52 protein-coding genes (1 of these 52 running past the window's edge) are annotated in these 57671 nt (G+C 59.2%); 21 read left to right on the top strand and 31 right to left on the bottom strand.

Annotation, left to right across the window (positions count from 1 at the left end; translation table 11 throughout):
- Nucleotides 1-4006 carry the 5' portion of a hypothetical protein gene (locus POR16_RS00270; RefSeq protein ID WP_005887744.1) on the bottom strand. The gene continues 1730 nt to the left of window position 1, outside the view, so 4006 of the gene's 5736 nt are visible here — the first part of the coding sequence; it begins with the start codon at nt 4004-4006; the stop codon falls past the left edge of the window.
- Nucleotides 4007-4603: 597 nt separating this feature from the next.
- Between POR16_RS00270 and POR16_RS00265 the strand changes: the two genes are divergently transcribed.
- A complete protein-coding gene (locus POR16_RS00265; protein WP_024668929.1) occupies nt 4604-6097 on the top strand; it encodes a YifB family Mg chelatase-like AAA ATPase in 1494 nt (497 codons plus the stop codon).
- A gap of 115 nt (nt 6098-6212) precedes the next feature.
- Nucleotides 6213-7076 (top strand): type III secretion system major pilin HrpA, encoded by an 864-nt coding sequence (locus POR16_RS26755; RefSeq protein WP_005887739.1) that lies wholly within the window; start codon nt 6213-6215, stop codon nt 7074-7076.
- A 127-nt stretch (nt 7077-7203) separates the two neighbouring features.
- Here the strand turns inward: POR16_RS26755 and POR16_RS00255 are convergent, their stop codons facing one another.
- From POR16_RS00255 to exbB, 7 genes are all read right to left on the bottom strand, one after another.
- Entirely contained in the window at nt 7204-8511 is a 1308-nt protein-coding gene (locus POR16_RS00255; protein ID WP_005887737.1) for a CitMHS family transporter, read from the bottom strand.
- A gap of 457 nt (nt 8512-8968) precedes the next feature.
- The gene (locus POR16_RS00250; protein WP_005887735.1) at nt 8969-10366 is read right to left on the bottom strand and encodes an aminoacyl-tRNA deacylase and HDOD domain-containing protein; all 1398 of its coding nucleotides are present in this window, start codon (nt 10364-10366) and stop codon (nt 8969-8971) included.
- Nucleotides 10367-10452: 86 nt separating this feature from the next.
- On the bottom strand, nt 10453-12528 hold the full coding sequence (gene recG, locus POR16_RS00245) for an ATP-dependent DNA helicase RecG (RefSeq protein WP_005887733.1): 2076 nt from the start codon (nt 12526-12528) through the stop codon (nt 10453-10455).
- An 11-nt stretch (nt 12529-12539) separates the two neighbouring features.
- Nucleotides 12540-13463, bottom strand: coding sequence for a hydrogen peroxide-inducible genes activator (locus tag POR16_RS00240; protein ID WP_005887731.1), 924 nt, complete (start codon nt 13461-13463; stop codon nt 12540-12542).
- Nucleotides 13464-13555: 92 nt separating this feature from the next.
- Nucleotides 13556-14302: an energy transducer TonB gene (locus POR16_RS00235; RefSeq protein ID WP_024668926.1), complete on the bottom strand. Its 747-nt coding sequence runs from the start codon at nt 14300-14302 to the stop codon at nt 13556-13558.
- Nucleotides 14299-14724, bottom strand: a complete 426-nt coding sequence (gene exbD, locus POR16_RS00230; protein ID WP_005887725.1) for a TonB system transport protein ExbD — start codon at nt 14722-14724, stop codon at nt 14299-14301. Before exbD ends, POR16_RS00235 begins: the two co-directional genes overlap by 4 nt.
- Before the next feature lie 3 nt (nt 14725-14727).
- Nucleotides 14728-15669 (bottom strand): tonB-system energizer ExbB, encoded by a 942-nt coding sequence (exbB, locus tag POR16_RS00225; protein ID WP_005887723.1) that lies wholly within the window; start codon nt 15667-15669, stop codon nt 14728-14730.
- A gap of 211 nt (nt 15670-15880) precedes the next feature.
- Here exbB and POR16_RS00220 point away from each other — a divergent pair, with 211 nt between their 5' ends.
- Nucleotides 15881-16729, top strand: coding sequence for an SDR family oxidoreductase (locus POR16_RS00220; RefSeq protein ID WP_053931691.1), 849 nt, complete (start codon nt 15881-15883; stop codon nt 16727-16729).
- A gap of 48 nt (nt 16730-16777) precedes the next feature.
- Here POR16_RS00220 and POR16_RS00215 read toward each other — a convergent pair whose 3' ends face one another.
- The 6 genes from POR16_RS00215 to POR16_RS00190 all read right to left on the bottom strand — a co-directional run bounded on the left by POR16_RS00215 (nt 16778) and on the right by POR16_RS00190 (nt 22075).
- Entirely contained in the window at nt 16778-17515 is a 738-nt protein-coding gene (locus POR16_RS00215; RefSeq protein WP_005887719.1) for a hypothetical protein, read from the bottom strand.
- A gap of 55 nt (nt 17516-17570) precedes the next feature.
- Complete coding sequence (locus POR16_RS00210) at nt 17571-17951, bottom strand: RidA family protein (protein ID WP_024668924.1); 381 nt, start codon at nt 17949-17951, stop codon at nt 17571-17573.
- Nucleotides 17952-17976: 25 nt separating this feature from the next.
- Nucleotides 17977-20082, bottom strand: a complete 2106-nt coding sequence (gene spoT, locus POR16_RS00205) for a bifunctional GTP diphosphokinase/guanosine-3',5'-bis pyrophosphate 3'-pyrophosphohydrolase (RefSeq protein WP_005887717.1) — start codon at nt 20080-20082, stop codon at nt 17977-17979.
- A gap of 60 nt (nt 20083-20142) precedes the next feature.
- The gene (gene rpoZ, locus POR16_RS00200; protein ID WP_002551500.1) at nt 20143-20406 is read right to left on the bottom strand and encodes a DNA-directed RNA polymerase subunit omega; all 264 of its coding nucleotides are present in this window, start codon (nt 20404-20406) and stop codon (nt 20143-20145) included.
- A 147-nt stretch (nt 20407-20553) separates the two neighbouring features.
- Nucleotides 20554-21198, bottom strand: coding sequence for a guanylate kinase (gene gmk / locus POR16_RS00195; protein ID WP_005887715.1), 645 nt, complete (start codon nt 21196-21198; stop codon nt 20554-20556).
- A gap of 13 nt (nt 21199-21211) precedes the next feature.
- On the bottom strand, nt 21212-22075 hold the full coding sequence (locus POR16_RS00190) for a YicC/YloC family endoribonuclease (protein ID WP_024668922.1): 864 nt from the start codon (nt 22073-22075) through the stop codon (nt 21212-21214).
- Nucleotides 22076-22379: 304 nt separating this feature from the next.
- On the opposite strand from POR16_RS00190, the gene rph reads away from it, so the two are divergent.
- Nucleotides 22380-23102, top strand: a complete 723-nt coding sequence (rph, locus tag POR16_RS00185; protein ID WP_005887709.1) for a ribonuclease PH — start codon at nt 22380-22382, stop codon at nt 23100-23102.
- A gap of 20 nt (nt 23103-23122) precedes the next feature.
- Nucleotides 23123-23491 (top strand): DUF4870 domain-containing protein, encoded by a 369-nt coding sequence (locus tag POR16_RS00180; RefSeq protein ID WP_005887707.1) that lies wholly within the window; start codon nt 23123-23125, stop codon nt 23489-23491.
- Nucleotides 23492-23573: 82 nt separating this feature from the next.
- On the opposite strand, the gene POR16_RS00175 is transcribed toward POR16_RS00180, so the two are convergent.
- The gene (locus POR16_RS00175) at nt 23574-24353 is read right to left on the bottom strand and encodes an exodeoxyribonuclease III (RefSeq protein WP_005887705.1); all 780 of its coding nucleotides are present in this window, start codon (nt 24351-24353) and stop codon (nt 23574-23576) included.
- Nucleotides 24354-24435: 82 nt separating this feature from the next.
- Here POR16_RS00175 and pyrE point away from each other — a divergent pair, with 82 nt between their 5' ends.
- Both pyrE and POR16_RS00165 read left to right on the top strand, forming a co-directional pair.
- Nucleotides 24436-25077: an orotate phosphoribosyltransferase gene (pyrE, locus tag POR16_RS00170; protein ID WP_005887703.1), complete on the top strand. Its 642-nt coding sequence runs from the start codon at nt 24436-24438 to the stop codon at nt 25075-25077.
- 10 nt (nt 25078-25087) lie between these two features.
- A complete protein-coding gene (locus POR16_RS00165; RefSeq protein WP_005887702.1) occupies nt 25088-25720 on the top strand; it encodes a hypothetical protein in 633 nt (210 codons plus the stop codon).
- A gap of 118 nt (nt 25721-25838) precedes the next feature.
- On the opposite strand, the gene argB is transcribed toward POR16_RS00165, so the two are convergent.
- Genes argB through coaBC form a run of 4 tightly spaced genes read right to left on the bottom strand, consistent with a single transcriptional unit; the run spans nt 25839 to nt 31080 of the window.
- Nucleotides 25839-26744 (bottom strand): acetylglutamate kinase, encoded by a 906-nt coding sequence (argB, locus tag POR16_RS00160; RefSeq protein WP_005887700.1) that lies wholly within the window; start codon nt 26742-26744, stop codon nt 25839-25841.
- Nucleotides 26745-26772: 28 nt separating this feature from the next.
- Complete coding sequence (locus tag POR16_RS26840; RefSeq protein ID WP_024668919.1) at nt 26773-29358, bottom strand: phosphomannomutase/phosphoglucomutase; 2586 nt, start codon at nt 29356-29358, stop codon at nt 26773-26775.
- Between the two features lie 51 nt (nt 29359-29409).
- The gene (gene dut / locus POR16_RS00150; RefSeq protein WP_005887696.1) at nt 29410-29865 is read right to left on the bottom strand and encodes a dUTP diphosphatase; all 456 of its coding nucleotides are present in this window, start codon (nt 29863-29865) and stop codon (nt 29410-29412) included.
- A 6-nt stretch (nt 29866-29871) separates the two neighbouring features.
- Entirely contained in the window at nt 29872-31080 is a 1209-nt protein-coding gene (gene coaBC, locus POR16_RS00145; RefSeq protein ID WP_005887694.1) for a bifunctional phosphopantothenoylcysteine decarboxylase/phosphopantothenate--cysteine ligase CoaBC, read from the bottom strand.
- 134 nt (nt 31081-31214) lie between these two features.
- On the opposite strand from coaBC, the gene radC reads away from it, so the two are divergent.
- A complete protein-coding gene (radC, locus tag POR16_RS00140) occupies nt 31215-31889 on the top strand; it encodes a RadC family protein (protein WP_005887692.1) in 675 nt (224 codons plus the stop codon).
- A 154-nt stretch (nt 31890-32043) separates the two neighbouring features.
- On the opposite strand, the gene POR16_RS00135 is transcribed toward radC, so the two are convergent.
- On the bottom strand, nt 32044-33630 hold the full coding sequence (locus POR16_RS00135; protein ID WP_005887690.1) for an ABC transporter substrate-binding protein: 1587 nt from the start codon (nt 33628-33630) through the stop codon (nt 32044-32046).
- Between the two features lie 364 nt (nt 33631-33994).
- Between POR16_RS00135 and rpmB the strand changes: the two genes are divergently transcribed.
- Both rpmB and rpmG read left to right on the top strand, forming a co-directional pair.
- Nucleotides 33995-34228: a 50S ribosomal protein L28 gene (gene rpmB / locus POR16_RS00130; protein WP_002551514.1), complete on the top strand. Its 234-nt coding sequence runs from the start codon at nt 33995-33997 to the stop codon at nt 34226-34228.
- Nucleotides 34229-34239: 11 nt separating this feature from the next.
- Complete coding sequence (gene rpmG / locus POR16_RS00125; protein WP_002551515.1) at nt 34240-34395, top strand: 50S ribosomal protein L33; 156 nt, start codon at nt 34240-34242, stop codon at nt 34393-34395.
- A 190-nt stretch (nt 34396-34585) separates the two neighbouring features.
- Here rpmG and POR16_RS00120 read toward each other — a convergent pair whose 3' ends face one another.
- Together POR16_RS00120 and POR16_RS00115 are read right to left on the bottom strand one after the other, a co-directional pair.
- A complete protein-coding gene (locus POR16_RS00120; RefSeq protein ID WP_005887688.1) occupies nt 34586-34789 on the bottom strand; it encodes an I78 family peptidase inhibitor in 204 nt (67 codons plus the stop codon).
- Nucleotides 34790-34868: 79 nt separating this feature from the next.
- Nucleotides 34869-35237, bottom strand: coding sequence for a cupin domain-containing protein (locus POR16_RS00115; protein ID WP_005887686.1), 369 nt, complete (start codon nt 35235-35237; stop codon nt 34869-34871).
- A 238-nt stretch (nt 35238-35475) separates the two neighbouring features.
- On the opposite strand from POR16_RS00115, the gene POR16_RS00110 reads away from it, so the two are divergent.
- The gene (locus POR16_RS00110; RefSeq protein ID WP_005887684.1) at nt 35476-36969 is read left to right on the top strand and encodes an aldehyde dehydrogenase; all 1494 of its coding nucleotides are present in this window, start codon (nt 35476-35478) and stop codon (nt 36967-36969) included.
- A 157-nt stretch (nt 36970-37126) separates the two neighbouring features.
- Nucleotides 37127-38272, top strand: coding sequence for an MFS transporter (locus POR16_RS00100; RefSeq protein WP_005887682.1), 1146 nt, complete (start codon nt 37127-37129; stop codon nt 38270-38272).
- On the opposite strand, the gene POR16_RS00095 is transcribed toward POR16_RS00100, so the two are convergent.
- Together POR16_RS00095 and POR16_RS00090 are read right to left on the bottom strand one after the other, a co-directional pair.
- Nucleotides 38269-39849 (bottom strand): phospholipase D family protein, encoded by a 1581-nt coding sequence (locus POR16_RS00095; protein ID WP_005887680.1) that lies wholly within the window; start codon nt 39847-39849, stop codon nt 38269-38271. The genes POR16_RS00100 and POR16_RS00095 overlap by 4 nt on opposite strands.
- A 71-nt stretch (nt 39850-39920) precedes the next feature.
- The gene (locus POR16_RS00090; RefSeq protein ID WP_005887678.1) at nt 39921-41342 is read right to left on the bottom strand and encodes an aminotransferase-like domain-containing protein; all 1422 of its coding nucleotides are present in this window, start codon (nt 41340-41342) and stop codon (nt 39921-39923) included.
- A gap of 173 nt (nt 41343-41515) precedes the next feature.
- Between POR16_RS00090 and POR16_RS00085 the strand changes: the two genes are divergently transcribed.
- Nucleotides 41516-41767 (top strand): DUF1127 domain-containing protein, encoded by a 252-nt coding sequence (locus POR16_RS00085; protein WP_005887677.1) that lies wholly within the window; start codon nt 41516-41518, stop codon nt 41765-41767.
- A gap of 4 nt (nt 41768-41771) precedes the next feature.
- Here POR16_RS00085 and POR16_RS00080 read toward each other — a convergent pair whose 3' ends face one another.
- The gene (locus POR16_RS00080; RefSeq protein ID WP_005887675.1) at nt 41772-43085 is read right to left on the bottom strand and encodes an NAD(P)/FAD-dependent oxidoreductase; all 1314 of its coding nucleotides are present in this window, start codon (nt 43083-43085) and stop codon (nt 41772-41774) included.
- A 105-nt stretch (nt 43086-43190) separates the two neighbouring features.
- Here POR16_RS00080 and POR16_RS00075 point away from each other — a divergent pair, with 105 nt between their 5' ends.
- Nucleotides 43191-43544 carry a YkgJ family cysteine cluster protein gene (locus POR16_RS00075; protein WP_005887673.1) on the top strand — a complete coding sequence of 118 codons (354 nt, stop codon included), beginning with the start codon at nt 43191-43193 and terminating at the stop codon, nt 43542-43544.
- Nucleotides 43545-43553: 9 nt separating this feature from the next.
- Here the strand turns inward: POR16_RS00075 and POR16_RS00070 are convergent, their stop codons facing one another.
- Nucleotides 43554-44042 carry an Lrp/AsnC ligand binding domain-containing protein gene (locus POR16_RS00070; RefSeq protein WP_005887671.1) on the bottom strand — a complete coding sequence of 163 codons (489 nt, stop codon included), beginning with the start codon at nt 44040-44042 and terminating at the stop codon, nt 43554-43556.
- Between the two features lie 157 nt (nt 44043-44199).
- On the opposite strand from POR16_RS00070, the gene dadA reads away from it, so the two are divergent.
- The 6 genes from dadA to POR16_RS00040 all read left to right on the top strand — a co-directional run bounded on the left by dadA (nt 44200) and on the right by POR16_RS00040 (nt 50123).
- A complete protein-coding gene (gene dadA / locus POR16_RS00065; RefSeq protein ID WP_005887669.1) occupies nt 44200-45501 on the top strand; it encodes a D-amino acid dehydrogenase in 1302 nt (433 codons plus the stop codon).
- Entirely contained in the window at nt 45473-45826 is a 354-nt protein-coding gene (locus tag POR16_RS00060; RefSeq protein WP_005887667.1) for a RidA family protein, read from the top strand. The genes dadA and POR16_RS00060 overlap by 29 nt, the downstream gene beginning before the upstream one ends.
- A gap of 80 nt (nt 45827-45906) precedes the next feature.
- Nucleotides 45907-46980 carry an alanine racemase gene (alr, locus tag POR16_RS00055; protein WP_005887665.1) on the top strand — a complete coding sequence of 358 codons (1074 nt, stop codon included), beginning with the start codon at nt 45907-45909 and terminating at the stop codon, nt 46978-46980.
- Between the two features lie 124 nt (nt 46981-47104).
- A complete protein-coding gene (locus POR16_RS00050; RefSeq protein WP_005887663.1) occupies nt 47105-47653 on the top strand; it encodes a cupin domain-containing protein in 549 nt (182 codons plus the stop codon).
- A gap of 24 nt (nt 47654-47677) precedes the next feature.
- On the top strand, nt 47678-48001 hold the full coding sequence (locus tag POR16_RS00045; RefSeq protein ID WP_005887662.1) for a c-type cytochrome: 324 nt from the start codon (nt 47678-47680) through the stop codon (nt 47999-48001).
- Nucleotides 48002-48191: 190 nt separating this feature from the next.
- Nucleotides 48192-50123 carry an acetyl-CoA hydrolase/transferase C-terminal domain-containing protein gene (locus POR16_RS00040; RefSeq protein ID WP_005887660.1) on the top strand — a complete coding sequence of 644 codons (1932 nt, stop codon included), beginning with the start codon at nt 48192-48194 and terminating at the stop codon, nt 50121-50123.
- 98 nt (nt 50124-50221) lie between these two features.
- Here the strand turns inward: POR16_RS00040 and POR16_RS00035 are convergent, their stop codons facing one another.
- Genes POR16_RS00035 through POR16_RS00025 form a run of 3 tightly spaced genes read right to left on the bottom strand, consistent with a single transcriptional unit; the run spans nt 50222 to nt 53192 of the window.
- Complete coding sequence (locus POR16_RS00035; protein WP_024671442.1) at nt 50222-51034, bottom strand: sulfite exporter TauE/SafE family protein; 813 nt, start codon at nt 51032-51034, stop codon at nt 50222-50224.
- The gene (locus tag POR16_RS00030) at nt 51027-52280 is read right to left on the bottom strand and encodes an NAD(P)/FAD-dependent oxidoreductase (RefSeq protein WP_005894591.1); all 1254 of its coding nucleotides are present in this window, start codon (nt 52278-52280) and stop codon (nt 51027-51029) included. Before POR16_RS00030 ends, POR16_RS00035 begins: the two co-directional genes overlap by 8 nt.
- A 27-nt stretch (nt 52281-52307) precedes the next feature.
- On the bottom strand, nt 52308-53192 hold the full coding sequence (locus POR16_RS00025) for an MBL fold metallo-hydrolase (protein WP_005894592.1): 885 nt from the start codon (nt 53190-53192) through the stop codon (nt 52308-52310).
- A gap of 259 nt (nt 53193-53451) precedes the next feature.
- Between POR16_RS00025 and POR16_RS00020 the strand changes: the two genes are divergently transcribed.
- Entirely contained in the window at nt 53452-54765 is a 1314-nt protein-coding gene (locus POR16_RS00020; RefSeq protein WP_024671444.1) for a sigma-54 interaction domain-containing protein, read from the top strand.
- A 275-nt stretch (nt 54766-55040) separates the two neighbouring features.
- Here the strand turns inward: POR16_RS00020 and POR16_RS00010 are convergent, their stop codons facing one another.
- Together POR16_RS00010 and rep are read right to left on the bottom strand one after the other, a co-directional pair.
- Nucleotides 55041-55610, bottom strand: a complete 570-nt coding sequence (locus POR16_RS00010; RefSeq protein WP_024671123.1) for a xanthine phosphoribosyltransferase — start codon at nt 55608-55610, stop codon at nt 55041-55043.
- Between the two features lie 51 nt (nt 55611-55661).
- Nucleotides 55662-57671 (bottom strand): DNA helicase Rep, encoded by a 2010-nt coding sequence (gene rep / locus POR16_RS00005; RefSeq protein WP_005894598.1) that lies wholly within the window; start codon nt 57669-57671, stop codon nt 55662-55664.

Raw genomic sequence — 57671 nt, 5'->3', positions numbered from 1 at the left:
GACGCTGACGCATAATGTTCCATTCCTTGGCCGTAACAGGCTTGGCGACCTCAGTATCAAAGGTGCGCTTATAGCTGGCCGTCGACAAAAAAGGGCCCCGACGCTTATCGTCCACTGCGGCATCGGTCGGCAACTGCACATCGCTTGACGCAACGCGGATGCCGGCGAGCTGCAAGTTACCGTTCCCAGTGGACGCATTTATCAGCTTTTTAGGGTTATTGCCGAGTGCAGAAGACAGCGAGCCCCCAAGGTTCAGATTGCTATTGAACTCAAGATTGAAATCCGTGCGCCCCTGAAATTCCAGACCGATGATATCTGCCCAGGCGTGATCCAGATGCAACTCCATTTGGCCCCAGTGCGCGCCAGCCTGAGCTGTCCCGCCTGCCGACAACGCCATCGACGCGGTACTGCGCCGGTTGTCTGCACTGGATACTGCAGCAGCTGCCGTCGGCTTTTGTGGCCCGTATTTCTGGCTCAAGCTAAATGGCGACACGCTGACGTTCGCCCCCACAGACGCATTCAAATTGGTTTCAAACAGGTCCAGGCCAATCGAACCACCATTCACACCGGTGCGCAGGATTTGGGTGCTATCGGGGTGATCGACGTCGAACAACAGCCGCACGAAATCGGAAATCGTCGAAGGCGCGATGATTACGGCGGCGCCCTGACCATGTTGATACGCACCGGACAGGCTCAGGTTGCCGGAGCCTCCCCAAGTCGAGTTCATCGAACGACCCGGCCGCGCATCAAGAACACGTCCGCCGCTGCCAGCGCCCGGCTTGAAGTCGATTCCTACCCCGGACGTTGCTGCTACAGAGGCCTTGGAATGGCGCACAAAAAACGCGACCAGCCCGGCATCGCTGTCCTTGCCATCGCCGATACGCTCTACACCAAGCACCTGAAGCGCCTCGCCAGTCACCCCGACGCTGAACGCATTAAGATGCTTCCAGTCAGACGCGCCCAACGAACCGCGAAGTTCCAGACCACGCGATTGCGTCGAGAAAAAAGTACTTCTGTTGAAAAGATCCAGGAGTAGGTCGGACATACGCGCCGCCATTTCGTCGGGCTTGGCATCGGGCGGCAAGCCAAGATTCTTGAGCAACTGGGTGCGGCGCGCCGATCCCGGCAACGTTATCTGTTCACGAAACGTCGTCACCACGTCATCGAAGGCTGCTAATTGCCCCCACGAAGACAGGCCGAGTTTGCACAGCGCCGGAAGCCTGGCATCTTGCTGACGCTTATCAGCCATTTCGAGTGCCTGCGCGTCAGTGCTTCTCAACAGCTCGTCATAATCCACCAGCCCGGCAACCAACCCTGCTGTTCGCAAACCGTAGGGAGCATTGCGACTGGCGCTATCAGCGTATCCATCATCAGCCGGTAAACGTACGCCGGCACGCATCATTTTTTCGCTGACCTCGTACAAGACACCCAGCAATTCAGCCTCACGTTCGCTCATACGATCAGCGTAAAGCGCAGCGCCTGCAGCCAGGGCTTTAATGCTCATGTTGAGGTTCGGCAACATGTCTTCCGACCTGGACAACCCGACGGAAGACAGCGTTTTATCCACTTGCGAGTGCTGTCGTCGCCATAGCTCGGCCATCCGGAACGTCGGCGTAGAGGTGGTAGAACTCAGATCATGCGCACTGTCACTGCCGCCCATATCGCCCATGATTACGCCTTCATGGAAGCCGATCTTGCGCAAGTCACGCAACAAGGCTTCCAGTTTCTCTTCTCGCAGGTTCAACAAGCGTTGTGTTTGCTGATGTGACAGCCCGAACCGTTCTCCGTCAGACGGTCCTACGGCCAAATCGACACGCACCTGCGCGAGCGTCGGCAGATTTTCGAACAGCGTTTTGCCTGATGCATAAGCTAGTTTCGCCTCATTGTGGAAACCGGCCAGGCGTCTCTCCTGAGGGGTCGGTGGCAGAACGACGCCAAGCGTGTGTGCCATTGCCCGCGCCGTGCTATTCACCGCTGCGCCCAATACATCCCTCGTCAATGCGCCAACCTGAGCGCGAGTTGTATCAACCACTGCCTGCAGGCTTGACGCCGTGGTCAGCGGGTTATTTGCTGTTGTCCCCAACAGCGTTGTCACCAATGACGCGTCATGATGCGGTGTGCTGATACGACTGGCTTGCTGTTGATTGGCGAGGGCGTTGCTACCCGCAAGAAAGTTCTCCGAAGGCACTTCATCCCCCTCCGGCTCAGGCTTTACGCGTGCCGGCAAAGGCTGGTTGTCGTGTGACGTCATTGAAGGCAGTAATGTGTGCCAGTTTTCTCCCAGTTGTAATTGTATTTGCCCTGTTCGAGTGGCACGAAGACTTGAAGGATGAACAGTGCCCGGCAGCTCTATCTGCACCGGCTCCCAGTCATCGTTTGCGCTCAACCGTTTCAACTGAGGCCGTTGGTTATGGGGATGATGCAGTACGAGCAACTGATCGTTGAGCCCAATAGCGATGGCAAGGGGGCGCTGCAACGATGGAAGCTGGCGGGCTTCGCCACCTGCGGCGGCCACTAATCGCCCCGATTCTGTCAGCGCGACACTCCGACGATTGCTGTGAACCGACAGCGCGCGTACTGGCTCGTCAAACTGCGCGATAAGACCGGTACGTACCCCGACCGTATCCGGTACGACCGCCAAGGGCCCACCCGCAGGATAACGCGGAAGTTCGGCATCACTCGGCAACCATGAGGTTCGCCCCTCCAGCTTCAGTTCGAAGACTTGCCGGGCATCACCACACAAAGCAAAAACCGGTTTCCTGTCAATAAATCCCGACGCAGATGAGTGAACAGATGTGACACCGGTGAGCGGTTCGCCACCGGGCTGCTTTAACCGCTCCCATGGCTGGTCGGGAGCAGGCTGATAATGAAGCACGCCGTCTATATGCCCCACCTGAGCATGACCATCAAGCTGAACACGCGACTGCACATCTGCGTCCGATGGAACATGCAGTCCCTCGGTGTGGAGCAGCAGCAAGGGGCGATCCAGCAGATACGCTGGACGAAACAGCGCCTCGCCTGGCGCTTGCTGCAAGCTCATGCGCCTACCGTTTTGATCCTGCAGCATCAGGTGAACAGTGTCGTCCCTGGACAATCCCATAGCGGTCACGGCCCAGCCTTTAGCCCGCGAAAAATCGTCAGGCAAGTTCAGCCGGTGGGCTTCTACAGGCCCGTTACCTTGCAGCTCGGCTTGATAAACGCGTCCTTTATCATCAAGGACCAGCGCAGCGTTGCCGCTCGGCAATGGCAGGAAATCAATGGGGCTCGCCGGGCTCTGCTCGCTACCCTGGCTGTTGGCTGCTGACCGCCACAGCTCGACAGCACGGGAACTGCCATTCGAATGAAGCACTCCCTTATGCAGCCACTGCACCTCGCCACCGGCGTCAATCCGTACTGCCGCACCTGCAGGAGGTCGCTGGGTTGCCACGGACTCGGCAGACGTCTCGGTTGCGCGCCAGAGTTGACTGCCGTTATGTACATAGACACGACCGTCCGCCTGCAAACCAATCATCCGCAGTGGCTCACGGCGATCCATGCCAGGCAGCGTCAGGGGCGTCCAGCGTCCTTCCAGACTTGCGGCATGAACCACACCGCCTCGCTCTAGATAGGCTCGATCCGGGGAAGACTGCCAGACCCCTGTCAATAATCCTATTGGCGGTTCGGCAAGTCGGGCAGCTACGCCATCAGCGTTTATTTCCCCGCTGATACCTCGCTCGACTTGCGGATGGACCGTCAAAACTGCCATCAACATGCCAGGTACGGAGGTGAAAAAGGCCTCATTGCTCGGTGCTTGCTGGTCGTGGGGTACAGCGGCATAGCGCAGTAGCTTGCCGTCGTTACCAAGACTGGTTTCGCTGCGAACCGGCGGTCGCTTTGCCAGCCAGGCATTAATGACACTTTCTCCCTGCGCATCGTTTCTGACGCGAACACGCCTTCCAGACTGCGACGGCACGGCTTGCAGTCCGAGCACCTGGCTATTCAAACCTGCATGAGGTCGATTTCGCATGCCGCCTCTGCGAGACGACTCACTTTCGGCAGCCAAGGGTTCTGGCGATGGGGAGGGAGGAGGACTGACCGCGGGCGAGGCCCTGTCCATGTCTTGAAGCTCTGAAACGGCAGTAAATCCGGAAGAGGTAATCTTTACCATAATTATTATTAAGTCCCTGTACAGTAAATTTATATTCCGTTTATCACCCACGAAGAAGCAACGGCATCAAGCCGAGGAAGACGCGTTTCAAATCGTTGTTACAGGTTGAACGTCCAGAGCATTATAAAAATTGCTAATTAATGCCTTCTCCGTGGCAGCCATAAACGACAGTAGTTTAAGTGGCTATGCAACCCGTTCAGTTCCTATAGTTGTCATAAAAAAGTCACAAGCATTTTACGCAGCGGCTTAACGGTTAAGTCGTTCCAAAACGGTTTTTTTGACCACCGCGGTTCAACCGGAGTCTACGTGTTGTAAATGAGCATTCCGATTGGACTCGCATCCGGGCACGGACCTTTCAATCCCTCCTCCACTCACACTCTGTATCCATTCCTCGCCTACCCTCACCCGCCAAATAAAGCACGATACCCGCCCATCGCTCATATCAAGGAATGATCTATGTCGCTGGCCATCGTCCATAGTCGTGCCCAGGTCGGGGTGGAAGCCCCGGCGGTTACTGTTGAAGCGCATTTGGCAAACGGCCTGCCAGCCCTGACGCTGGTGGGGCTGCCGGAAGGTGCGGTCAAGGAGAGTAAAGACCGGGTGCGCAGCGCCATTCTGAATTCCGGGCTGGATTTCCCGGCGCGGCGTATCACGCTTAATCTGGCCCCGGCTGACCTGCCCAAGGATGGCGGTCGCTTTGACCTCGCGATTGCCTTGGGCCTGCTGGCCGCCAGCGGGCAAGTGCCTCTGGTTGCGTTGCAGGATGTTGAATGCCTGGGCGAGCTGGCGCTATCGGGGGCGATTCGGCCGATTCAGGGGGTGTTGCCTGCTGCGCTGGCTGCACGCGCGGCAGAGCGGACGCTGATCATCCCGGCGGTGAACGCCGAGGAAGCCTGTCTGGCTTCCGGGTTGCGGGTGATTGCCGTCAATCACTTGCTGGAGCTGGTCGCGCATTTCAACGGCCGCGCGGTAATTGCGCCGTATCAGTCCAGCGGCTTGCTGCATCAGCCCAAGCCGTATCCCGATTTAAGCGAAGTACAGGGTCAGACAGCTGCCAAGCGTGCGTTGGTGATTGCCGCTGCCGGGGCGCATAACCTGTTGTTCAGCGGGCCGCCTGGCACGGGTAAAACACTGCTTGCCAGCCGCCTGCCGGGCTTGCTGCCGCCGCTGGATGAGCACGAAGCGCTGGAGGTGGCGGCGATTCAGTCGGTCGCCAGCCAAGTGCCGTTGACCAGTTGGCCGCAGCGACCGTTTCGGCAGCCGCATCACTCGGCATCCGGGCCGGCGCTGGTGGGCGGTGGCAGTCGTCCGCAACCTGGCGAAATCACCCTCGCCCATCATGGTGTTCTGTTTCTTGATGAACTGCCGGAGTTTGATCGTCGAGTGCTGGAGGTTTTACGCGAACCGCTGGAGTCCGGGCATATCGTGATCTCCAGGGCACGGGACCGCGTGCGCTTTCCGGCGCGGTTTCAGCTGGTGGCTGCGATGAACCCGTGCCCCTGTGGCTATCTCGGCGAGCCGACCGGACGCTGCCGTTGTTCTACCGAGCAGGTGCAGCGTTATCGCAACAAGCTGTCTGGTCCGCTGCTGGACCGGATCGACCTGCACCTGACCGTCGCACGTGAGGCTACGGCGCTCAATCCCGACCAGACCACCAGCGAAAACACTGCCAGCGCCGCAGCGGTAGTTGCTCAGGCACGCGAACGCCAACAGCGTCGTCAGGGCTGCGCCAATGCCTTTCTTGATCTGCCGGGGCTGCGCAAATATTGCGCGTTGTCGAGCACTGACGAACGCTGGCTGGAAACAGCCTGTGAGCGCCTGACCTTGTCACTGCGCTCGGCCCACAGGCTGCTGAAGGTAGCGCGCACCCTGGCTGATCTGGAGCAGGTGGATGCGATCAATCGCAGCCATCTGGCTGAAGCGTTGCAATATCGGCCTTCGAATAATTGAATGCCCTGAACGCGAAACTCGCCGCCGAGCGCCATAGCCATGGCAACGGATGCCCCACAGCAAGGAACTCATTACAGCGAAGCGCCACTCAGCGGCAGTAAAAGGAGTTTGCTCAATGAATATAACGTCACTCACATCAACCGCCGGCAAAAGTCCGACTGCTCAAGGCACAGAAAAAATTTCCATTCCCGACTCCTCGCGCATGATCAATGCGGGTTCGACGAGGTGGTTGAACAGGAACCGTAGCGTCATCGGTAACCACATCAGCACCAGTATCGAAAAAGGGAAACTGTTCGAGTTGGCCTCGCTGGGTGACAACATGTTCGGTGTTCCTGCCATTGCAGTGCGCAACTCGACATATCGACCTGTTTTGAGGTTCGAGCCCGACCACAATCAGGACTTAAACCTGGTCGAAGTGTCTATGCAGGACAGCGCAGGCAAGCTCAATCCTTGGCAGCCGTCACCCGACGAAATGGCTCCACCCTCGCCTGCATCTCTGCCAGACGCGCAAGCCAGTTCTGCTTCGTCATCATTACCGCGCATGCCACCCGCAGGCGCGACGTTGAGTTCGTTGGGCACTGCGTTAAATCAGGCACAGCGCCACAGTGCGCGTGTGGATAAGTCTGTTGCGAGAAGTTCTGGCCAAGACGAGAGGAACGGGGCAAGGATCAATGCAAAGCAATCAAAGCCCATAGCGACTAAAGATTGTGACGATCCTCAGACAACTCATTCTGATCTCGACAGGCAACAAGATGCAGACCCGCGCCCTGCTGAAGGTATGAACAGCATGGGAGAGCATCAGAATGAAATGCATCACGCTGAAGCGCTTCTCAAAGCCAAATCAGATTTGCAAACCCGGGAGGCGATGCACAAACAGCATATGGACGTGCTTGATGCCATCCAGTCTGGTCGTGAGGACTCCTTCGACAAGAAGATCAGCGCTACCGACGAGAACGCCAAGGGCATCAATTATGTGTGACCTGCCCCTCGGCGATAGAAAACGCGCCTTGAAGCGCCCTGCTGCGTTCCGTGCATAAATACCCCAAACGCAAAAACTCGCCGTCAACGGTCAAGTCGACGGCGAGTCTTTGGTAGCGCAGCGAGGCTTACATGCTGCTGTAGAGCGGGAAGATGCCCATCAGCAGTGCGGCAACCAGAATGCACATGCACACCAGAATCGCCCATTTCAGGGTGAAGCGCTGATGGTCACCGAACTCGATACCGGCCAGAGCAACCAGCAGGTAGGTCGACGGCACCAGCGGGCTGAGCAGGTGAACCGGTTGACCGACAATTGAAGCGCGGGCCATTTCCACCGGGCTGATGCCGTAATGAGCGGCGGCTTCAGACAGCACTGGCAGCACCCCGTAGTAGAACGCGTCGTTGGACATGAAGAAGGTGAACGGCATGCTCACCAGCGCAGTGATGACCGCGAGGTAAGGGCCCAGTGCGTCCGGGATCACTGCCAGCAGGCTTTTCGACATCGCGTCGACCATGCCGGTGCCAGACAGGATGCCGGTGAAAATGCCGGCGGCAAAGATCAGGCCTACTACTGCCAATACGCTACCTGCGTGGGCCGATACGCGATCCTTTTGGTCTTGCAGGTTCGGGTAGTTGATGATCATCGCGATACTGAAGGCGATCATGAACAGTACCGGGAGCGGCAGCAGGCCCATGATCAGGGCAACCATCAGCGCCAGGGTCAGCGCGCCGTTGAACCAGATCAGTTTTGGACGACGTGCATCCGGAAACTGCGAGACGCTGATTTCACTGTGGTCGACTTCATCACCTTTGAGGTGCAGTTCGCCAAGACGGGCGCGCTCGCGTTTGCCGTAGAAGTAGGCAATCGCCAGGATCGCAACCACACCGGCCAGCATGGCAGGGATCATCGGTACGAAGATATCGGATGCATCGACGTGCAGCGCACTGGCCGCACGAGCGGTCGGGCCGCCCCACGGCGTCATGTTCATCACGCCGCCTGCCAGAATGATCAGGCCGGCCATGATGCGCGGGCTCATACCGACGCGGCTGTACAGCGGCAGCATGGCAGCAACGCAGATCATGTAAGTGGTCGCGCCATCACCGTCGAGGGACACCACCAGCGCCAGCACCGCGGTGCCGATCGAGATGCGCATCGGGTCGCCTTTGACCATTTTCAGGATCTTGCGCACGGCCGGGTCGAACAGGCCGGAGTCGATCATCAGCGCAAAGTACAGAATGGCGAACATCAGCATCACGCCAGTCGGCGCGAGCTTGGTAATACCGGCGAGCATCATCGGGCCGATCTGCGACGCAAAACCGCCGAACAGGGCAAAGATGATCGGAACCAGAATCAGAGCGATGAGCGCAGTCAGGCGCTTGCTCATGATCAGGTACATGAACGCAATAACCATGGCAAAGCCAAGGAAAGTCAGCATGGGAATACTCCAGACGTCAAACGGCTACAGAACGTGAATTGAACCAGTCAGCTCAGCAGATCGGTACGTGGAGTGGGGGCGCAAGAAGGGTGTACACAGAGAAGTCAGCAAGCATCGGAATCACCATTATTGTTGTTAATTGGGCCTGAAACACCTTGGAGTCCGTTCCTGGCTAACCGGTCTTTTTGCCGGAAGTGAAGCGATGCTAATTGCCCAAGCTTTCACAAAGCTTTCAATCGACGGTTGTGGAAATTTATTGTTGAACAGAGACAGGTTGCCGTGGCATCTGGCGTGATGCAGGAGTGGACTTGTCCACGAACTGCCGGGAACCGGCAGCAAAATCGGTGCATACCGAACATCAGACACAACCGAGGCCACCGGGCAGAAGCCCCGTTTCATGGGCCTCCCAGGCAGTCAGCGTTGTGTACAACGCAGGCACTACCTGCCAACCCACAGGCTACTTACTGAACTGTGACGCCAGTTCGCGCAGCAATACTTCTGCTTCCAGCACTTTTCTTACAGACTCGTTGGCCTTTTCACGGCTTAGGCCGAGTCGGTCGAACAGTTCGTCAGGGATCTCTTGTTCCGGGCCGGCTCCTACGCCATTCGCCCGCAACAGGCGGACCGCCAGATACACCAGATTGGCATAAGCGTAATGCTCGCCGGCATAGTGGGGGTCGTGTTGAAAGCGCAACGCGGTAGAGAGTTCGTCCGGCATGTCCCAGTAACGCATCAGCCAGGCACCGATCTGCTCACGGCTGATACCCAGCAAGTGATGCTCGATGTAGCTGTGGTGCAGGTGCGGATTGACTTCGAGCTGGCGACAGATCAGCGTGAAGTGCGGCGGGAATACGTGCGCCAGCAATAAATAACCGAAGTTGTGCAGCAAGCCTGCGAGGTAGCTCAGGCCGGCTTCCGGGCGCTTGGCGCGCGGGATCGCGCGGGTCAGGCCTTCAATAACCGCTGCGGTGTAGATCGACTGCTGCCAGTAAGGCGTGGTCTGTTGTGGCTGATCCTTGGGCAGGCTGAGGGTCTTGCCCAAAGCCAGACCAAGTGCAAGATTGATCACCAGATCAAAACCCAGCACGCGGACGATCGCATCTTCGACCGAACGAATCTTGCCGGTCGATGCGTAGTATGGCGATGCCGCCCAACTGACAACCTGTGCAGCCAGCGCCGGATCGGTTTCGACCACGCCAGTGATGTCGTCGATGGTTGCATCGGGATCGACCCGCAGCTTGATGATCTTCTGTGCGGTTCCGGCCAGCGGCGGAATCTCCAGGGTCGCTTCCAGACGCTGCTGAATGCGGCGCGCTGTAAACGCACGCATGGCCTGGGTGATTTCTGCGGGATCATCGTCAGGACGATCAAGGTTCGGATGAATCGACATCACGGACTGGCCGAAGTGAGCCGCGCTGGCTTTGCTCAGCATGCCCTTGAAATCGTCACTGCTGATTTCCAGCAACAGACCCGGTTCGCCCGACCCTACAAGCAGTGTCGGCTCTTGCAGCAGACGATCATCGTAAAGGCATGGTGAGCTGGTCAACGCAGGGAGACCCGGCAACACCTGCAGGTTGTGCTTGGTAAGCATGCGCGCCAGCCGCTCGTGAGAAACGGCGGTCAGTTGTCGGCCGGTCAGCTCGGTGATCCGGCTCAGGTCAAGCAATTGGCTTTGCGGGAACAGGATAAGCAACGCGCCGACAGCGTCCTCGACCAGCACGGCCTGAACCTTGCGTGCCGGAGGCAGACTTTTGTCGTCCACGACTTCGTTGTAGCTGATGGCCAATTTTTCAAGCAACTGCCGGATGACCGACGGTGCATGGTTCGAATCATTGACGTGGGCAACTTCTGTCATGAGCTTTGTCCAAATTCCTACATTTTTTGAAGTATAACCACGTTATTCCGTTTCGGTTGCACGTGGTGTCCAAAGCGTAGCCTGCATCACACCTGGCCATACTGCTGGCCATGACGCAACCATCTGTCCAGCAACGGGCTCACATGTTGCGGCCAGCGCTCAAGCAGGGCCTGGGCTGCGTCGCGGACAGCCGGGAGCAGATCGGCATCGCGCATCAGGTCGGCGACCTTGAATTGCAGCAGGCCCGTTTGTCGTGTTCCGAGCATTTCACCGGGGCCACGCAGTTCAAGGTCTTTTTCAGCGATAACGAAGCCATCGTTGGTTTCGCGCATGATCCCCAGCCGCTGACGACCGATTTGCGAAAGCGGTGGGTGATAGAGCAGCACACAGTGACTGACGGCACTGCCGCGCCCGACGCGCCCGCGCAACTGGTGTAATTGAGCGAGACCGAGGCGCTCGGGGTTTTCGATGATCATCAGGCTGGAATTCGGCACATCGACACCGACTTCTATAACCGTGGTGGCCACCAGCAACTGCAGAGCGCCCTGTTTGAACTCGGCCATGATCGCGGCTTTTTCTACGGGCTTCATGCGCCCGTGGATCAGCCCGACGCGTACCTCGCCCAGCGCGCTGCTGAGCTCTTCGTATGTGGTTTCAGCGGCTTTGCAGGTCAGCTCTTCTGATTCTTCGATCAAGGTACAGACCCAGTACGCCTGCCGACCCTCGGCACACGCGGCGCGCACACGCTCGACGACTTCCAGGCGGCGACTGTCGGCAACCAGCACAGTATTGACGGGGGTGCGGCCAGGCGGCAGCTCATCAAGAATCGAGGTGTCCAGATCAGCGTAGGCACTCATGGCAAGCGTGCGCGGGATCGGTGTGGCGGTCATGATCAACTGATGCGGACACATCAGCCCCCCGACACCTTTTTTGCGCAGCGCAAGGCGTTGCTGAACGCCGAAGCGGTGCTGCTCATCGATGATCACCAGTGCCAGGTTCTTGAACTGCACTTCGTCCTGAAACAGCGCATGAGTGCCCACCACCATCGGTGTACCACTGGCGATCTGTTCCAGGGAGGTGACACGCGCCTTGCCTTTCAGCTTGCCTGCCAGCCACGCTACACCCACGCCCAGCGGCTCGAGCCAGCGCTGGAAGTTAATGTAATGCTGCTCGGCGAGAATTTCCGTGGGTGCCATAAGCGCCACTTGATAACCCGCTTCCAGCGCCTGCAGGGCAGCCAGCGCAGCGACAACTGTCTTGCCCGAGCCCACGTCGCCCTGAATCAGGCGCAGCATCGGCTCTGGCTGACTGAGGTCGTAAGCCACTTCCTTGCCGACGCGTTGCTGGGCACCGGTGGGTGTAAAACCCAAATTGGCGAGAAATTGTTTCGGCAGTTTTTTCGCGAGCGGCAACGCTGGCGCACGCTGCGAGCGCAGACTTTCACGCAGGCGCTGTTGGGAAAGCTGGTGGGTCAGCAGCTCTTCAAAGGCAAGGCGATGCTGCGCCCAATGATGCCCGAGGGCTAATTCATCGACATCAGCATCGGCAGGCGGATGATGCAGATAGCGGATCGCGTCATCAAGCGGCGCCAGTTGATAATCCCGGGCCAGTTCTTCCGGCAGCCAGTCCGGCAGGCTTTTGGGGCCAAGCATTGCAAGGCTTTGCTGACACAGCTGACGCAGACGCTGCTGAGTAAGACCTTCGGTAGTGGGATAGATCGGCGTGAGTGTCTGTTCAACGGGCGCAGGTTCATCGCCGGTGATCGCACGGTATTCCGGGTGATAGATTTCCAGCCCGGAAGCACCAGGCCGTGCTTCACCGAAACAACGCAAGTGCGTGCCGCGCTTCATGCTTTCTTTCTGGGCATTGCTGAAGTGATAGAAACGCAGGCTGACAACGCCTGTTCCGTCACCGAGCCTTACCAGCAGGCTGCGACGCTTGCCCATCACCACGTCGGCGCCGCTGACGACGCCTTCGATAACGGCATCCTGACCAGGACGCAACGCACCGATCGGCACGATGCGGGTCCGGTCCTGATAACGCAACGGCAAATGAAACAGCACGTCCTGCAGGTTTTCCAGACCGACCTTGGCCAGCTTTTCTGCCATCGCGTCACCGACGCCCTTGAGCGCCGTGACCGAAACCCGGGAAAGCTCGCTCATTTCTTTTCTGCCTAGCTCGCGACTTGTTTCGGGCGCGCCACTGAGCACAAGCGTGCAGAGTCAGCAAGAATCTCGATGGCTTTCGGCCGCGGGAAGCTCGCACGCCAAGCGATGGCGACGGTACGGAAAGGCACAGGCGGTGTAAGCGGACGCACTTCGATCACGCCAGGGGCGTAATGATGGCTATCGACCGCCGACAGCGGCAGGATTGAAATACCCAGTCCGGAAGCGACCATGTGGCGAATGGTTTCCAGCGAGCTGGACTCGACTGTGGTGTGCCTGGAACCTTCATTGCCTTTGCCCAGTGCAGGGCAGGCTTCAAGTACCTGATCACGGAAACAGTGACCTTCACCCAGCAACAACAGGCTCTTGTCGTTGAGCGCAGAGGCATCGATGGACTCTTTCTGGGTCCAGGGATGATCAGCCGGCATCAGTACCGAAAACGGTTCGTCGTAAAGGGGCAGGGTCAGCACATCGGCTTCGTTGAACGGCAAGGCAATGATGACGGCATCCAGTTCACCATTACGCAGCTTGTCACGCAGCACGTGCGTGAAATTCTCTTCGATGTACAACGGCATCTGCGGGGCGACCCGATGCAGTTGTGGAATCAGATGAGGGAACAGGTAAGGGCCGACGGTGTAGATCGCGCCGACTTTCAACGGTGCGGTCAGCTGATTCTTGCCTGCCTGGGCCAGTTCGCGAATGCCTTGCGCCTGCTCGAGCACCTTTTGCGCCTGAGCAACGATGCCTTCACCGACAGGTGTCAGACGCACAGCGCTCTTGCTGCGCTCGAAAATCAGCACACCGAGTTCGTCTTCGAGTTTTTTCACACCCACTGACAGCGTTGGCTGGCTGACATGGCAGCGTTCGGCTGCGTGACCAAAGTGCTGCTCTTGAGCAAGCGTGACGATGTAGCGCAATTCTGTAAGAGTCATAACGTGCGTCCATGAAGTTGCGGCCCCAGCATAGCGGGTGCAATCGATAGACGCACGTTATCAGAAGCACTCATGCGTAACAAAAGTACGATTCAACGCTTATCGAGCGAATAAACGAACGGTGCGAGGATTTCAATGGTGCCGTTGTTAAGGATTTCCTTGGGGGGCTTGGGCAACGGCTGCGCGCGACGGATCATCTCCATGGTCGCCCGGTCCAGCGAAGAGCTGCCTGAACTCGCGGCAATCGAGTAGGACAGCACGTTGCCATCAGCGTCCACAACAAAACGCAAACGGGCAACGCCCTGCATGCCGCGACGACGCGCATCCTCAGGGTACTTCTTGTATTTGCTCAAATGACCGAGCAAATCACCCTGCCAGTTCGGCAACGCGTTGCTGGGTGGCGAAGGCGGAGCAGGCGGCGTCGGAGCTGCTGATTTTTCCGGTTTGGCGGTCGTTGGCGGCGTGTCGACCGGTTTTTCGGCAGCGGGCTCTTCCTTGGGCGGCTCAGGCTTTTTCTGCGGCTTGGGCGGCTGCGGTTTTGGCTTGGGCTTCTCTACTTTCTTGGGCACCACGATTTCCGGTTTTGGCGCTTGCGCGACTTCCGGCATGGGCGCCTGCTCTTCGGGCACGGGTGGCTGCGGTGGCTCAACGACCTTGGGCGGTGGCGGCGGAGCGGGCTCGGGCACTGGCGCAAGTTCGACCATCATGGCAGCCGGTGGCAATTCGACAGGCTGCGGAGCAGGCCAGCGAACGGCAACAATGATTGCGATAGCGTGCACGGCCAGCACCACCAACAGACTACCGCTATAGCGCGTCAGTTTTTGGCGCGTATTGATCATTTCTTACCAGCCGTCTCAAGACCTACCAGTCCGACCTTCAGGTAACCCGCACTCCGAAGCGTGTTCATGACTTCCATCAGGTCGCCGTAATCGACGCCTTTATCGGCCTGAAAGAAGATCGTAGTGTCCTTCTTGCCCTTGGTCCGCGCATCCAGAACCTGACCGATCTGCTCGCGAGCGACCTTCTCTTCACCGAGGTACAGGCCCTTGTCTGCCTTGACGCTGAGGAAGACAGGCTTTTCAGGCCTGGGCTGCGGCTTGGCCGTAGAGGCTGGCAGGTCGACCTTGATATCCACAGTGGCCAGCGGAGCAGCCACCATGAAGATGATCAACAGCACCAGCATGACGTCGATGAACGGCGTCACGTTGATTTCGTGGTTCTCGGCGAGATCGTCGCCGCCTTCGTTAAGATGCAGGCCCACGTGTTAGCCCACCTTGACCATGTGCGGTTGTTGTTGATTGCGCTCGGTCGGCTCTGGCAAATGATCCAGATCACGGCTGACCAGCAGCAGGACGTGTGCAGAAGCGTCGGAAACCTGTGCCTTGTAACCGGCGATGGAGCGAGCAAACACGTTGTAGATAACTACCGCAGGGATGGCTGCAACCAGACCCAAAGCCGTCGCCAGCAGCGCTTCGGCAATGCCGGGGGCGACCACGGCGAGGTTGGTGGTCTGGGTCTTGGCGATGCCGATGAAGCTGTTCATGATGCCCCATACCGTACCGAACAGGCCCACAAACGGTGCTGTCGAGCCGATGGTCGCCAGCACGCCGGTGCCCATGCTCATGTTCCGGCCACAGGCGGCTACCAGACGTTCGAGACGGAAGCTGACGCGTTCCTTGATACCTTCGCGCTCACGGCTGTTGGCCGACAGGCGCATTTCTTCAAGGGCGTCATGCACCAGCAGATGGGCGAGGGTGCCTTCCTTGCTGGCGCTGGCGCTGGCTTCGTTCAGCGAGCGGGCCTTTTTCAGATTGGCAATCTCGCCGCGCAGCCGACGCTTGGCGCCCAGCAGCTCGAAACCCTTGGATATCCAGATGGTCCACGTGATGATCGAGGCGATGGCAAGGCCGATCATGACCGCTTTGACCACGACATCGGCGTTCTGATACATGCCCCACGGCGACAGGTCGTGCGCCATGCCGAGGCTGTTGTCCTCGGCCACTGGCTCCAGCGCTGGCGCGACGGCGTCGGTGGCGGCTGGTGCGCTTGCAGCTGGCGCAGCGGATGGCGCAGAAGCCGGTGCTGATTGATCAGCGAGCGCCATTGGTGCGAGCATCAGACTCAAGACAAGGGCTGCGATACCGCGCCATGCACGAGGCAGGCGGGGCAGCTTGGTTGGCGAAGCGATTGATTGAATGCGTGTCATGCTGGCCTGACCTGAGAGAGAAATAGGGGATGGTTCCAGTGCGTCGCGTGAAGCAATCGACGTTCATCGGGAACAAATGGGCTGCCATTATTGCAAATCGTTCTTGTTAACAAAAGTAATACTGTATCTTTTTTACATATTGGCTTGACCGTACGCCCCTCAACGACTCTTTTAAAAGGTGCTGACACCACCTTCCTGTGGAGATATCCGAATGACTGCTCCTTCACTTCTGATTGCCGGCTGCGGCGATATCGGCTCTCGGCTCGCCACGCGGTTGCTACCACACGGCTGGGCTGTGCATGGGCTGCGACGTACCGTGTCAGAGCTGCCAGCTGGCGTTATCGGCGTGCAGGGTGACTTGTTCCAGCCTGTGAAACCCGCGCAATGGCCTTCGACAACGCTGGACTACGTGGTGTATTGCGCGACGCCCTCACAGCGCGACGAGGCGGGTTACCGAATGGCCTATGTCGAAGGCCTGCGCAACGTCCTGAACTGGCTTGAGCAGACCGGCCAGCAGCCAAAGCGGCTGCTCTTTGTCTCGAGCAGCGGTGTGTATGGCCAACAGGATGGTGAGTGGGTGGACGAGGACTCCGTGACCGAGCCTGGCGGCTACACCGGCACCGTGATGCTGGAAGCGGAGCAGCTTGCCCTGAACAGCGGCTTGCCCGCCACGGCGGTACGGCTGACAGGCATCTATGGCCCGGGCCGCAACGACCTGTCGAATCGCGTGCGCCAAGGGCATAGCGTCAGGATTGATCCGCCGGTATACGCCAACCGGATTCACGCAGACGATGCCGCAGGCCTGCTGGAGCACCTGCTGCAAGCCGATAAACGCGGTGTGGCACTGGAGGCTTGTTATCTGGGCGTCGACGATGATCCGGCCGCGCTGGCCGAGGTGGTGGCGTGGATACGCGATTATCTGGGTGTGACCGAATGGTCTGACGATGTCAGCGTGCAGCGCGTTGGCAGCAAGCGTTGCAGCAATGCGAGGGCACGTGCGCTGGGCTGGGCACCGATGTACCCGGATTACAAGGCGGGTTACGCAGCATTACTGGGATAGGAAGCTGTTCATGAGCGCCACGGTCGGCGCTCATGAATCAACGATCGCTTATTGCTGCTCCAGCAACCAGCGACGTGCGCCTGGGCGCAGCTCGGGCATCTGGTCCGCTCCGGCGTTGTTCATCGCTTGGAAAATCTCCAGCTGCTTGCCTTTGCGGGCAAATATCCAAGGGTTGCCTTTTTCGGCTTTTTCGAGCCACATACTGTCGTATTCGCCGCTCATGGCTGCACAATCGCCAGCAAGGCACAGAGCGTAGCGGTCGTTTTCCGGAAGCCCCTGCACGCTGCCATCAGGCATGAACTGCACGGTGCTGCCTTGGCCATCGCCTTCTACGATGGTCCATTTGCCACCCATGTAAGCGCCGTACAGGGCTTTTTCAAAGCTGGTGCCTGGCTGTGCGCCTTCAGGTGCCGGGGCTTCAGGCTTCTGGAAGTGCTGTTCAGAGCCTGACTCGCTGGCGGCTTGAACCAGTTCGTCGCCCTTCACACTCAGGTCTTCAAAGAAGTTGCCGTAGAAATCGATGTGAAGCTTGCCTTCGGCGGCGCTGACAATCTTGCCTTCACCCAGCTCAAAGCCGTTGGAGTAGATCGCCTGGTTGGTTTTGGAGTTGATCTGCCATTCCAGGTTAGGGCCGTTGGCGAGCAGCGCCTGGCGCAGGTTACCTTGTTTGACGGCGGCATCGATGGCGGTCTGATTGATCCAGGTGCCGTCCGGGTTGCGGTCGGCGTGGCTGGCGCAGCCGCCCAGAATGACGGCGAGCAGCGAGATGGCGAGCGCGGAGCGCATAACGGATTCCTTCCTTCAGGGAGAACGGAGCGCAAATGACGCTCCGTCGGGAAATTTATTCGATGACGAGAATGGCGTCCATTTCGACCTGGGCGCCACGCGGCAATGCCGCAACGCCGATGGCTGCACGCGCCGGGTAGGGCTGGGTGAAATAGGTACCCATGATTTCATTGACCTTGGCAAAGTGGCCCAGGTCGGTCAGAAAGATGTTCAGTTTGACGATGTCCTTGAACGATCCGCCTGCCGCTTCGGCAACCGATTTGAGGTTCTCGAAGACCTGAGTGATCTGGGCTTCGATACCTTCGACCAGCTCCATGGTGCCTGGGTCCAGCGGGATCTGTCCGGACATGTAGACGGTGTTGCCAGCCTTGATCGCCTGGGAATACGGGCCGATGGCCGCAGGGGCTTTATCGCTGGTGATGACAGTCTTGGTCATGAAGAACTCCTGATGATTGGATTGCCTACGCGCGCATCCGGGTGATGCGTGTGACACCGGTCAACGCGCGCAGTTTCTTGATCACTCGGGCCAGATGCACGCGATCATGTACGCTGACTACCAGTTGAACCACGCTGATGCGCCCATCGCGTTCGTCCATGCTGATTTTTTCGATATTGCCGTCCGCGGCGTTGACGCTGCTGGCCAGCAGGGCAATCAGGCCGCGCTGATGCTCCAGTTCGACACGCAATTCGACGTTGAATTCGCCGGTGACGTCCTTGGCCCAGGACAACTGGATGCATTTTTCCGGGTTATGACGGATTTCGCTGATATTGCGGCAGTTATCCAGGTGCACAACCATGCCCTTGCCCGCAGACAGGTGGCCGACAATCGGGTCGCCGGGAATAGGCGTACAGCACTTGGCGTAGCTGAGTACCAGGCCTTCGGTGCCGCGAATGGCCAGCGGACCTTCAGGACTTGGCAATTGATCGCCTTCGCCCAATAGGCGGCGGGCGACCACGTAGGCCATGCGATTGCCCAGACCGATGTCTTCGAGCAGATCCTCGAGCACCTCGACCCGATACTCGCTCAGCACCAGCTGAATACGTTCCGGCGTGACCTTCTCCAGGCTGCATTCAAAACCGTTGAGCACCTTGTTCAACAGCCGCTCACCCAGGTTGATCGACTCGGAGCGACGTTGCAGCTTGAGCGCGTGACGGATATGGGTGCGCGCCTTGCCGGTGACCACAAAGTTCAGCCAGGCCGGATTCGGACGTGCGCCAGGGGCGCTGACAATCTCGACGGTCGAGCCGCTTTGCAGGGGTTCGGACAATGGCGCCAGTCGGCGATTGATGCGGCAGGCAATGCAGCTGTTGCCTACATCGGTATGTACCGCATAAGCGAAGTCCACCGCAGTGGAGCCTTTTGGCAGCTCCATGATCCGGCCTTTCGGCGTGAAAACGTAAACCTCGTCCGGAAACAGGTCGATCTTGACGCTTTCAATGAACTCCAGAGAGTTGCCGGCACGCTGCTGCATTTCAAGCACACCCTTGACCCACTGCCGGGCGCGGGCGTGAGTGCCTTTGGGCTGCTCGTCGTCACTGGATTTGTACAGCCAGTGCGCGGCGATCCCGTTATTGGCCATCTCTTCCATTTCACGAGTGCGGATCTGGATTTCGATAGGCACGCCATGCATACCGAACAGCGTCGTGTGCAATGACTGATAGCCGTTGGCCTTGGGGATCGCGATGTAATCCTTGAAACGGCCGGGCAGCGGCTTGTACAAATTATGTACAGCACCCAGCACGCGGTAACAGGTATCGACCTTGTCGACGATGATACGGAACGCATAAACGTCCATGATCTCGTTGAAAGCGCGGCGCTTGCCGCGCATCTTCTTGTAGATACCGTAGAGGTGTTTCTGGCGACCGCTGACATCGCCTTCAATACCGTCCACTGCCAGGCAATGGCTCAGCGACTCTTCAATCTTGTTGACCAGCTCCTTGCGATTACCCCTGGCGCGCTTGACCGCCTGGTTGATTCGCGAGGAACGCATCGGGTACATGGCCTTGAAACCCAGGTCCTCGAATTCGATACGCACGTTGTGCATGCCCAGCCTGTTGGCGATGGGGGCATAGATTTCGAGGGTTTCCTTGGCGATACGGCGACGTTTTTCGCCGGAAAGGACTTCCAGCGTGCGCATGTTATGCAGACGGTCGGCGAGCTTGACCAGAATCACGCGAATATCACGCGCCATGGCCATGGCCATTTTCTGGAAGTTTTCTGCCTGGGCTTCGGCCTTGGTCTCGAAATTCATCTGGGTCAGTTTGCTGACCCCGTCGACCAGTTCCGCAACGGTCTCGCCAAATTGGGCGCTGAGCGCTTCCTTGGCAATACCGGTATCTTCGATGACGTCATGCAGCATCGCGGCCATCAGGCTCTGATGGTCCATGTGCATGTCAGCAAGAATATTGGCCACCGCAAGAGGATGGGTGACGTAGGCCTCACCGCTGCGACGGCGCTGGCCATCGTGGGCTTGTTCGGCGTAGAAATACGCTCGGCGGACCAGATTGACCTGGTCCTTGCCGAGGTAGGCCGACAGTCTGTCGGCGAGGGCGTCTATGCTCGGCAAGGCGCTACCCCCTGCCAATGGCTTTTACCCTGCGCCGTACTACGTCGACCCGGCATAGGCTTAGACGGCCTCGTTGGACTCGTCCTCGAACGCTGCGAACAATGGTTCATCTTCAACGATTTCGGCTTCTGCGATTACAGCGTAATCCATCAGGCCAGCCGCGATTTCGCGCAGTGCCATAACGGTAGGCTTGTCGTTTTCCCACGCCAGCTTTGGTTCTTTGCCGCCGGTTGCCAGTTGACGGGCACGCTTTGTAGAGAGCATGACCAGCTCAAAGCGGTTATCCACGTGTTCTAGGCAGTCTTCAACGGTTACGCGGGCCATGGGTATTCCTCGTAGCAAATGCGGATGCGCGATGCCCGGATGGGCGAGCGGACTCGGTAGTTCACAAGCGGACAGCATCATGCATCAAGCGGCACGCCACCAACGGCATGCTTTTAACCTGTTGCCTGCTGTCCGAAAACGACTCGATCAGGCCAGTAACTCCTGAAAAAGCTCACTGTACTGTTCTTCCTGATGCTGCTGGGTAAGGCGATTGGCGCGAAAAATAGCCTTCAGGTCTTCCAGCGCACCGGCAAAATCATCATTCACCACAACATATTCGTACTCGCTGTAATGACTCATTTCGCTGACCGCTTCGCGCATACGCGCCTCGATGATCTCATCGCTGTCCTGGCCCCGGTTGGTCAGGCGCTGACGCAGTGCCTGCTGGGTGGGCGGCAGAATGAAAATCGAGCGAGCCTGCGGCATCTGCGCGCGAACCTGCCGTGCGCCCTGCCAGTCGATTTCCAGAATCAGGTCATGACCCTCATCCAGCGTCTGCTGCAGATGGCTTTGCGAGGTGCCGTACAGATTACCGAACACCTCGGCCTGCTCAAGAAAGTCGCCATGCTCGATCATGCGCAAGAACTCGGCACGATCGACGAAGTTATAGTTCACGCCATCCACTTCACCGGGGCGCATGGCACGCGTGGTGTGCGAGACCGAGACGCGAATCTTTGCCTGCGCGCCGTGCTGGGGCTCTTGCTGAGCGTCCATCAGGGCCTTGACCAGGCTGGTCTTGCCCGCGCCGGACGGGGCGGAAATGATATACAGGGTACCGGTGATATGGGTCATGTCAGGTTCAGCCTTACTCAATATTCTGCACTTGCTCACGCATCTGCTCGATCAACACTTTAAGGTTGACGGCAGCCTGCGTGCTGCGTGGGTCAAAGGCCTTGGAGCCCAGAGTGTTCGCTTCGCGGTTAAGCTCTTGCATCAGGAAATCAAGACGGCGACCCGCCTGGCCACCAGTCTTGAGCACGCGACGCACTTCGGTAACGTGTGTGCTGAGGCGGTCCAGCTCTTCGGCAACGTCGCTTTTCTGCGCCAGCAGAACCATCTCCTGCTCAAGTCGCTGAGGATCCAGCTCGGCCTTCATGTCGGCAAAGCGATCCAGGACTTTCTGGCGCTGGGCCGCCAGCATCTGAGGCACCAGTGTGCGCAGGGTTGCGACCTCCTGAACGATGGAAGACAACCGCTCATCCAGCAATCTGGCCAGGTCTGCGCCTTCGCGACCACGGCCATTCTTCAGTTCGCCCAGCGCTTCACTGAACAGCGCCAACGCTTCGGTATTCAGCGCCTGAGGGTCGCTGGCGTCGGCGACCAGTACGCCCGGCCACGCCAAAACCTCAAGAGGGTTCAAGGCGGCAGGCTGCTTGATCAAGCCGGCAACCGACTCGGCGGCGGCGATCAACTGGGCTGCGCGCTCGCGATCCACTTGCAGCGGTTTGCCGGCGGTCTCCTCGACAAAGCGCAGCGTGCATTCAACCTTGCCACGCGACAGGCCTTGACGCAGGGCTTCACGAATAGCACTTTCCAGATCGCGAAACGACTCAGGCAGACGCAGATGGGGCTCGAGGTAACGGTGATTGACCGAGCGCAACTCCCAGCTCAGTGTGCCCTGGGCGCCAGCCCGCTCTACTCGGGCAAAGGCAGTCATGCTGTGCACCATGGGAAGTACCTCTTTTTCAGTTCAGGTGGTTCAGCTCAAGGGCGCGAAAGAGCGGCCATCACGGATGCGCGCGAGCCGACAGGCTGCAGAGGCGCAGGATTGTAGCGCAGTGCAGCGCAGGCTCCCAATCCGACAGTGCGACAAGTGATGCGAGGCACTGTGATTGGGTTCGCATTCGCCCTGAAAGCCCTTGCCCAGAGCGTCTTGCATCCTTCTACTCGGCCCTGGCGACTTTAGAGATGCCCTGTTTCAGCTATGGCCTCTATAATGACCGACAGTTTTCCGTCTCAGTACAGGTATCCAGATGAAACGTCCAAGTGGTCGCGCCGCCGATCAGCTCCGCTCGATCCGCATCACCCGCAACTACACCAAACACGCCGAGGGTTCTGTACTGGTGGAGTTTGGTGATACCAAGGTGATCTGCACCGTCAGCGTCGAAAACGGCGTGCCGCGCTTCCTCAAGGGCCAGGGTCAGGGCTGGCTGACTGCCGAATACGGCATGCTGCCGCGGGCGACCGGCGAACGTAACCAGCGTGAAGCCAGCCGCGGCAAGCAAGGCGGGCGGACCCTTGAAATTCAGCGTCTGATCGGTCGTTCGCTGCGCGCTGCACTGGACATGTCCAAGCTGGGCGACGTCACCCTGTATGTCGACTGCGATGTCATTCAGGCCGACGGCGGCACGCGCACGGCATCCATCACCGGTGCAATGGTTGCTCTGGCAGATGCGCTGAAAGTGATCAAGAAGCGTGGCGGCCTGAAAGGCGGCGATCCGCTCAAGCAGATGATCGCAGCAGTGTCGGTCGGCATGTATCAAGGCGAGCCGGTCCTTGACCTCGACTACCTCGAAGACTCCGCTGCCGAAACCGACCTGAACGTGGTCATGACCAGCGAAGGCGGCTTCATCGAGATCCAGGGCACGGCCGAAGGTGCGCCGTTCCAGCCTGAAGAACTGAACGCGATGCTCGCGCTGGCGAAGAAGGGCATGAACGAGTTGTTCGAATTGCAGCGCGCCGCACTGGCCGACTGATACACACCAGGAGTCTGAAAATGAGCGACAGCCTGCAACCGTTGAGTAAACCGCCGCAAAGCGCTCGTCAGTGGGCGATGTTCTGTCACTTGGCAGCATTTGCCGGGCTGATGTTCCCGTTCGGCAACTTGCTGGGGCCGTTGATTATCTGGCAACTGAAGAAAGACTCCGACCCGTTTATCGATGCGCAAGGCAAGGAAGCGCTCAATTTTCAGATCACGGTAGCCATTGCAGCGACCATCAGCATGCTGTTGGTACTGCTGGTCATCGGCTTTGCGCTGTTGACGCTGGTAGGCATTGGCGCCTCAGTGCTGGCGATCATCGCCGGGGTGAAAGCCAATGACGGTGTGGATTATCGCTACCCGTTTACCTGGCGCCTGATCAAGTAGCTTTAAAGAAGCTTTCATTGCAGGCAACGCGAAAAAGCCGACTTCAAGTCGGCTTTTTCGTGTGTGCTGCCTTACCTGACTATCAGATAGTCAGGGTCCAGTCGTAATCCACGATCAATGGCGCGTGCTGCGAGAAGCGCGGTTGACGCGGCAGACGGGCGCTACGCACAAAACGGCGCAGGCCTGGTGTCAGGATCTGATAATCGAAGCGCCAGCCCAGATTCAGCATCTCGGCCTGTTCGTTATCCGGCCACCAGCTGTACTGATCACCTTCGCGACTGACTTCACGCAGCGCGTCCACGTAACCCATTGTGCCGACAATCTCGTCCATCCAGGCGCGTTCAGGCGCCAGGAAACCAGGAGATTGCTGGCTGTCACGCCAGTTCTTGACGTCGAGCTTCTGCTGCGCCACGTAGAGCGACCCGCAGTAGATGTATTCGCGGCGCTTGCGACGCTGCTTGTCCATGTACTTGCCAAAGTCGTCCATGAGCTTGAATTTCTGATTCAGGTCTTCATCGCCGCTCATCCCCGAAGGAAAGAGCAGGGTTGCGATACTGACCTTGTCGAAATCTGCTTGCAGGTAGCGCCCGTAGCGGTCGGCTGTCTCGAAGCCGAGACCACTGATTACTGCCTTCGGCTGCAACCGCGAATAAAGCGCCACACCGCCCTGAGCAGGGACTTCGGCTTCGCAGGCATAGAGGAAGTAACCATCCAGCTGAAAGGCTGGATCATCCAGTTCAAAGGCGGAGGCGCGGGTGTCCTGTAAGCAGATGACGTCGGCATTCTGAGCTTGCAGCCAGCTGAGCAACCCACGCTCGACCGCAGCCTGAATGCCATTTACGTTCACACTGATGATCCGCATAAATGGCCCCAAAAATCACGTGCGTGTATGATACCCGAGCTCTACCTAATTAGCTAAATCCGTGGTGTTCGGGGCTTTTTTCATGCAAGCGTATCAGCGCGATTTCATTCGTTTTGCCATCGATCGTGGTGTTCTGCGCTTCGGTGAGTTCACTCTCAAGTCAGGGCGCACAAGCCCGTACTTCTTCAATGCCGGGCTGTTCAACACCGGCTCGGCGCTGGCTCAGCTGGGTCGCTTCTACGCGGCGGCAGTGGTTGAAAGCGGTATTTCCTTCGACGTGCTGTTCGGCCCGGCCTACAAGGGCATTCCACTCGCCTCTGCAACAGCCGTGGCACTGGCCGAGCATCATGACCTGGACCTGCCGTGGTGCTTCAACCGCAAGGAAGCCAAGGCGCACGGCGAAGGGGGCAGCCTGGTCGGCTCTCCGCTGGCGGGCAACGTGCTGATCATCGACGACGTGATCACCGCCGGCACTGCAATCCGCGAAGTCATGCAGATCATCAAGGACCAGAACGCAACGGCGGCTGGCGTGCTGATCGCGCTCAATCGCCAGGAGCGCGGCAATGGTGAGTTGTCGGCCATTCAGGAAGTCGAGCGCGACTTCGGTATTCCGGTGGTGAGCATCGTGTCGTTGAATCAGGTGCTCGAGTTCCTGGCCGATGACCCGCAACTCAAACAGCATCTGCCTGCGGTTGAGGCTTATCGCACACAATACGGAATCTGAGGACAGGCCTATGGCTGTCGGCGGCAAGGTGCAGGTTTCGGGCTCAGGTACGCTGAGCATTTTGAAGGTCTGGCTGGCTCTGGCCATGCTTGCGCCCTTGCTCGCCCAGGCTGCCGATGCGCCTGAATCCCGCTTGTACCGTTATGTCGACAGTCGCGGCGTGACAGTGATCGATACACAAGGGGTGCCTCCCGACTATGTGGCCAAAGGCTATGAGGTGCTCAACGGCCGTGGCCGGGTGATCCAGGTCGTACCGCCCGCGCCCACTGCGGAGCAGATTCGCCAGTCCGAAGCCGACAAGCGCCAGACCGCCGCCGACGCACAGTTGCTGAGCCTGTACAGCAGCGTGGCAGAGGTGGACCGCGTGAGGGCCCGCAAACTGGCCGAACTGGATGCGCTGGTTGGCGTTGCCCAAGGCAATATTCAAGGGCTGGCGGCCCAGCAGCGCAGCCTGCAAAGCCAGGCCGCGGACCAGGAGCGTGCGGGACGCCCTGTTCAGCAGGCACTTGTCGATCAATTGAGTGACCTGCGTGACCAACAGCAAAAGCTGCAGTCCGATATCGCCGGGTATCAGGCGGCACGTGCGCAAGCCGAAGCGGACTTCGCCAAGGATCGGGTACGCGTACAGCGGCTGACTCAATGACCTGACACAGAGCCTCCAGAACCGCATGCCTACGCGGAGCATTGGCGCGATAGTGACCTCAGCCAAAAAGGCCCCGTGAGTGTTAACCCACAGGGCCTTTGGGTGTGTCATGCCTGGATCAATGCCGCTTGCGATTGGTGATCTGGGTGCCGACACCGCTGTCGGTGAAGATCTCCAGCAAGACCGCATTGGGCACTCGACCATCGATGATGTGCGAGCTGTTGACCCCGCCCTGAACCGCTTCTAGCGCGCAGCGAATCTTCGGCAGCATGCCACCATAGATAGTGCCGTCAGCGATCAGGCTGTCTACCTGCTCGGTATTCAGACCGGTCAGGACTTCGCCCTGCTTGTTCATCAGCCCGGCGATATTGGTCAGCAGGATCAGCTTCTCGGCCTTCAGGGCCTCGGCAACCTTGCCCGCCACCAGATCGGCGTTGATGTTGTAGGACTCGCCATCCGGACCCACGCCGATAGGCGCGATCACCGGAATGAAATCCCCTTTGACCAGCATGTTGAGCAAGCCGATATTAACGCCGACCACTTCGCCCACCTGGCCGATGTCGATGATTTCCGGCTTGGTCATCTCTGGCGTCTGACGCGTGACGATGAGCTTCTTCGCACGAATCAGCTCAGCGTCCTTGCCGGTCAGACCGATAGCACTGCCGCCATGCCGGTTGATCAGGTTGACGATGTCCTTGTTGACCTGACCGCCCAACACCATCTCCACGACATCCATGGTCTGCGCGTCGGTAACACGCATGCCGTCGATGAAATGACTCTCGATGGACAGTCGCTTGAGCAGATCACCGATCTGCGGACCGCCGCCATGAACCACGACCGGGTTGATACCGACCGCTTTCATCAACACGATGTCACGCGCAAAGCCGGTCTTCAGCTCTTCGCTCTCCATGGCGTTGCCGCCGTACTTGATAACCAGCGTCTTGCCGACAAAGCGGCGAATGTACGGCAGCGCCTCGGAAAGGACCTTGGCTACATTAGAGGCGGCATCACGTTCGAGGGTCATTCAGAGCTCCAGTCAAAAGGGAAAACAATCAAAATGGCAGGTCGAGATCCGGCGCGACTTTTTTCAGCTCGGCGTGGAACACGTCCTTGATACGCTGCAACTCGGCCTCGGTTTCGGCTTCGAAACGCAGCACCAGTACCGGCGTGGTATTGGAAGCACGAACCAGACCCCAACCCTTCGGATAGTCCACGCGGACACCGTCGATAGTGGTCAGTTTGGCTTCGCCCCATTGCGCGTCTTTTTCAAGGGCCTCAATGATGCTGAACTTGGTGTGATCCGTCACCTTGATGTTGATTTCCGGCGTCGAAATATCGTTCGGGAAGGTTTCGAACAGGTCTTCGGCGTTGGCCGATTCCTGGCTGAGGATCTCCAGCAGGCGTGCGGCGCTGTAGATACCGTCATCGAAACCGAACCAGCGTTCCTTGAAGAAGATGTGGCCGCTCATTTCACCTGCCAGCAGCGCGCCGCTTTTCTTCATTTCTTTCTTGATCAGCGAGTGACCGGTTTTCCACATCACCGGACGGCCACCGTGCTCGCTGATCAGCGGCGTCAGGCGACGGGTGCATTTGACGTCGAAGATGATGTCGGCGCCCGGATTGCGCTTGAGCACGTCCAGGGCAAACAGCATCAACAAGCGGTCCGGATAGACCACATTGCCTGCGTTGGTCACGACGCCGACACGGTCGCCATCACCATCAAAAGCCAGACCCAGGTCGGCGCCGGTTTCCTTGACCTTGGCGATCAGGTCCTGCAGGTTTTCCAGCTTGCCTGGATCCGGGTGGTGGTTAGGGAAGTTGCCATCCACCTCGGCGAACAGGGAAATCACTTCGCAACCCAGCGCTTCGATCAGTTGCGGAGCGATCACGCCCGCTGCGCCGTTGCCGCAATCGACCACGACCTTGAGCTTGCGCGCCAGGACGATGTCGTCCTTGATCTGCTTGAAGTAGCGATCGAGGATGTCGACTTTGGTGATGCTGCCTTTCTGCGAGGTCAGGTTGTTGGTCTTGATGCGCTCGTGCAGCGCCTGAATCTGTTCGTTGGCCAGGGTATCGCCAGCGATGACGATCTTGAAGCCGTTGTAGTCCTTCGGGTTGTGGCTGCCGGTCAGCATCACACCGGTCTTGCCGGCCAGCACGTTGGCTGCGTAATACAGCGCAGGAGTTGGCACCAGACCGACATCGCTGACGTGGCAACCGCTGTCATGCAGGCCCTGGATCAGTTGCTGCACCAGCTCCGGACCGGACAGGCGACCATCGCGGCCAACGCTGACATTGGGCTCGTTCTGCGCCAGGCTCTCGGAACCTATGGCACGGCCGATCCAGTAGGCGGTTTCAGCGCTGAGGGTGTCCCCGACCACGCCACGAATGTCATAGGCGCGAAAAATGGTCTCGGGAAGATTGGGTGCCACGGATGCTGGGCTGTTCATAGCGAGGGGATGCTCCGATCTCAGGAAGTCCTGGTTTTCGTCGAGAAGGTCGATATCTAGAATATCGGTATCTTGAAACAGTGGATCAGCCCAGTCGGTGCGCGATGCAGCGACGGCGGACGAAGCACTGCCTTGGGTAATATCTGCATCGCGCTGCTCGCCCGCAGTAGAGGCAGGCATTGCCTGAGGCTGACTACGAAGCGAAACGCGAGCGAGCGCCTGAGCCAGACCACTGAGGGCTGGAAGGCTCAAACCGAAGGGTTTGACGGCTTTTCCGCCTGAGAGTTCTTGAAGCAGCTGATCCAGCTGCCGGGCATCGGCACAAATGCGACGCTGCAACGCTCGCTCATTGAGATGCAGGCCAAGCAATACGCCAGCTGCAGCGATAACCAGCGCCAACAGCAAGAGCAGGATGGAAGGCGAGTTTTTCAACGCAGGGCCCGGCGTGAACTCGAGTTTCCAGCCGGGATAACCCGTATCGAACGCTTGGGGCTTGTCATCGCCCGCTTGCCCGCGCTGCAGGAAAACCTGAGCAGGACCATTGCCGAACTGCTGACTGAGCACAATCTGCCCGGCCTCGGCAGGGATAGTCGGCAAAGCGTTGAGCAGGCGATTCAGGTCGAAGGCCAATAACAATGTGCCAGCGACCGGCTGATTAACAGCTGCGCGCACTGGCGCTGCGCTGTAGATCAACCATCGCTCACCGACCTTGCGAGCTTCAGGGCTGACGATGTCACCTTGCGCAGCCTTGTTCAGCATATCCAGCGTGGCGAAGCTGACTGGCAGGGCGCCTTGCGTATCAACATCGGCCAGGCCCTTGGGGTACAGCCGCGCGCCAGCCATACCGTCCCAACGGGTGAGGCGGTCCTGCGCTGCCACCAATACCAAGGCGTCATTGCCTTGCAGCGCCTGAACGAGCGCGGCGCCAGAGGCTGCTGCCTGGGTGTCGGCATTGATCTGCCGGAGCGCCACACCAATGGCTGCCGCCTGACTGCCGCCCCATGCCTGGGCCAACTGGTCCTGCTGCTGCGGGCTGGTCATCAAGGCCAACCAGACCAGCGCCGCTGCCACGATCAAGCCGATTGCCGCAGGTACGATGCCTGGGGCGAGCGCGTTGAGACTCGCAGCCGGAGGAGCGTTATCGGCGGGTGCAGCTTGCTTTGAAGCGTTGCGTTGACTGCCTTTCACCGACCTCTCCCTGAGCCATGCCAAAGAACCGGATTATTCGCCGAATGGCGATCAATGACTGCCGGAATGGCCGAAACCACCTGCGCCGCGCTGACTTTCGTCAAAGTCTTCGACCAGCTCGAAGTGCGCCTGCACGACAGGCACCAGCACCAGTTGCGCAAGACGCTCACCGACCGCAATCCTGAATGCAGTCTGACCCCGGTTCCAGCACGACACCATCAGTTCGCCCTGATAATCGGAGTCGATCAGGCCGACCAGATTACCCAGCACGATGCCGTGTTTGTGACCCAGGCCGGAGCGCGGCAGAATCAGCGCAGCGAGACCAGGATCGCCGATGTAGATCGACAGGCCGGTAGGGATCAGCAAGGTCTGACCGGGCTCTAGGACGGTGTCTTCCTTGAGCATGGCACGCAGGTCGAGACCTGCCGAGCCAACGGTGGCGTAAGCCGGGAGCGGAAATTCGTTGCCAATGCGGGGGTCGAGGATCTTGGCTTGTAGAGCGTGCATTCGTAGTTAAACCTGATTCATGCGGTCGGCGATAAAAGTGATCAGCTGGCGAGCAATCTTGGCCTTGCTGGTCTGGGTAAAAAGCGTTGCGTGCAACGCCCGGTCGATCACGCTGCAAGCGTTCTCTTCACTATTGAAACCGATGCTGGGGTTAGCCACGTCGTTGGCAACAATGAGGTCGAGGTTCTTGTCTTTCAGCTTGCGTGCAGCATAGTCGAGAAGGTGTTCGGTCTCGGCAGCGAAGCCAACGCTGAAGGGGCGATCCGGGCGGGTGGCGATGGTCGCCAGAATATCCGGATTACGGACCATCTGCAGCAGCAGGCCGTCACCATTCGTAGGGTCTTTCTTGAGTTTGTGCGGGGCGATGACTTCCGGGCGGTAGTCAGCCACGGCTGCGGAGGATATGAACAGATCACAGGGAATGGCCGCCTCACAGGCCGCCAGCATGTCCCGGGCGCTGACCACATCGATGCGTGAGACACGGTCAGGCGTTGGCAGACTGACTGGACCTGTTATCAGCGTAACCCGCGCACCTGCCTCTACAGCCGCTTCAGCCAGGGCGAAACCCATCTTGCCGGAGCTGTGGTTGGTGATGTAACGCACCGGGTCGATGTTTTCCTGAGTAGGGCCTGCAGTAATCAGCACGTGCTTGCCGGTCAGGCTCTGGCGCTGGAAGCAGTCGGCTGCGCACTGAGCCAGATCGTCGGCCTCGAGCATGCGGCCGAAACCGACATCGCCACACGCCTGACTGCCCGAGGCCGGGCCGAAAACGCGAAAGTCGCGCGTTTCGAGGAGGCGGGTGTTGGCCTGCACGGATGCGTCACGCCACATCGCCTGGTTCATCGCCGGGGCGATGGCAACGGTGGCGTCGGTGGCTAGCACGATGGTGGTCAGCAGATCATTGGCGATGCCTTGAGCCAGACGCGCGATCAGGTCGGCGGTGGCCGGGGCGATCAGGATCAGGTCGGCCCATTTGGCCAGCTCTATGTGCCCCATCGCAGCTTCGGCTGCCGGGTCGAGAAGGTCCAGATGCACGGGATGGCCGGACAGGGCCTGCATGGTCAGCGGTGTGATGAACTCCGCCCCGCCCTTGGTCATGACGACACGCACTTCAGCGCCCTGATCGCGCAGACGGCGGACCAGTTCGGCGCTCTTGTAGGCCGCGATGCCGCCGCCGACGCCCAGCACGATGCGTTTTCGATACAGCCGCTGCATAGACCTGCCTTTGTGATCGAGTGAGTACGCGACGGCCATGACGCCTCCCCAGGCCAGATTGACGCGCAAAAAGATGGGCTAAGATAGCACAGCGACCGCGCTGGAACAGCGGTGCCCAAACACATGGAGGTGCTATGAGTATTCGCAGTTGGCCCGTGGCCGAACGCCCGCGGGAACGCTTGTTGGAGCTAGGGGCGGCGAGCCTTTCGGACGCCGAATTGCTGGCGATCTTTTTACGCACCGGGGTGGCCGGGAAAAGCGCTGTAGACCTCGCGCGTCACCTTCTGAATCAATTCGACGGGCTCAGATCGTTACTGGATGCCGACCTGACCACGTTTACCTCTCAGCTGGGTCTGGGGCCTGCGAAGTTCGCCCAGTTACAAGCGGTAATGGAAATGGCACGACGGCACATGGCCGAGGCACTGCGTCGTGACTCAGCGCTGGAAAATCCGGCTCAGGTGCGTAATTACCTCAAGGCCCAGCTAAGGCACGAACCCCATGAAGTCTTTGCCTGCCTGTTTCTGGACAACAAGCACCGAGTCATGAACTTCGAGATACTGTTCCGGGGAACGATCAATGCGTCTTACGTGCATCCACGCCAAGTGGTGAAGCGCGCGCTGGCGCACAACGCTGCCAGCCTGATCCTCTGCCACAACCACCCCTCGGGCATCACCACCCCCAGCCGCTCCGACATCGACCTGACCAAGCGCCTCAAGGAAGCACTCTTGCTGGTGGACGTGCATGTGCTTGACCACGTGATCGTGGGGGACGGCGAGCCGCTGTCGATGGTGGAACGCGGGCTGATGTAGCGCTGGGCACGACAGGGCGGCGCTCGGATTATCGTTACCACGCTTTGCATGGTAATGCCGTTCTGGGCGCTCTGCGTCCGGTCTTCAGATGGGGCGTGCCAATGCAGGGCATTGGCACGCAATCATGCCGAAGGGCCGAGGTCAGTCTGGCCAGTTACTTCACTTGCACCTTATAAAAGTCCTGACGGCCGAACGGGCTGACCTGATAGCCCGTGACGTCCTTGCGCACCAGTGCTGCGGCTGTCGGGTGAGCGAGGGGGATCCACAGCGCCTGCTGCTGGATCTGCGCCTGAGCCTGGTGATACAGCTTGCTGCGTTGGCCCTGATCACTGATGGATTTACCGTCTGCGATCAGCTTGTCCAGGGCTGCGTCGCAATAACGGGCAAAGTTGGTGCCCGACTTCACCGCAGCGCACGAGAACTGCGGCGTCAGGAAGTTATCCGGGTCGCCGTTGTCGCCCGCCCAACCCATGAACAACAGATCATGCTCACCGGCCTTGGCGCGGCGAATCAGCTCACCCCACTCAATGACCTTGACCTCGGCATCGATACCGATCTGCTTCAGGTCAGCCTGCAGCAATTGAGCGCCCAGACTTGGGTTCGGGTTCAGCAGACTGCCGGAAGGTCGCGTCCAGATAGTGGTCTTGAAACCCTCCTTCACACCAGCCTTGGCCAGTAAAGCCTTGGCCTTGGCAACATCGTGCTTATAGCCCGGCAAGTCTTTGGCATAGCTCCAGGTGTTCGGCGGGTAAGGGCCGCTGGCCGCTTCCGCAGTGCCTTCAAAAACCGCTTTCAGGTAATTGTCCTTGTCGAAGGCCAGGTTGAGGGCCTGACGCACTTGCGGCTTGTCGAACGGCGGATGCTGGCTGTTGATCGCCACGAACGCGGTCATGAACGCTTCGGTCTTCTCGACCTTGAGCGAGTCGATCTTGCTGGCGGCCTGGATATCCAGTGGCTTGGGCGAAAGCGCTATCTGGCATTCGTCCTGACGAATTTTCTGCAGGCGGACATTGGCGTCAGGTGTGATCGCATACACCAGTGTGTCGACATCAGACTTGCCGGCGAAGTAATCCTTGAACGCCTCGTAACGCACTACAGCATCTTTCTGAAAGCGCTTGAACACAAACGGCCCGGTGCCTATTGGCTGACTGTTGAGTTTTTCCGGCGTGCCCGCCTTCAGCAACTGCGCGGTATATTCCGCCGAGTAGATCGACGCAAAGCCCATGCTCAAGGTGGCGAGGAAGGTCGAGTCTGCTCGATTGAGCGTAAAGCGGACAGAGTGTTCGTCTGGCGCCTCAATGCTCTTGATCAGCGCGGGCAACTGCATGGACTGCGCATGCGGGAAGCCACTCTGGGCAATCTTGTGCCACGGGTTCTGCGGGTCGAGCATGCGCTGGAAGCTGAACAGCACATCATCTGCCGTCAGCTCGCGGGTTGGCGTGAAATAGTCGGTGGTATGAAACTTGACGCCCGAACGCAGTTTGAAATCGTACGTCAGGCCATCGGCGGACACGGTCCAGCTTTCCGCCAGACTCGGGACCAGCTTGCCACTCTTGGCATCGAAGTCCACCAGGCGGTTCATCAGCACATCGGCGGATGCGTTGGTGGTGGTCAGCGAATTGTACTGAACGACGTCAAAACCTTCAGGACTGGCTTCAGTGCATACCGCAAGGCTCGATGCCTGAGCGGCAACCGGAAGTAACAGCGGAACGAGCAAAAGAGGAAGTGCAGCTAGGCGCATGGCGATATTTCCTGTTCAGAAAGGGCCCCATCTGCCGGTGCAGTCTGGTGAGGGACTAACCCTAGACTATGTATTGGCGCAGAACAATCGACATCGTGCGACGAGCGGTCGTTTTGACTGCACCCCCGCAGCGCTTGAGCATGGCGCCTTGCGAGGCGTGCCCCGTCGGGCTGCAGCGCTTTGCCTGTTGTTGCATCGAAGGGTTTCTGGTATAAAGCAGCGCTCTTTTCTAGGGGCCCGGTTCCTTCACTGTAGGTGTAGCCGGTAAGACCCTTAAAGAAACGCGGCGCCTGGCGCCAAATGACTGAGAGATTAAGCGGCCAACCCATGCCGGGTTGGGCATGTGGTTTTAGAGGGCTGAGGCATGTCGAGAGTATGTCAAGTTACCGGTAAGGGTCCGGTGACTGGGAATAACATTTCCCACGCAAACAACAAAACCCGTCGTCGTTTCCTGCCAAACCTGCAGCATCACCGCTTCTGGGTTGAAGGCGAGAAGCGTTTTGTTCGTCTGCGCGTATCTGCTAAAGGCATGCGTATCATCGACAAGCGTGGCATTGAAGTTGTGCTCGCTGAACTGCGTCGCGACGGCAAAATTTAAGGGAGAGAATCATGCGTGAATTGATCCGTTTGGTGTCGAGCGCTGGTACAGGCCATTTCTACACCACCGACAAGAACAAACGTACTACCCCGGATAAAATCGAAATCAAAAAATTCGATCCGGTTGTACGCAAGCACGTGATCTACAAAGAAGGCAAAATCAAGTAATTGATTCTGTCGACTACAAAAAACCCGCCTTCTGGCGGGTTTTTTGTGCCTGTCTGATCTGAGGCCTCAAGGGGCTCAAGCTCGCAAATTTTGGCCAAAAGCCAGAATGCAAAACACCCGACGCAACGCGCCGGGTGTTTTTTAAACGTGAAAGCCTTGTACCAGTACGATAAAGAGAACGGCTTTTGAATCAGCCGAAAATGAAACCGGACACCAGACCAGCCGTGTCGACTTTTACCTGCAGACGCATTGGGTTGATATCCAGAGTGATGACGTCGCCGGGACCGACAACCTTCTCAAAACCGGTAATTTCGCTGATGTAGGCTTTGACGGTAGGCACGTAGCGGCTTCCGACAAGGTATTGAAGCGCTTGGGTGACAACTTCGTTTGTCATTTTCAAAATCCTTTTTTGAGTGAGCGTCCTTCAGTGGACGCACTCAGAATCACCCATAACGCCCCAAGCGATGCGTTATCTATGTATGTTCAGTCGCCTCGAACACCACATAAATCTTGCGACATGTTTCCAGCACCTCCCACGTCCCCTTGAAACCCGCCGGGATCACGAAGCGGTCGCCCGCACGCAATGTTTTGGCGTTACCTTCCTCGTCCCGAAGTACCGACACGCCCTGAACGATTTCGCAGTACTCATGTTCGGTGTAATTCACCTGCCATTGACCTGGTTCGCCATTCCAGACACCCGCGCTCATCTGCCCGCACGGGCTGTTGTAGTGGTTATAAATTGTCTGTGCAGGGTCGCCCTTGAAGACCTTTTCCGGCGCCGGGCGGTAGTGTTCGGCTGCGGTGCTGGCTTCGCTGAAGTCGACGATACTTGCGATACTCATGATGACCCCTTGAGCTGAATACGTTGACGGTTTGACGAGGGAATCAGGCATAAGTGCCTTGCTGCCCCCATCCGGCCTGTTTAATAAAATCAACGAAAAGGCACCTCAACCGCTACCTCTGTCAAATATATTGGTTTTGACTGGCCGCTGGTTTAGGGTATCGGCTGCCCTGAAACATTCGAATTGTGTCTGAAATCAAGCATGACACACCCATATTCCGCAAGAGGAGGACATGCAAATGACCACCCTGACCCGCGCCGACTGGGAGCAACGCGCCCAGAATCTGAAGATCGAAGGCCGCGCCTTCATTCAAGGCGAGTACACCGCTGCTGCCTCCGGCGAAGCTTTCGATTGCATCAGCCCGGTTGATGGCCGGTTGCTCGCCAAGGTTGCCAGCTGCGACGCTGACGATGCCCAGCGTGCTGTAGATAGCGCTCGCAGCGCTTTTGAATCAGGCGTCTGGTCACGCCTGGCACCAGCCAGACGCAAAGCCGTCATGATCCGTTTCGCAGGGCTGCTTGAGCAGAATGCCGAAGAGCTGGCCCTGCTTGAAACACTGGACATGGGCAAACCCATCAGCGATTCGCTCGGTGTCGACATACCCGGCGGCGCCAGAGCCTTGAGCTGGAGCGGCGAGGCCATCGACAAGCTGTATGACGAAGTGGCCGCCACACCTCATGACCAATTGGGCCTGGTGACCCGCGAGCCGGTCGGCGTGGTTGCTGCCATCGTGCCGTGGAATTTCCCGTTGATGATGGCCTGCTGGAAGCTCGGCCCTGCGCTGTCCACCGGTAATTCGGTTGTTCTCAAGCCCTCGGAAAAATCTCCGCTGACTGCCATTCGCATCGCGCAACTGGCCATCGAGGCCGGTATTCCTGCAGGCGTGCTCAATGTGTTGCCGGGCTATGGCCATACTGTCGGCAAAGCACTGGCGCTGCATATGGACGTCGACACCGTGGTGTTTACCGGCTCGACCAAAATCGCCAAGCAGCTGATGATCTACGCGGGCGAATCGAACATGAAGCGCGTCTGGCTCGAAGCTGGCGGCAAAAGTCCGAACATTGTGTTTGCCGACGCACCGGATTTGCAGGCAGCCGCCGACTCCGCTGCCAGTGCGATTGCTTTCAATCAGGGCGAGGTATGCACCGCAGGTTCACGCCTGCTGGTCGAGCGCTCCATCAAGGACCGCTTCCTGCCGATGGTCATAGCAGCGCTGGGCACCTGGAAGCCTGGCAACCCGCTGGACCCGGCCACCAATGTCGGTGCGCTGGTCGATACACAGCAGATGAATACCGTACTGTCCTACATTGAGGCTGGCCACGCTGATGGCGCCAAACTGGTCGCAGGTGGCAAACGGATTCTGCAGGAAACCGGCGGCACTTACGTGGAGCCGACGATATTCGACGGGGTTAACAACGCGATGAGAATCGCTCAGGAAGAAATCTTCGGGCCGGTACTGTCGGTACTGACCTTCGACAGCGCCGAAGAAGCCATCCAGATCGCCAACGATACGCAGTACGGCCTGGCCGCCGCGGTATGGACCGCAAATATCTCGAAGGCGCACCTGACCGCCAAGGCATTGCGTGCAGGCAGCGTATGGGTGAACCAATACGACGGCGGCGACATGACAGCACCGTTTGGCGGCTTCAAACAGTCAGGCAACGGTCGCGACAAGTCGCTGCACGCGTTTGACAAGTACACCGAGCTGAAATCCACCTGGATCAAGTTGTAATCCCAGGCTTCACGCTCCGCCTGGTATTGCCGGGCTGGAGCGTGAGTAGCGATGAGTGGGAGAATACTATCGTGCCCACGCTCCAGCGTGGGCAAGCCGTTCTGGACGCTCTGCGTCCGATGTTGAACGCGCAATAAGGGTTTGCAGGAGCTTGAAGATGCGTTGGGGGACATATTTTGCCGTGTTGGCGTCTGTACTGGGCGTCGGTCTGGCAATGGGCGTCAGCATGCCGCTGGTTTCGTTGCGTCTGGCAGGCTGGGGCTATGGATCGTTTGCCATCGGTATCATGGCGGGAATGCCTGCGGTAGGCGTGCTGGTCGGTGCTGCGCTGGCAAGCCGCCTCGCGGCGCGCTTCGGTACAGCTAATCTGATGCGCCTGTGCCTGTGGGGCGGGGCCGTATCAGTCGGGGCGCTGGCACTGTTGCCGTACTACTGGATATGGCTGGTCCTGCGTCTGACACTCGGGGTCATTCTGACCATCGTCTTCGTGCTGGGCGAAAGCTGGATCAACCAGTTGGTGATCGAACGCCTGCGCGGGCGACTGGTCGCGCTGTATGGCAGCACCTACGCACTGAGCCAGCTGGCCGGCCCGTTGTTGCTGGGCGTAATTGGCACCCACGCCGACTATGGCTTCTGGATCGGCGTGGTGTTGCTGGTCGGCTCGCCGTTTCTGCTTCTGGGTCGCACCGGCGCGCCTTTGACCGAATCCTGCAATGTCACCTTCACCGACCTGCTTGGCTTCTGTCGCGGCATGCCTGCCATTGCATGGGCCGTGGCGTTGTTTGCGGCGTTCGAAGCGCTGATCCTGACGCTGTTGCCGCTTTACTGCATACGCCACGGCTTTACCCCGGAGATCGCGCTGATCATGGTCAGTGTCGTGGTAGTCGGCGATGCCTTGCTGCAACTGCCGATCGGCATGCTCGCCGACCGCATCTCGCGGCGCCCGATGTTCACCGGCTGCGCGATACTGTTGCTGGCGTCCAGCCTGATGGTGCCGCTGTTGATCGATACAGTTCTGATCTGGCCGTTGTGGGCTGTATTCGGTGCCAGCGCAGGCGGGTTGCTCACCCTTTCACTGATCCTGATCGGCGAGCGTTATCGCGACAATGCGCTGGTGCGCGCCAACGCCCATGTTGCGCAGCTCTGGGGCATCGGCTGCCTGATCGGGCCCTTGGCCGCAGGTGCGGGCGGCCAGTGGGTCAGCGGCGAAGCCTTGCCACTGCTGATGGCGGCCGGCGCACTGGGGCTGTTGATTCTGATCAGGCGACGCGGTGCTTTCGGGGCACTGGCTGCGCCCGCTTAAAGCATTCTTTCAAGACCGATAGCCTGGCTCATCCACGCGTTGAAACGTCGCCACAAATCGCCAGGCTCGGTATGCAGGGTGTGGATCTGACCATTGTCTTCGGTTACCCACACCACCTTGCCATCCTCCAGCATCGCCTCGTAAGTCAGCGACGGTGCCATACCCTGCAACGTCAGCTCGCGCAGTTGGTCGGCCAACTGCGGGCTGTCGACCAAAACCCCGACTTCGGTGTTCCACAACACGGAACGCGGGTCGAAGTTGAATGAGCCGACAAAGACTTTCTGCCGATCGAAGATCATCGCTTTGCTGTGCAGGCTTGATTCGGAGCTGGCCAGCGAATGGCTTTTCTTGAATAGATGAGGCCCGCTGCTGCGCATGGTTTCGGTGTCGCCCGGCTGGCGGCGCAATTCGAAAAGTTTGACACCATGTTCCAGCAGCGCCTTGCGATAAGGTGCGTAGCCACCATGCACGGCAGGCACATCGGTGGCTTCCAGCGAATTGGTCAGCAAGCTGACCTTGACGCCAGCATCGGCACGACCCGTCAGGTACAGCAAGCCTTCCTGCCCCGGCACGAAGTAGGCGGAGATCAGCATCAGCTCCTTGCGGGTGTTCAGCAGTTCCGGAGCCAATTGCGTGGTCAGCAGCAGGTGCGGGTCGGGTTCGCCCTGCGCCAGGACTTTGGTGGGCGCATCCCACAGCGCCTGGTTGTAAGCCCAGACCAGTTCGTTGAGCCAGGTTTTCATGCGTGGCTGAGTCTTGTAGGCCATCAACCGATCATAAAGGGCCTTGTGCTGCTGGTGCGCCTGCTCAAGTGAGTCTTCAAGCTTGCGACGGGCTTCGGCAAGGTCCTCGCCGTCAGGCAAAAAGTACATGAACTCGGCGATAGGCTTGCTCAGTGTGCTGTTCCAGTACTGATCGAAGCTGTGCCCCAGTTGCTCGGCAACCGGCCCGACGCTGAGCATGTCGATGTCAGTGAAGTTCAGGTTCGGTTCGGCATCGAAGTACTCATCGCCCAGGTTACGTCCACCGACAATCGCCACACTGCTATCGGCCAGCCACAGCTTGTTGTGCATGCGCCGGTGCTGACGCGAGAGGTTCATCAAGCGACCCAGGCTACGAGTGATCCCGGTCTCGCGCCCCAGGTTTTGCGGGTTGAACAGGCGAATCTCGATGTTCGGATGGGCAGCGAGCGTAGCGATAGCCTGGTCTACCCCGTCGCTGGTGGTGTCGTCCAGCAGGATGCGCACACGAACGCCACGGTCTGCTGCTTTGAGCAACTCGTCGATCAGCGCGCGCGTACTCAGGCCGTCGTGAACGATGTAGTACTGCAGATCAAGGCTGCTTTTGGCGTTACGGATCAGTTCGGCGCGAGCCTTGAAGGCATCGCTGCTGTCAGGCAGAAGACGAAAACCCGAGCGCCCGTCGTGCGGCATCGCCATGGCCTGAATGGAGCGCCCGAAAGCCGACCCTGAAGGCGGCATGGCCTGGCTTGGCTCGCTGGCGATTTCCTGGTGCGCGCAACCGCTGACGCACAATGCAACCAGCAGGCAAAAGGGCAAGGCCCATGAATGGTTCAAATTGGTTTCCGTGTCTGTACATGGCTCGACTTGCGGATAAGACCGACAAAACCGGGAAAGATTTGCCAGCGTCAGTCAGTTTGCGCATTCAGTTGCGTGATTGTCTCGCCCACGATACGCACTGCGTTCTCGATTTCCCGTGTGGGTCTGGACGCGTAATTCATGCGCAGGCAGTTTCGATACTTGCCCGATGCCGAGAAAATACTGCCCACGGCGACCTGCACGCCTCTGTCCAGCAAGACACGGTTCAGGCGTTGAGTGTCAAAGCCCTCGGCCAACTCTACCCACAGCATGAAGCCGCCTTGCGGACGACTGACGCGTGTGCCTTCGGGAAAATAGCTCATCACCCAGTCGATGATCTGATCTCGACTGCGCTGGTACTGGGTACGCATACGTCTTACGTGCGGCGTGTAATGACCGCCTTCGAGAAAGTCTGCGATAGCCAGTTGCGGTTGAGGGGCAGTGGAACCGGTGCCGATGTATTTCATGTGCAGCACTTGCTCCAGGTAACGCCCCGGCGCCACCCAGCCAACCCTCAGGCCGGGCGCAAGCGTCTTGGAAAAAGAACTGCAGAGCAGCACGCGACCGTCTTCATCGAAGGACTTGATGGTGCGCGGGCGAGGGTAGTTGTACGCAAGGTCGCCATACACATCGTCTTCGATGATCGCCACATCGAAGCGTTGCGCCAAGGTGAGCAGGGCACGCTTGCGGTCTTCCGGCATGATGTAGCCGAGCGGGTTGTTGCAGTTTGGCGTCAACTGGATGACCTTGATCGGCCACTGCTCGAGCGCCAGCTCCAGCGCTTCCAGACTGATGCCGGTCAGTGGGTCGGTCGGAATCTCCATGGCTTTCATGCCGACGCCCTTGAGGGTCTGCATGGCGCCGAAAAAGCTGGGCGAGTCCACGGCAACGATGTCACCCGGCTCACAGATTGCGCGAACGCTGGCAGAGAGGGCTTCGTGACAACCGGTGGTGATAATCAGGTCACTGGCGCTCAAATTGCAGCCTGAATCGAGCATCAGCCGGGCGATCTGTTCGCGCAACCTGGGCACGCCATAGATGTTGTCGTAATACAGACCCGGCATGTCCTGATGACGACTCAATTGGCTGAACGCGCGCATCAGCGGCTTCAGAGTCGGGCTGGTGACATCAGGCATGCCGCGCCCCAGTTGGGTCACGGCGTCGCGCGGCGCCACGCGGATCAGCTCCAGCACCTGATCCCATTGGGAGATATCCACAGGCCTCTGCACCGGACGGCCTACTGCCGGAAGCGCAGGAGCGCGCTTGCTGACCGACACAAAATAACCGGACTTGGGTTTGGGTGACGCCAGGCCGTTGTCTTCCAGTAACCGATATGCCTGCTGCACAGTGCTCAGACTGACGCCGTGTTCGAGGCTTAGCGCACGCACCGAAGGCAGGCGGTCACCAGGGCGATAAAAACCGTTTTCGATGCGCGAGCCGAGTAGTTCGGCAAGGTTGACGTAGAGCGTCATGACGGCCTCTTGTTATTTACAACGCCAATAGCAGTACAGATGGGGCAGAAATATAGCATTCAGAGCTATTTATCAGCAGTCTGTATGGAAAATATAACTGCATTTTGAATCTGTATTGGTTTTGCCCGTCGTTTCATCATAGACCCACGCCCAACCAAGATGAGTGAATCGAAATGAACGGGTTCAGCGATGTGCGTCTGACGCTTCACAGCCAGGAACTGAATGACTATCGGGCGGCAGCCATCAAGACAGTCCGTCCGCAAAAGATCGACCTGCTGGCGGGCATGAGCCGCTGGGCGCGCTACCAGCATCGCTGGACATCCCGCCGCGCCTTGCTGGAGCTGACCGATGATGAGTTGCGCGACATCGGCCTCGATGCCCGGCAGGCCAGGGCCGAGGCCATGAAACCGTTCTGGAGGACGTGAGCCTTCAGCGCAATTCTTTCAGCCGGTGCCAGAGCATGCCCAGCGCCAGTAAGGGCGAACGCAGATGCTTGCCGCCCGGAAAGGTCATGTGCGGCACCTTGGCGAACAGCTCGAAACCATCACTGTGCTGCCCGCTGATGGCTTCGGCGAGCAAGCGGCCCGCAAGGTGCGTGGCGTTCACGCCGTGCCCCGAATAGGCCTGGGCATAAAACACGTTGGGATGGGACTTGAGCCGACCGATCTGCGGCAGGCGGTTGGCGCCGATACCGATCATGCCGCCCCATTGATAATCGATTTTCACGCCTTTCAGCTGCGGGAATACTTCCAGCATCTTGGGACGCATATAAGCGGCGATATCCTGCGGATCACGCCCTGAATAATGACAGGCACCTCCGAACAACAGGCGACGGTCGGCAGACAGGCGATAGTAGTCCACTGTCACGCGCTGATCGCAGACGGCCATGTCCTGTGGCAGCAATGCACTGGCCTGAGCCTCGCTCAAGGGCTCAGTCGCAATGATGTAACTGCCTGCGGGCAAAACCTTGCCGCTGAGTTCCGGGTTCAGGTCATTGAGGTAAGCGTTGCAACCGAGCACCAGGGTTTTCGCCAGTACCGTCCCTTGAGCCGTGTGCACCTTGACCTGCGAGCCATAGTCGATGCGAGTCACAGCAGAGTGCTCGAACACCTGCACGCCCAGCGCTTGTGCGACCGCCGCTTCGCCCAACGCAAGGTTCAACGGATGCAGATGCCCGGAGCCCATGTCGATCAGCCCGCCGACGTATCGATCGGAACCCACCACGCTGCGCATCTGATCAGGTTGCAGCAGCTGCAAAGCATGGCGATAACCGAGGCTGCGCAGTTCATCTGCGTCCTCGGCCAGGCTGTCCAGATCACGCGGTTTGTTGGCCAGATCGCAATAACCCCATTTCAGGTCGCAGTCGATGCCGTAACACTCGACACGCTGGCGTACGATCTCGACGGCCTCGATACCCAGCAGCTTGAGCTGGCGCACGCCGTCACTGCCGATGACATTGGCGAACTGCCCGACGTCATGGCCGACGCCGCGAATCAACTGCCCGCCGTTACGCCCGCTGGCCCCCCAACCAATCTTGCGCGCTTCCAGCAGCGCCACGCTCAAGCCGCGCTCGGTCAGTTCGATGGCAGTGTTGAGCCCGGAAAATCCACCGCCCACGACACACACGTCCACCTTCAGCTCGCCTTGAAGCACAGCATGATCCGGTTGCGGATGGCTGCTGGCAGCATAGTAGGAGGCAACATGAGGGGCGTCACGGTTCGGATGCTGAACGCGAGCGTTCATGGATTCTTCCTGTTGGCGATGTTTGTATGCAGGGGAGGATAAGCCGCTGTCATGAGCCTGCCAACTGAGGCAAACTCCCTGCATTGTGTGTGGATGATCGATTCAATGAGCTGCAACCGCCAAAAAGTCAGCGATCTGCGACGTCAGATTCCCTCGTTCGAGTGCGTGCCCGGCTGTCACGATTGCTGCGGGCCGGTCACGACGTCGCCCGAAGAAATGTCGCGCCTGCCGCGCAAGACTGCCGCCGAGCAGGAAGCCGCGCTCGATGAGCTGAACTGTGTCCACCTGGGCCCGCAAGGCTGCACGGTGTATGACGAACGCCCGCTGATCTGCCGCCTGTTTGGCACCACTGCAAGCCTGCCGTGCCCGAACAACCGCCGCCCGGTGGAGCTCATCCACCCGCAGGTCGAAAAGCAGATACACGCGTACATGGCGTCGACCCGCCAGGTGCTGGTGTAAGCGCCAGAATCACTCGGGAACAGGCAGGTTCAGGCTTTCTTTCACTTCCTCCATCACGATGTAGCTCTTGGACTCGCGCACATGCGGCAGCTTGAGCAGGATGTCGCCCAGCAGTTTGCGATACGACGCCATCTCGGAAATACGCGCCTTGACCAGATAGTCGAAGTCGCCGGACACCAGGTGACACTCCAGCACGTGCGGCAGCTTCAGCACGGCGCGGCGAAATTCTTCGAAGGTGTCGCCAGACTTGTAATCCAGGCTTATTTCCACGAAGACCAGCAGGCTGGCCTTGAGGCTTTGCGGGTTCAGGCGGGCGTTGTAACCCATGATGATGCCCTCGCGCTCCAGCCGACGAACGCGCTCGGTACAGGGCGTGGTCGAAAGGCCGACCCTTTCGCCCAGCTCGGTAAACGAGATACGTGCATCTGCCTGAAGAATGCGCAGGATATTGCGATCAATCTTGTCCAGTTCGCGATTTGACTGATGTTGAGTACGCACGGGCAAGTTCCCCTCTACCAAAGCGTTTAATGCCGTGAATAAAAGCTGAATATAAACGGTTATACAGTGAGAAACACTGCCCGTAGCTCAATATACTGCGCACATTCTGGCTTTAACCTTAAAAATATCAGCGGATATCCGCGATGAGGTCGTCGACATGCGCGTTCTGGTCCTTGGTAGTGGCGTCATCGGTACCACCAGTGCTTATTATCTGGCGCGTGCCGGTTTCCAGGTGACCGTGATCGACCGCCAGCCCGCTGCCGGCATGGAGACCAGTTTTGCCAATGCCGGCCAGGTCTCTCCGGGCTATGCCTCGCCCTGGGCTGCGCCAGGTGTGCCGCTCAAGGCCATCAAGTGGTTGCTGGAGCGCCATGCGCCACTGGCGATCAAAGCCACCACCGACATCGATCAATACCTGTGGATGGCCCAGATGCTGCGCAACTGCACGGCAAGCCGGTATGCCGTCAACAAGGAGCGCATGGTGCGCCTCTCCGAATACAGCCGCGATTGCCTGGACGAGCTGCGCATCGAAACCGGGATTGCCTACGAGGGTCGTCGCCTGGGCACTACCCAGCTGTTCCGTACTCAGGCGCAACTGGACAATGCCGCCAAGGACATCTCGGTGCTCGAGCAGTCCGGTGTTCCTTATGAGCTGCTGGACCGCGAGGGCATTGCCCGTGTCGAACCGGCACTGGCCGGGGTGACCGGCATACTGAGCGGCGCATTGCGCTTGCCCAACGACCAGACCGGTGACTGCCAGCTGTTCACCACGCGGCTGGCGGAGATGGCGGTGGCACTGGGCGTCGAGTTCCGTTACGGCCAGAACATCGAGCGCCTTGACCACGCAGGCGACAGCATCAACGGCGTGTGGGTCGATGGCGTGCTGGAAACCGCAGACCGTTATGTGCTGGCGCTGGGCAGTTACTCGCCACAGTTGCTCAAGCCGCTGGGCATCAAGGCCCCGGTCTACCCGCTCAAGGGGTATTCGCTGACGGTGCCGATCACCCGCCCCGAGATGGCGCCGAAATCGACCATTCTCGATGAAACCTACAAGGTCGCTATCACCCGTTTCGATAACCGAATCCGGGTCGGTGGCATGGCCGAAATCGCCGGGTTCGACCTCTCGCTCAACCCTCGTCGTCGCGAAACGCTGGAGATGATCGTCGGTGACCTCTATCCTCAGGGCGGCGACCTGAGCCAAGCGAGCTTCTGGACCGGGCTGCGTCCGACCACACCCGACGGGACGCCGATCGTGGGTGCAACACCGTTCCGCAACCTGTTCCTCAACACAGGCCACGGAACGCTGGGCTGGACGATGGCGTGTGGTTCCGGTCGTTTGCTGGCAGATATCATCGCCCGCAAGACACCTCAGATCAGTGCCCAAGGGCTTGATATCTCTCGTTACGGCCACACCCAGGAGAATGCACAGCATGTCAATCCAGCGCCAGCTCACCAATGAGCGCATGAGTCAGGTCGTCGTCCACAATGGCACCGTCTATCTGTCAGGCCAGGTGGGCGATGACATGACCGCAGGTGTCGAGCAACAGACCCGGGAGGTCCTGAACAGCATCGAGCGTCTGCTCGACCTGGCTGGCACCGACAAGACGCGTATTCTGGCGGTCACGATTTACCTGAAGGACATCGACGCGCACTTCGCCGGCATGAACAGTGTGTGGGACAAGTGGTTGCCCAAGGGCTTCGCTCCCGCCCGTGCAACGGTCGAAGCCAAGTTGTGCGAGCCGGAAATCCTCGTCGAACTGTCGGTTGTCGCAGCACTGCCATAACGCTTCGCAACGGTCCGGCGCAGCCTCCACAACGCCGGGCTTTCTTCTTCGATTACTCTCTTCAGGCAACTACCGTCACCATGCGTCCAGCCCGCGCCCTTATTGATCTTCAGGCACTGCGCCACAACTACCAACTGGCTCGAGAAAGCAGCGGCGGCAAGGCCCTTGCGGTCATCAAAGCCGATGCTTATGGCCACGGCGCAGTGCGTGTCGCCCAGGCACTGGAGGCACAAGCCGACGGTTTCGCAGTTGCCTGCATCGAAGAGGCGCTGGAGCTGCGCGCAGCCGGCCTTCGCGCGCCCATCCTGCTGCTCGAAGGCTTCTTTGAAGCGGATGAGCTGGCGCTGATTGTCGAGCATGACTTATGGACGGTTGTGCATACGATTTGGCAACTGGAGGCCATTGAAAAGGCTCGCCTCGACAAGCCGTTAACCGTCTGGCTCAAGCTCGACACCGGCATGCACCGCGTCGGGCTGTACCCTTCGGAATATCGCGCGGCCCACCAGCGTCTGCTGGCCAGCGGCAAAGTGGCGAAAGTCGTCCTGATGACTCACTTCGCCTGTGCAGACGAACTGGACAGCCCGTCGAGCGCCGAACAGTACGCAGTGTTCGAAGCCACCTGCCAGGGGCTGGCGGCAGAAACCAGCCTGAAAAACTCGCCTGCCGTGTTGGGCTGGCCGAAGATCCGCAGCGACTGGTCGCGTACCGGCATCATGCTTTACGGCGCTACGCCGTTTGGCCAGTCGCAGCCACTGGCAGACCGGCTGCAACCGGTCATGACCCTGGAATCGAAAATAATCAGCGTGCGCGAAGTGCCTGCTGGCGAGGCCGTGGGTTATGGCGCGACCTTCGTCAGCGACCGCCCATTGCGGGTCGGCGTGGCGGCCATGGGATATGCCGACGGTTATCCGCGCCACGCGCCGTCCGGCACGCCTGTGCATGTCGACGGCCAGCGCTCCAGACTGATTGGCCGAGTGTCCATGGACATGCTCTGCGTGGACCTGACCGGGTTGCCACAGGCCAGGCTCGGCAGTCGGGTCGAGCTGTGGGGCAAGGGCGTGCTCGCCAGCGAAGTTGCAGCGCAGGCTGAGACGATTCCATACCAGATCTTCTGCAATCTGCGTCGTGTTCCGCGTATCTATTCCGAAAACTGATCCCTGCGTCTCGGCGCCAGTCCTTTACGTTTCGGTTTCTGTCGAAGTGTTGTAAATATTGAACGCTGTTGCCATGATGGCGTTCATAACGACCTGACCTGACAAAAACCGGGGGAATGCCGCATTGGACGTGGGTGAACGGCTGCAATCGATCCGCAAGCTCAAGGGCCTGTCCCAACGAGAACTCGCCAAGCGCGCAGGCGTGACCAACAGCACCATTTCCATGATCGAGAAAAACAGCGTAAGCCCTTCGATCAGCTCACTGCGCAAGGTGCTGGGCGGCATCCCGATGTCCATGGTCGAATTCTTCTCGGAAGAAACCGTGCCGGAGAACGCAGCCCAGGTGGTCTACAAGGCCAGCGAGCTGATTGATATCTCGGACGGTGCCGTCACTATGAAGCTGGTCGGCAAGTCGCATCAGGGCCGCGCCATCGCGTTCCTGACCGAAACCTACCCGCCGGGCGCCGATACCGGCGAAGAAATGCTCGTTCACGAAGGCGAAGAAACCGGAATTCTCGTTGAAGGACGGCTTGAGCTGGTTGTCGGACACGACACTTACGTGCTCGAGGCAGGCGACAGTTATTACTTCGAAAGCACTCGACCGCACCGCTTTCGCAACCCGTTCGATGTTGCGGCGCGACTGATCAGCGCTGCAACGCCTGCTAATTTCTGACCGCCTTATGCCGATGAGTGCAGCGTGAAGACGACCCTGAAGAACCTGGCCATAGCGGGCACGTTGACGATTTTGGCGCTGAACACTCAGGCCGCCGACAATGCCCGATCCCCTGACGACATCATTGCTGCGCATTGCGTAGCCTGCCACAGCGTCGGCCTGCTCAACGCGCCGAAGATCGGTGACACGCCAGCCTGGGAAGAGCGGGCGAAAAAAGCAGGCGGCCTGGATGGCCTGCTGGCCAGCACCATCAAAGGCCTGAGCATCATGCCCCCGAAAGGCACCTGCGGCGATTGCACTGACGAAGAACTCAAAAGCACCATCCAGAGCATGTCCGGACTGAAATAACCCTATGATTCCGGTCCCTCACCTGACCGTAATCGCGCGGCATGGCGAAGGCCTCTCGTTCTTCACGCGCGTGGGAATGCATTTCGTGACGCTCCGCGTCACACTCTGGAGCATCAGCACGGTGGCCATGCAACACTTTCACTTCGTCACCGGTCCAACCTGCATCCAATAACAATTCAGGAGAGCCGGGATGCCGTATTCCTGTTCCATCGAGCAAGCCGTCGATCACGTTCTGGCGCAGTTACCCGAGCATATTCATCTCGGCATGCCGTTGGGGCTGGGCAAGCCCAATCGGTTCGTCAACGCCCTGTACCAACGTATCAGTCAGCTGCCCGAGCGAAGGTTGACGATCTACACCGCCCTGACGCTTGGTCGACCCACGCCGGGCGAGGGCTTGCAGGCGCGGTTTCTGGAGCCGTTTCTGGAACGGACATTCGGAGACTATCCGGAGCTTGAATACCTCTCCGCCCTGCGCCGCGACAAACTGCCCGCCAATATTCGCGTCCAGCAGTTCTTCATGCAGCCAGGCAGCCTGCTCGACAGTGCGCCGGCCCAGCAGGACTACGTCAGCAGCAATTACAGCCACGCCGCCCGCGACATCAACGCCAACGGGCTGAACCTGATTGCGCAGCTGGTAGCGCGCGATGATCAGCGTCCGACCACGCTGAGCCTGAGCTGCAACCCGGACGTGACCCTCGATCTGCTGCCCATGATCGCCAAGCGTCGAGCTGCCGGAGAAACCATTCTGATGCTCGGCCAGGTCCACGCTGACCTGCCGTACATGCCGGGCGACTCGGAGCTGGACGTCGAAGCCTTCGACCTGCTGTTGAACGAAGACGAGCGCAGCACGCTGTTTTCGACGCCCAACATGCCGGTCGGCTATCAAGATCATCTGATCGGCCTGCACACCAGCACATTGGTGCGCGACGGCGGTACGCTGCAGATAGGCATCGGCTCGATGGGCGATGCGCTGACCGGCGCATTGCTGGCGAGGCAGGCCGACAACGAAACCTGGCGTAGCCTGCTGGCCGAGCTGAACATGAGCAACTGGCAGACCCTGATCGACCGGGAGGGCGGTACCCAGCCTTTCGCCAGCGGTCTTTATGGCTGTAGCGAGATGTTCGTCAACGGGCTGTTGGTGCTGGCCGATGCAGGCATTGTGCGGCGCAAGGTGTATGCCGATGCAGAGCTACAGCGGTTGGCCAACATGGGCACCCTCGACGAAGACGCGCACCCTGAAGGCGTAATCGTGCACGGCGGGTTCTTTCTCGGGCCGTCGAGTTTTTACCAACGCCTGCGCGAGCTGCCTGCCGAACGCCTGGCACAATTCAACATGACTGCCATCAGCTACATCAACGAGCTTTATGGTCAAGAAGACCTCAAGCGCCTGCAACGCCGCGATGCACGCTTCATCAACAGCGCATTCACCGTCACGCTGATGGGCGCAGCAGTGGCCGACCAGCTGGAAGACGGCAGGGTGCTCAGCGGTGTTGGCGGGCAATACAACTTCGTCGCCCAGGCTCATGCACTGGAAGGCGCTCGTTCGATTCTAATGCTGCGCAGTTGGCGCGAGTCAGGCGGCGAGGTCAGCTCAAATATCGTCTGGCAATATGGCCACACAACGATCCCCCGGCACCTGCGCGATATCGTCGTGACCGAATACGGCATTGCCGACCTGCGCGGCCAGACCGACGCCACAGTCATCGAACGCATTCTGAATATCACCGACTCAAGGTTTCAGCCTGGCTTGATCGAGCAGGCCCAAAAGGCTGGCAAGCTGCCCAAGGATTTCCACCTCGACCCGCGCTTTACTCAGAACACACCAGAACGCCTGCGAGAAACTTCAGCGCATTACCCGTCGTTGTTCACCGAGTACCCGTTGGGCTGTGATTTCACGCCTGAAGAGCGCGATTTGCTGCGGGCGCTGAACTGGCTGAAAAGCAAACTCAAGCTCACAGAAATTCTCGAACTGGGCAAAGCCACCCTCGATGCTCCAGAGCCGGAAGCCTTCCAGCAGCATCTGCAGCGCATGCAACTGGACAACCCGCAGGGCCTGCGCGAAGAGCTGTACCAGCGGCTGCTGCTGGCTGGGCTGCAGAATACAACCGGGCTGACGGGCTGATGCTCGTCCCCACGCTACAGCGTGGGGGACGCAGTTCTGGATGCTCTGCGTCCGATGTTGATGTGCGGGTACGAGACTCATAGAAGAGCCAACGCCAACTACACCACCGTAAGCACCAACATAACCGCAGCAACGAGCCCGCATACAGCAAACAACTGCTGTAAACGCGGGCCAGCAAGGTAGCGAGAGATTTGTCTGCCACCGACCAGGCCGGCAACCGCGCCGAGCGCGAAGGGCGCGCCTACCGCCCAGTGCATGACCCCGCTGAGCGAAGCGATGATGACACTGCCTGCAGAAACCAGAGCGATCACCGCCAGTGAGGTCGCCACGACGCTCTTCATGTCCAGATCGCTATAGCGGGTCAGCGCCGGAATTATCACAAAGCCGCCGCCCACGCCGAGCAGCCCGGACAGCAACCCCGAGCCCATACCGGTCAGCGTCAAGGCACGCAGGCACGGCATCGTCCAGCGCAGTCGTCCTTGCAGCGGGTTGAGAACGCAGGGCAGTATTTCTGCTCGCGGCGCAGCCTGGCCGTCACGCAGTTCACGGCTGGCCCGCATGAACATGCGCCCGCAGGCATACAGCAACACTGTCGAAAATATCAGCGCCAGCGGCGCGGCGGGCAGACGGTGGGCAAGCCAGAGGCCGATGGGAGACATCAGCACGCCGATACCTGCGATGTACCCTGCCGCGCGATAGCGCACGATGCCCTGGCGCAACCCCAGCACAGCGCCGACCCCGGCAGCCAGACCCACCGCCAGCAGACCGACCGGCGCTGCTTCGACAATCGTCAGCCCAAGCCCGAACACCAGCAACGGCACCGCGAGAATGCCGCCGCCTGCCCCGGTCAGTGCCAGCACCACCCCGATGATTGCGCCCAGACCTGCGCCCAATAACTGATGCTCAACCATGCGGAGCGTCAGCCTTCTTGGGTTTTGCCAGCCATTCACGGCCCTTGAGCATGGCGTTCCAGTACAGCGCGGGCAGCACGCGCTCTTTCAACCACCACGCCAGTCGGGTCGGTTTGCGCCCATCCAGCAACCAGCCCGGAAAGCTGGGCGCCACCTTGCCGCCATAGGTGAACTCGGCCAGCACGATTTTGCCTTTTTCGACAGTCAGCGGGCAGGAGCCATAGCCGTCATAAGCAGCCGAACCGCTCAGCCGACCCAACGCAACCAGTACATTATTGGCCACTACCGGTGCCTGTTTGCGGGCGGCAGCAGCGGTCTTGGCGTTGCTGGTATTAGTGGCGTCGCCCAACCCGTGAATGTTGGCAAACTGCCGATGCCGAAGCGTGGCAGGGTCCACATCTACCCAGCCGGCCGCGTCGGCGAGCGGGCTGTTGCGAATGAAATCGGGGGCAGTCTGCGGAGGCACGACATGCAGCATGTCAAAACTTTGCTCGACGGTTTCACTGCTGCCGTCGGGCTGGCTGCGAATGAACGTGGCGCGTTTCCCCGGCCCGTCGACAGCCGCCAGCCGGTGGCTGAACTTGAGGTCGATGGCGTAACGATCCACATAGCTCATCAGCGCCGGAACGTAATCTGCGACACCGAACAGCACGCCACCGGCGTTATAGAACTGCGTATCGATCTGCGCGAGATGCCCGGCTTTCAGCCAGTGATCGCAGGACAGGTACATGGCCTTTTGCGGCGCACCGGCGCACTTTATCGGCATCGGCGGTTGGGTGAACAAAGCGCGGCCCTGCTTGAGTTCCTGCACCAGTTTCCAGGTGTAAGGCGCCAGGTCAAAACGGTAATTGGACGTCACGCCGTTGGCACCCAGGGTTTCGACCAACCCGTCGATGGCTGCCCAGTCCAGCTTCAGCCCGGGGCAGACCACCAGTTGCTGATAGCCGATCGTGCTGCCGTCTTCCAGTGTCAGGGCGTTGGCCTGCGGTTCGAAGCTTGCCACTGCGGCCTTGATCCACTGCACGCCCTTGGGGATCAGTGAAACCATACTGCGCGCCGTCGATTGCGCTTCAAAGATGCCTGCACCGACCATCGTCCAGCCAGGCTGGTAGTAGTGAGTGTCGGCAGGATCAACAAGCGTGATCTGCAGCGAGGCATCGCGGGCGAGCAGGCTTGTGGCCGTGGCTATGCCGGCAGCACCCGCGCCGACGATCAGGATCTGACAGGTAGTATTCGAGGCATTCATTGCAGAGTTTCCAATGGCAGGCAGGGCTCATAGCGCATTGAGCGGGATCTTCAGATAAACGACGCCGTTGTCTTCGGGCTCCGGAAAGTGCCCGCAACGCATGTTGACTTGCACCGAAGGCAGCATCAGCACCGGCATCTCCAGCGTCACATCGCGGGCTTCGCGCATGCTGACGAATGTGTCTTCATCGACGCCGTCATGCACATGAATATTGCTCGCGCGCTGCTCAGCGACGGTAGTCATGTATTTCAGCGCCCGGCCGTTGGGCAGGTAGTCGTGACACATGAACAGAAGGGTTTGCGGTGGCAGGGCCAGCAGCTTGCGAATCGAACGGTACAAGGTGCGTGCATCGGCGCCCGGGAAGTCGCAGCGGGCGGTGCCGTAATCGGGCATGAACAGCGTATCGCCGACAAACGCGACGGTCTGTTCGCCGACCTGCACCAAGTAGCTCATACAGGCCGGCGTGTGTCCGGGCGTGTGCATGGCTTTTACCTGCAGCGTGCCGATGGCGAATGCAGCGTCATCATCCAGAAGTACATCGAACTGGCTGCCATTGCGCGCGAAATCCGACGATGCGTTGAACAACGCACCGAAAGTCTTCTGCACGACAGTGATGTGGCTGCCTATCACGATCTTGCCGCCAAGGTTCTGTTTCAGATAAGGCGCTGCCGACAGATGATCCGCATGTACATGCGTTTCGAAAATCCATTGCACCGAGGCCTGCAAGGCCCGTACGCGGTCAATCATCCGGTCGGCGGACTCAGTCCGGGTGCGACCGGACTTGGGGTCGTAATCGAGCACGCTGTCGATCAGCGCGCACTGCTTGCTCTCCAGGTCCATCACCAGATAACTGATGGTCCCGGTCTCGCTGTCGAACAACGCTTCAACGTGAAGCTTTTCACCAATGATCATGTGCAATTCCCATGGCTGTAATCGCCCCGAAGCTGTTTGGAGCTGGACGGTTGGCAGTCGTTGCATTGCAGTCTCAATTACCATGCCAACCACGCTGACGCACCTGGCGCTTAGTCATTGCAAGGGGCAGGTCTGTTCTACGCCTCGCCCGGTTGACAGCCGATCATGCCTGACTGCCACTTTCTGGCAGCTTGCTGGCAGTAAATGGCATAAACTGGCAGCCCGTTGACCAGCGGGCCACCCGTCTTCAGGAGCAATCATGTCAGTCATCGCCACCGATTTTACCGGCAGCCGCATGCAGTCGCTGGTGTCGTACCTCGAGCATGATCTGCGTCCGACCATCGTGCTGGACACCGACTACAACATCATCGCCGCCAATACCGCCTACCAGCGCCAGTTTGGCGTCGAGGGCACGCCGCACGTTGGCGAGAAATGTTATCGGGTATCCCACCAGTTTGCCGTGCCCTGCGATCAGGCCGGTGAGCATTGTCCGATGCGCAAGGCCCATGAAACCAGGTTGCCTGAGCGCCTGCTGCATATTCACCACACGCCGCGCGGCCCGGAGCATGTCGACGTAGAACTGCGGCCGATTCTGGACGATCAGGGCGAAGTGATCGCTTACGTCGAGCGATTGAGTTCAGTGGCGGTGGCGTCGGTCCAGCCTCAGCAACATGGGCTGGTGGGGCGTTCGGCTGCATTCAAGGAGGTGTTGAGCGCCTTGCAGCGCGCCGCGCCAGCGCAGATACCGGTGCTGCTGCAAGGCGAATCCGGGACCGGCAAAGAGCTGTTTGCACGTGCGCTGCATGCCAGCAGCTCGAGGTCTGCCGGGCCACTGGTGGTCGTGGACTGCACCGGGCTGACTGAAAGCCTGCTGGAGAGCGAGCTTTTCGGTTATGAAAAGGGTGCATTTACCGGAGCATTGCAACGCAAGACCGGCCTGGCCGAGGCCGCTCATGGCGGTACGCTGTTTCTCGACGAGATTGGCGAGGTGCCGCTGGCCATGCAGGTCAAACTGCTGAGGCTGATCGAGTCGGGGAGTTTCCGTCCGGTAGGCAGCCTGAGAACCGTGCATTCCGATTTCCGGCTGGTTGTGGCGACCCACAAGCCGCTCAAGGACATGGTCGCCGAAGGCAGCTTTCGTCAAGACCTGTTCTACCGAATCAGCGCCTTTCCGATTCGTTTGCCCGCCCTGCGTGAGCGCAGCGAGGACCTGCCGCTGCTGATCGACAGCCTGCTGCAACGCATCGCGCCAGGTGCTGCGCCACGTGTCGATAACGAGGCCATGAAACTGCTGAGCTTCTACAGCTACCCCGGCAACATCCGCGAGCTGCGCAACATCCTTGAACGCGCCAGGCTGTTCACCGATGACGGCATCATTCGCGTGCAGGATCTACCCGCTGAAGTGCGCGGGCATGGCGAGCCGAGCGGCGTTTCTTATCGCCGGCAGGATGATGGCCTGGAGAAGCTTGCCCACGCGCTGCGGGTGTTCAAAGGCTCACGCAGTGAGCTGGCCCAAGAGCTGGGATTGAGCGAACGCACCCTGTATCGGCGTTTGCGCGCACTCGGTATTTAGAGCCTGCGACGCAGAGCGTCACGACCGGCATTCCCACGCTGGAGCATGAGGAACGAGAGGTGCCTGGAAAACGCTACCGCGCCCAAGCTCCGCGTTCAGCGTTATACACAGGTCTTGAAGAGCGCGAAAAACGGGGCCTTTGCGGGAGCGGACTTGTCCGCAAAGACGGTATTTCAGACAACGCATGTTTCGGCGATCATACCGGCCCTTTCGCGAACAAGTTCGCTCCCACGCCCCACAGGCAGAAGCTCGGAGGCGTGTCCATCATTGTGGCCTTACTTGAACGTCACCACCCCGCCGGCCAGCGATTCGACCCGTGCCAGCGATTCAACGCGATAGCCCTGTGCATCCAGCTCGGCGCGGCCGCCCTGGAAGGACTTCTCAATTACGATGCCCAGGCCGGCGACAGTGGCGCCAGCCTGCTTGATGATCGAGATCAGTGCCTGCGACGCTTTGCCGTTGGCCAGGAAGTCATCGATGATCAGCACGTTGTCTGTGCTGTTCAGATGCCGCGGCGAGATGGCGACAGTGCTTTCCACCTGTTTGGTGAAGGAATACACGGTAGCCGACAGCAGGTTTTCAGTCAGGGTCAGGGACTGATGCTTGCGGGCGAAAATCACCGGCACGCCCATATTCAGGCCCGCCATCACGGCCGGTGCAATGCCGGACGCTTCGATGGTGACAATCTTGGTCACGCCCGCATCCGCGAACAGCCGGGCGAACTCGTCGCCGATTTGCTTCATCAGCGCAGGATCAATCTGGTGATTGAGAAACGCATCGACTTTCAACACCTGTTCGGACAGTACGATGCCTTCTTCGCGAATCTTCTTGTGCAGTGCTTCCACTTCAATTCCTTGGCTGCGCCATTGCGCAATAAATGATCAATTTTGTGTCGGCTAGCGTTTCAGCATCGCGCGAATATCGGCCAGCGCTGTGTTGCCGCGCACCGCTTTGACTTCCACTGGCGTGTCATCGGTGCCTTCCCAGGCCAGATCGTCCGGCGGCAGCTCATCCAGAAAACGGCTTGGCGAGCAGTCGATGATTTCCCCGTACTGCTTGCGCTTGGCGGCGAAGGTAAACGCCAGGGTCTGCCGCGCGCGGGTGATGCCCACGTACGCCAGGCGGCGTTCTTCCTCGATGGTGTCGGCCTCGATGCTGGAGCGGTGCGGGAGGATTTCTTCTTCCATGCCCATGATGAACACGTACGGAAATTCCAGCCCCTTGGACGCGTGCAGGGTCATCATCTGCACGCCCTCGGCACCGTCTTCCTCTTCCTGCTGACGCTCGAGCATGTCCCGCAAGACCAGCTTGCCGATGGCCTCCTCGATGGTCATGCCGCCTTCTTCGTCTTTTTCCAGCGTGTTTTTAAGCGCCTCGATCAGAAACCAGACGTTACTCATCCGGTAGTCGGCAGCTTTCTCACTGGAGCTGTTCTGCCGCAGCCAGTTCTCGTAATCGATGTCCATGACCATGCTGCGCAGCGCAGCAATCGGGTCGTTCTGCGCGCATTGCTGGCGTACGCCATCCATCCAGCGCTTGAAGCGTTGCAGGCGGTCGGTGAAACGGCTGTCCAGATGCTCGCCAAGGCCGATTTCATCGGTGGCGGCGTACATCGATACCTTGCGTCCGGTGGCGTAGTTGCCGAGTTTTTCCAGCGTGGTCGAACCGATTTCCCGACGCGGAACGTTGATCACACGCAGAAACGCATTGTCGTCATCCGGGTTCACCAGCAGCCGGAAGTAGGCCATCAGGTCTTTCACTTCCTGACGACCAAAGAAGCTGTTGCCGCCCGACAGGCGATACGGCACCTGATGGTGCTGCAGTTTCAGCTCGATCAGTTTGGCCTGATAGTTACCGCGGTACAGAATGACAAAGTCGCTGTAGGGCCGGTCGGTGCGCAGGTGCAGGGTGAGGATTTCCATCGCCACCCGCTCGGCCTCGGCGTCTTCGTTACGGCAGCGGATGACCCGGATCTCGTCCCCGTGGCCCATGTCGGACCACAGCTGCTTTTCGAACGCATGCGGGTTGTTGGAGATCAGCACGTTGGCGCAGCGCAGGATGCGGCTGGTCGAGCGGTAGTTCTGCTCCAGCATGACCACTTTCAGCGACGGGTAGTCATCCTTGAGCAGCATCAGGTTTTCCGGTCGCGCGCCGCGCCAGGCGTAGATCGACTGGTCGTCGTCGCCCACCACGGTGAACTGGTTGCGCGAGCCGATCAGCAACTTCACCAGCAGGTACTGACTGGCGTTGGTGTCCTGATATTCATCCACCAGCAGATAACGCACTTTGTTCTGCCATTTTTCCAGGATGTCGGCGTGTTCCTGGAAGAGTTTGACCGGCATCAGGATCAGGTCATCGAAGTCCACCGCGTTGTACGCCTTGAGCGTGCGCTGATAGTGGGTGTAGACGATGGCAGCAGTCTGTTCCTTGGGGTTGCGAGCGTTTTCCAGGGCCTCGGCGGGCAGGATCAGATCGTTTTTCCACGAGCCGATCATGTTCTTGATTTCGTCGACACCGTCGTCGCCGGAATACTCTTTTTGCATGATGTCGGTCATCAGGGCCTTGACGTCGGTCTCGTCGAAGATCGAGAAGCCCGGCTTGTAACCCAACCGCGTGTGTTCCTTGCGGATGATGTTGAGGCCCAGATTATGGAAGGTCGAGACCGTCAGACCACGCCCTTCGCCGCCTCTGAGCAATGTGCCGACCCGCTCTTTCATTTCGCGCGCGGCCTTGTTGGTGAAGGTCATGGCGACGATGTACTGGGCCCGGATCCCGCAATTCTGGATCAGGTGGGCAATTTTGCGGGTGATCACGCTGGTCTTGCCGGAACCGGCACCGGCGAGCACCAAAAGAGGGCCGCCGACGTAGTTCACGGCTTCCTGCTGCCGGGGATTGAGTCGGGACAT

It is taken from the genome of Pseudomonas coronafaciens pv. oryzae str. 1_6, assembly GCF_000156995.2.
Classification (GTDB): Bacteria; Pseudomonadota; Gammaproteobacteria; order Pseudomonadales; family Pseudomonadaceae; genus Aquipseudomonas; species Aquipseudomonas tremae.
Note: the sequence above shows the minus strand (reverse complement) of the source record. Positions and strands in the feature narration are given on the sequence as shown.

Excerpts from the sequence above, each read along its gene's own strand:
- POR16_RS00020 (WP_024671444.1), top strand. The coding sequence starts at position 53,452 with ATGTCAGTCATCGCCACCGATTTTACCGGCAGCCGCATGCAGTCGCTG.
- POR16_RS00040 (WP_005887660.1), top strand. The coding sequence starts at position 48,192 with ATGCCGTATTCCTGTTCCATCGAGCAAGCCGTCGATCACGTTCTGGCG.
- rph (WP_005887709.1), top strand. The coding sequence starts at position 22,380 with ATGAAACGTCCAAGTGGTCGCGCCGCCGATCAGCTCCGCTCGATCCGC.
- recG (WP_005887733.1), bottom strand. The coding sequence starts at position 12,528 with ATGAGCGAGCTTTCCCGGGTTTCGGTCACGGCGCTCAAGGGCGTCGGT.
- POR16_RS00110 (WP_005887684.1), top strand. The coding sequence starts at position 35,476 with ATGACCACCCTGACCCGCGCCGACTGGGAGCAACGCGCCCAGAATCTG.
- dut (WP_005887696.1), bottom strand. The coding sequence starts at position 29,865 with ATGCACGCTCTACAAGCCAAGATCCTCGACCCCCGCATTGGCAACGAA.
- POR16_RS00100 (WP_005887682.1), top strand. The coding sequence starts at position 37,127 with ATGCGTTGGGGGACATATTTTGCCGTGTTGGCGTCTGTACTGGGCGTC.
- coaBC (WP_005887694.1), bottom strand. The coding sequence starts at position 31,080 with ATGCAGCGGCTGTATCGAAAACGCATCGTGCTGGGCGTCGGCGGCGGC.
- POR16_RS00220 (WP_053931691.1), top strand. The coding sequence starts at position 15,881 with ATGACTGCTCCTTCACTTCTGATTGCCGGCTGCGGCGATATCGGCTCT.
- POR16_RS26755 (WP_005887739.1), top strand. The coding sequence starts at position 6,213 with ATGAATATAACGTCACTCACATCAACCGCCGGCAAAAGTCCGACTGCT.
- rpmB (WP_002551514.1), top strand. The coding sequence starts at position 33,995 with ATGTCGAGAGTATGTCAAGTTACCGGTAAGGGTCCGGTGACTGGGAAT.
- POR16_RS00240 (WP_005887731.1), bottom strand. The coding sequence starts at position 13,463 with ATGACTCTTACAGAATTGCGCTACATCGTCACGCTTGCTCAAGAGCAG.
- POR16_RS00215 (WP_005887719.1), bottom strand. The coding sequence starts at position 17,515 with ATGCGCTCCGCGCTCGCCATCTCGCTGCTCGCCGTCATTCTGGGCGGC.
- POR16_RS00085 (WP_005887677.1), top strand. The coding sequence starts at position 41,516 with ATGAACGGGTTCAGCGATGTGCGTCTGACGCTTCACAGCCAGGAACTG.
- gmk (WP_005887715.1), bottom strand. The coding sequence starts at position 21,198 with ATGACCCATATCACCGGTACCCTGTATATCATTTCCGCCCCGTCCGGC.
- POR16_RS00250 (WP_005887735.1), bottom strand. The coding sequence starts at position 10,366 with ATGACAGAAGTTGCCCACGTCAATGATTCGAACCATGCACCGTCGGTC.
- POR16_RS00060 (WP_005887667.1), top strand. The coding sequence starts at position 45,473 with ATGTCAATCCAGCGCCAGCTCACCAATGAGCGCATGAGTCAGGTCGTC.
- rpmG (WP_002551515.1), top strand. The coding sequence starts at position 34,240 with ATGCGTGAATTGATCCGTTTGGTGTCGAGCGCTGGTACAGGCCATTTC.
- POR16_RS00255 (WP_005887737.1), bottom strand. The coding sequence starts at position 8,511 with ATGCTGACTTTCCTTGGCTTTGCCATGGTTATTGCGTTCATGTACCTG.
- POR16_RS00210 (WP_024668924.1), bottom strand. The coding sequence starts at position 17,951 with ATGACCAAGACTGTCATCACCAGCGATAAAGCCCCTGCGGCCATCGGC.
- pyrE (WP_005887703.1), top strand. The coding sequence starts at position 24,436 with ATGCAAGCGTATCAGCGCGATTTCATTCGTTTTGCCATCGATCGTGGT.
- POR16_RS00075 (WP_005887673.1), top strand. The coding sequence starts at position 43,191 with ATGAGCTGCAACCGCCAAAAAGTCAGCGATCTGCGACGTCAGATTCCC.
- POR16_RS00090 (WP_005887678.1), bottom strand. The coding sequence starts at position 41,342 with ATGACGCTCTACGTCAACCTTGCCGAACTACTCGGCTCGCGCATCGAA.
- radC (WP_005887692.1), top strand. The coding sequence starts at position 31,215 with ATGAGTATTCGCAGTTGGCCCGTGGCCGAACGCCCGCGGGAACGCTTG.
- POR16_RS00165 (WP_005887702.1), top strand. The coding sequence starts at position 25,088 with ATGGCTGTCGGCGGCAAGGTGCAGGTTTCGGGCTCAGGTACGCTGAGC.
- POR16_RS00120 (WP_005887688.1), bottom strand. The coding sequence starts at position 34,789 with ATGACAAACGAAGTTGTCACCCAAGCGCTTCAATACCTTGTCGGAAGC.
- POR16_RS00080 (WP_005887675.1), bottom strand. The coding sequence starts at position 43,085 with ATGAACGCTCGCGTTCAGCATCCGAACCGTGACGCCCCTCATGTTGCC.
- POR16_RS00180 (WP_005887707.1), top strand. The coding sequence starts at position 23,123 with ATGAGCGACAGCCTGCAACCGTTGAGTAAACCGCCGCAAAGCGCTCGT.
- argB (WP_005887700.1), bottom strand. The coding sequence starts at position 26,744 with ATGACCCTCGAACGTGATGCCGCCTCTAATGTAGCCAAGGTCCTTTCC.
- dadA (WP_005887669.1), top strand. The coding sequence starts at position 44,200 with ATGCGCGTTCTGGTCCTTGGTAGTGGCGTCATCGGTACCACCAGTGCT.
- POR16_RS00025 (WP_005894592.1), bottom strand. The coding sequence starts at position 53,192 with ATGATCATTGGTGAAAAGCTTCACGTTGAAGCGTTGTTCGACAGCGAG.
- POR16_RS00135 (WP_005887690.1), bottom strand. The coding sequence starts at position 33,630 with ATGCGCCTAGCTGCACTTCCTCTTTTGCTCGTTCCGCTGTTACTTCCG.
- POR16_RS00030 (WP_005894591.1), bottom strand. The coding sequence starts at position 52,280 with ATGAATGCCTCGAATACTACCTGTCAGATCCTGATCGTCGGCGCGGGT.
- rep (WP_005894598.1), bottom strand. The coding sequence starts at position 57,671 with ATGTCCCGACTCAATCCCCGGCAGCAGGAAGCCGTGAACTACGTCGGC.
- POR16_RS00265 (WP_024668929.1), top strand. The coding sequence starts at position 4,604 with ATGTCGCTGGCCATCGTCCATAGTCGTGCCCAGGTCGGGGTGGAAGCC.
- POR16_RS00235 (WP_024668926.1), bottom strand. The coding sequence starts at position 14,302 with ATGATCAATACGCGCCAAAAACTGACGCGCTATAGCGGTAGTCTGTTG.
- rpoZ (WP_002551500.1), bottom strand. The coding sequence starts at position 20,406 with ATGGCCCGCGTAACCGTTGAAGACTGCCTAGAACACGTGGATAACCGC.
- POR16_RS00115 (WP_005887686.1), bottom strand. The coding sequence starts at position 35,237 with ATGAGTATCGCAAGTATCGTCGACTTCAGCGAAGCCAGCACCGCAGCC.
- POR16_RS00190 (WP_024668922.1), bottom strand. The coding sequence starts at position 22,075 with ATGGTGCACAGCATGACTGCCTTTGCCCGAGTAGAGCGGGCTGGCGCC.
- alr (WP_005887665.1), top strand. The coding sequence starts at position 45,907 with ATGCGTCCAGCCCGCGCCCTTATTGATCTTCAGGCACTGCGCCACAAC.
- POR16_RS00175 (WP_005887705.1), bottom strand. The coding sequence starts at position 24,353 with ATGCGGATCATCAGTGTGAACGTAAATGGCATTCAGGCTGCGGTCGAG.
- exbB (WP_005887723.1), bottom strand. The coding sequence starts at position 15,669 with ATGACACGCATTCAATCAATCGCTTCGCCAACCAAGCTGCCCCGCCTG.
- POR16_RS00035 (WP_024671442.1), bottom strand. The coding sequence starts at position 51,034 with ATGGTTGAGCATCAGTTATTGGGCGCAGGTCTGGGCGCAATCATCGGG.